Here is a 55,116-nt window from a genome sequence, read left to right on the forward strand (position 1 = left end):
GATCAGGTTCGGCAGCAGGTACGTGCCGCCCCAGCCGGGCACCAGGCCGAGGAACGCCTCGGGCAGCGCGAACGCCGGGACGCCGGCGGAGATCGTCCGGTACGTGCAGTGCAGGCCGATCTCGACGCCGCCGCCCATCGCCGCGCCGTTGTAGTAGGCGAACGACGGGACGTCCAGCTCGCCGAGCCGCCGGAACACGTCGTGACCGAGCTTGCCGATGGACCGGGCGTCCTCCCGGTTCGCGATGAGCGGGACGCCCTTCAGGTCGGCGCCGACCGCGAAGATGAACGGCTTGCCGGTGACGCCGACGGCCGCGATGTCGTCGCGCCCGGCGATCTCGTCGATGGCGGCGTTCAGCTCGGCGAGGCCGTTGGGGCCGAACGTGTTGGGCTTGGTGTGGTCGAAGCCGTTGTCCAGTGTGATGAGCGCGAGCGTGCCCGCCGCGTAGGGCAGCGTCACGTCCCGTACGTGCGCGTGCGTCACGACTTCGTCGCTGAAGACTTCCCCAAGAGTGCTCACTTGTTGTCCCCCCAGTTGACGTTCTCCCAGAGGACGGTTCCGCCCATGCCCATGCCCACACACATCGTGGTCAGTCCGTAACGCACGTCCGTACGCTCCTCGAACAGGCGGGCGAGCTGGTTCATCAGCCGGACGCCGGACGAGGCGAGCGGGTGGCCGAGCGCGATCGCGCCGCCCCACGGGTTCACCCTCGGGTCGTCGTCGGCGATCTTGAAGTGCTCCAGGAACGCCAGCACCTGCACGGCGAACGCCTCGTTGATCTCGATGAGGCCGATGTCGTCCATGGTCAGCGCGTTGCGGGCGAGGAGCTTCTCGGTCGCGGGGACGGGCCCGACGCCCATCACCTCCGGCTCCACGCCGGCGAACGAGAAGTCGACCAGGCGCATCTTCGGCGTGAGGCCGAGCTCGCGGGCGACGTCCTCGGCGGCGAGCAGGCACGCGGTGGCGCCGTCGTTCAGCCCGGCGGCGTTCCCGGCCGTGACGTTGCCGTGCACCCGGAACGGGGTCTTGAGCTGGGCGAGGTCGTCCAGCGTGGTGCCGGGACGCGGCGGCTCGTCCTCGGTGGCGAGCCCCCACCCCTTCTCGGCGGAGCGGACCGCGGTCGGCACGAGGTCCGGCTGGATCTTCCCGGCCGCGTACGCGGCGGCGACCTTCTGCTGGCTGCGCACGGCGTAGGCGTCCGCGCGCTCCTTGGTGATGCCGGGGAACCGGTCGTGCAGGTTCTCCGCCGTCGAGCCCATGACCAGGGCGGACGGGTCGACGAGCCGGTCGGCGAGGAAGCGCGGGTTCGGGTCGACGCCCTCGCCCATCGGGTGCCGGCCCATGTGCTCGACGCCGCCGGCGATGGCGACGTCGTAGGAGCCGAACGAGATCCCGGCGCCGGAGGTGGTGACGGCGGTCATCGCGCCCGCGCACATCCGGTCGATCGCGTAGCCGGGGACGCTCTTGGGCAGCCCGGCCAGCACGGCGGCGGACCGCCCGATGGTCAGGCCCTGGTCGCCGGTCTGGGTGGTGGCGGCGATCGCGACCTCGTCCACCCGCTCGGGCGGGAGGGACGGGTTGCGGCGCATCAGCTCGCGGATCGCGCGGACGACCATGTCGTCGGCGCGGGTCTGCGCGTAGAGGCCCTTGGGGCCGGCCTTGCCGAACGGCGTGCGGACGCCGTCGACGAACACGACGTCGCGTGCGGTGCGAGGCACGGGTCGTCCTCCCTGCGGTGGGCTGTATGACGGAAGGTCGTCGAGCCTCGTGCCGCCCCTGCCTGGACGGCGGCACGAGTGCCCGCGACAGCGATGCTACTCGCTGGTAACCATCAATACTACTCGTCAGTAACCACTGACGCGGCGGTGCCCTTGTTCGGCCCCTGGCGGGTGAGTACCGTGACGTGGGAGGAGGCACGGTGACGCACGCGAGGCCCGCGTACCGGCCGGGGATGCGCCGGCGGATCGGCCATATCCGCGATCTCACCGCCCTCCTGCTGCGCACCGGCCTGCTCTTCGGCGGCGGCCCCCGCCGCCTCGTCCGGCAGCTCGGCACGCTGCGGCACTGGGGCACCACGCTCGGCGGGCTCGTCGCCGCGGCCGCCGCCCGCTCCCCGTCCCGGCCCGCGCTCATCGACGACGAGGGCGTGCTCACGTTCGCCGAACTCGACGAGCGCGCCGCCCGCCTCGCCGCCGCGCTGCCCCTCCAGGGCCCCCGCCCCCGCGTCGGCGTGCTGTGCCGCAACCACCGGGGCATGGCGCTGACGCTCGTCGCCTGCTCCCGGCGCGGCGCCGAGGTCGTGCTGCTCAACACCGGGTTCGGCGCCGGCCAGATCCGCGCCGTGCTCGGCGAGCTGCGCCCCGCCCTCATCGTCGCCGACGCCGAGTTCGCGCCGCTGCTCGGCAACGTCCCCATCGCGCTGCGCCGCACCGTGCTGTGGGCCGACCGCCGCCCCCCGGCCGGCATGCCGCTCGCCGCGCCCGTCCCGCTCGCCACGGCGCCGCCCCCGCCGCGTCCCGCCCCCGACCCCGCGCCGCGCCCCGCCGCCGGCACGGGCCCGAGCATCGGCGAGCTCATCGCCTCGGTGGACGCCGCCGACGCGGCGGCCGGGCCGCCGCAGATCCAGAGCCGCACCATCATGCTCAGCTCCGGCACCACAGGACGCCCCAAGGGCGCCCGCCGCCCGCCCCGGCCGGGCCTGTGGCCGCTCGCCTCGATGACGTCCCGGATCCCGCTGCGCGCCCGGCAGACGATGATCGTCGAGGCGCCGCTGTTCCACACCTGGGGCTACGCCGCGCTGCAGATGGCGTGGGCGCTGCGGGCGCCGGTCGTGCTGCACCGCCGCTTCGACCCCGAGCAGACGCTGCGCGCCATCACCGCGCACGGCGACGCCACCGTGTTCGCCGTCCCCGTCATGTGCCAGCGCATCCTGGAGCTCGCCCCGGAGGTCCGCGCCCGCTACGACACGTCCTCACTGCGGATCTTCGCCCTGAGCGGCGCCGCGCTGTCCGGCGACCTCGCCACCCGGTTCATGGACGCCTTCGGCGACCGGCTCTACAACGTCTACGGGTCCACCGAGGTGTCCTGGGTCTCCATCGCCACCCCGCGCGACCTGCGGCTCGACCCGCGCACCGCCGGGCGGCCGCCGCGCAACACCGCGCTCGCCATCCTCGGCGACGACGGCCGCCGGCTCGGCCGCTCCACCCGCGGCCAGATCTTCGCCGCCAACGAGCTGCTGTTCGAGGGGTACACCGGCGGCGAGCCGATGGAGGTCCGCGACGGCCTCCTCGCCACCGGCGACCTCGGCCACATCGACCACCGCGGGCTGCTGTTCGTGGACGGCCGCGGCGACGGGACGGTGGTGTCCGGCGGCGAGAACATCGTCCCCCACGACGTGGAGGAGGCGCTGCTCCGGCTCCCCGAGGTCCAGGAGGCCGCGGTGACCGGCGTCCCCGACGAGGCGTGGGGGCAGCGGCTCGCCGCCTACATCGTGCTCCGTCCCGGCGCCACGCTCGACGCCGCCGCCGTCCGCGACTACGTGCACGCCCAGGTCGCCCGGTACGCGGTGCCCCGCGACGTGCACTTCATCCCCGAGCTGCCGCGCAACGCCACCGGCAAGGTCGTGCACCGCTGGCTCAGCGCCCGGCCGGGGCGGCCGCTTCCGGAGGGGCATGTGGAATGGCCGCGGCCGCGGGCAGCCGGACGGTGACCGACAGCCCGCCGTCCGGGCGCGGCTCGGCCTCCACCGCGCCGCCGTGCGCGCGCACCACCGCCCGCACGATCGACAGGCCGAGGCCCGCGCCGTCCCGCGACCCCGTCCGGTCGGCGCGCAGCCGCCGGAACGGCTCGAAGATCGCCGCCACCTCGTAGGCCGGGACGGCCGGCCCCGTGTTCACGACCTGCAAGAACGCCGCGCCGCCCCGGGCGCCCGTGCGGACCCACACCCGGCCGTCCGGCACGTTGTACTTCACCGCGTTCTCCAGCAGGTTCACCGCGCACCGCTCCAGCAGGACCGGATCACCCGACACGGCCGCCGGGGCGAGCCTCGCCTCCACGTCCACCGCCGGGTCGCCGAGCTGGTCGAGCGCGCTGCGGACCACGTCCGGCAGCGGGCACTCCGTCCGGACGGCCGGCTCCCGCTCGGACTTGGCGAGCAGCAGCAGCCCCTCGATGAGCCGCTCGTGGCGGGCGGTGTTGCCGAGCAGCACCTCCGCGAGCGCCTTCGTCTCCGGCGGGTTCCTCCTGCTCGCCATCGCGACCTCCAGCACCGTCCGGTTGATCGTCAGCGGCGTCCGCAGCTCGTGCGAGGCGTTCGCGACGAACCGGCGCTGCGCGTCGAACGCGCGGTTCAGCCGGTCCAGCATCCGGTCGAAGGTGTCGGCCAGGTCCTTGATCTCGTCCTGCGGGCCGTCCAGCGCGATCCGCTCGTGCATGGTGCTCTCCGACAGCCGCCGCGCCGTCGCCGTGACCCGGTGCAGCGGGCGCAGCATCCGCCCGGCCACCACGTACCCGATCACCACCCCCAGGACGCCGAGCACCAGCATCGTGACCAGCGAGCTTTGCAGCAGCTGCTCCAGCACGTCCCGCTTCTGCTGCGCCAGCTGCCGGTCGGCATCCGCCTTCAGCCCCGCCAGCTGGCTCAGATCGCCGTCCAGCGCCACGGACCGCAGCCGCACGACCGTGTCCGCGTCCAGGTCGCCGCGCCCGGAGAACCGGTCGTCCATCGTCCGCACGGTCAGCAGGTAGGTCACCGCGACCAGCACCGCCGACGTCACCAGGAACAGCGACCCGTACACCAGCGTCAGCCGCGTCCGGACGCTCAGCCGCTTCACCGCGCCTCCAGCCGGTACCCGGCGCCGGTCACCGTCTCGATCACCGGCGGCTGCCCGAGCTTGCGGCGCAGCGTCGCCATCGTGACCCGGACGATGTTGCTGAACGGGTCGATGTTCTCGTCCCACGCCCGCTCCAGCAGCCGCTCGGCGCTCACCACCCCGCCCTCGGCGCGCATCAGCTCCTCCAGCACGGCGAACTCCTTCCTCGTCAGCCGCAGCTCCCGGCCGTCCCGCGCCACCCTGCGCCGGTGCGGGTCGAGCCGGATGCCCCGCCGCTCCAGCACCGGCGGCACCGGCGGCCCCGACCTGCGCGCCAGCGCCCGCACCCGCGCGACCAGCTCGCTGAACACGAACGGCTTCGGCAGGTAGTCGTCGGCGCCGAGCGTCAGCCCGTCCACCCGGTCGCCGACGTCGCCCGCCGCCGTCAGCATCAGGATCCGCCCGCGGCTGCGCCGCTCCACCAGCTCCCGGCACACGTCGTCGCCGTGCACCGTCGGCAGGTCCCGGTCGAGGACCACCACGTCGTACTCGGTGTAGGACGCGAGCTCCAGCGCGTCGTCGCCGTCGTACACGACGTCGACGGCCATGGCCTCCTCGCGCAGCCCCTCGGCGATGGCGTCCGCGAGCACCCGCTCGTCCTCGACGATCAGAACACGCATCCCCCGAGCATCCCGCCCGGGAGGTTAAACCCCGATAAGCGTCAGCGCCGCCAGCACGTGTACGTCACGGTGGCCGTGCCGCCCGGCGCGAACGAGACCGTCCCGCTGCCGCGCCCGCCGATGTAGCACAGCACCGTCGGCCGCACGGTCACCGCCACCGACGCGGACCGGCCCGCCCTGAGCGTCCCGCCACCGCCCGCGCTGACCCGCCCAGCCCTGTCCTGCACCGACGCAACCGACCACCGCACCGTGCCGCCCACCGCGGTCAGCCGGATGTAACAGCGCGCCGGCACCCCCGCCGCCCGCACCCCGCGACACCCCGAGTCGTCCACCGCCAACCGCCCCGGCCCGCTCGGCACCTTGCGCGTCCTCTTCGGCTCGGCGGCCTTCTTCGTGGGCTTCGGCTCGTCCTTCTCCTTGACCTCGTCCTCGGACGCCGGCGTGGGCGCCGCCGAAGGCGCGGGGGACTCGGGCGTGGTCATGGCCACCGGCGGCGCCGCAGAGGGCTTCGCCTCCGGTCCCGTGGAGTCGAATAGCGCGAGCATCCCACCGGTCAGCGCAACAGCAGCGGCAGCGCCCCCGATGATCACGAGCCCCCGCTTCCGCCTCGGCGCGCTCCGGCACCGGTCGCGCACCGCTTCGTACAGCCAGTCCCGAAAGGCCCCCGCGTCCGGCACATCGGTACCTCGCAGCCCGACCAGCGCCTCCCGGACGGCCTCCACCGCCCGCTCATGGTCGCCGAGCAACCCCTCCGCATACGTGACCAGCTCAGGCCCGTACACGTTGTAGACATGCCCGACGGCCCCCGGCCGCTGCGCCTGCAGCGCCTCGACAAGCCGGAAGTCCTCATTCAACGGCGGCGCACTGGACACGCCGGGATTATGACCGACCGACCACGATCCGTAGTGTGCACCAACCCCAAACTCCGCCCCCCGCCTTTATCACCCACCCGCGAATTCCCCACCCTCCGCTGGATGCGGCTAATGCGGGTTTAACCCCTTGGTGGGTCTTATGGCTTCTCGCTGGGGTGAAGGGCCCTGGCGGAGAGGACGTGATGGCGATTCGGGTTTGGGCCGCTGGGCTGGCGGTGCCGCTGGTTCTGGGGCCGGCGGCGTGCGGGAGTGACGACGGCGGCGGGGTGGCGACTGCCGGGGGTGCGGCGGCGAAGGCGTCCGTATCGGCGTCTGCGAGTGCGTCGCTGTCGCCGGAGGACGCGCGGCTGAAGTTCGCGCAGTGCATGCGGGAGAACGGGGTGGACGTCCCCGATCCGGGTGCGGCGGACGAGAAGGCGATGCGGTTCGGGAAGGGGAGCGACCGCAAGAAGCTGGAGGGCGCGCTGGAGAAGTGCCGGCAGTGGTTGCAGGCGGGCGGGAAGATGCCCGACCTCAAGGACCCCGAGGTGCGCGACCAGTTCGTCAAGCTCGCGCAGTGCATGCGCGAGCACGGGGTGAACATCCCGGACCCGGGGCCCGACGGGAAGATCGAGTTCCCGAAGGGGGACATCGACCCCGGTGCGCTGGAGAAGGCGCGGGACGCGTGCAAGGCCGACCTGCCGGGGGCCGGGCGGTGAGGCGCGCGGTCGCGGGCGGGGTCGCCGCCGCGGTGGTGGCCGGCGGCGGGGGCGCGCTGGCCTGGACGACGGGCGGGGGCGAGGCGCAGGGCGCGCCGGCGGCGCTGAGCACCACTGTCGTGACCAGGGGCGATCTCGTCGACACCGAGAAGGTGGACGGGAAGCTCACCTACGACGACGTGCGGGAGGTGTGGAGCGGGGTGTCCGGTGTGGTGACGTGGGCGCCGGAGCAGGGCGCGGCGGTCAGGCGGGGCGGGACGCTGCTGAAGGTGGCGGGCGAGCCGGTCACGCTGATGTACGGCGGCAGCCCCATGTACCGGACGCTGCGGAACGGCGTGTCGGGCAAGGACGTCCGGCGGCTCGAAGAGAACCTGCGGGCGCTCGGGTACGGCGGGATGACGGTGGACCGCGAGTTCACCGGCGCGACCGAGGCCGCGGTGAAGGAGTGGCAGGACGATCGCGGCCTGGACGTGACCGGCGCCGTCGGCCCTGAGCAGGTCGTCTTCCTGGACGGGGCCGTGCGGGTCCGGGACGTGAAGGCGCCCGAGGGCAAGCGCGTCGGGCAGGGGCAGCCGGTCCTGACGGTGGCCGGGACGAGGCGCGTCGTCCATGTCGATCTGGACGCCGACAAGCAGGACCTCGCCGAGGAGGGCGCCGCCGTCACGGTGGAGTTGCCCGGCGGAGAGACGGTCAAGGGGAAGATCACCAAGGTGAGCCGGGTCGCGCAGAGCAGCGGGACGGGGCAGGACAAGAAGACCACGGTCGGTGTCGACATCTCGATCGGCGGCGCCGGCACGGGACGGCTCGACGAGGCCCCGGTCGGCGTCGAGTTGGAGAGCGAGCGGCGCGAGGACGTCCTGACGGTGCCGGTCGAGGCGCTGCTGGCGCTGCGGGAGGGCGGCTTCGGCGTCGAGACCGCCGACCGGCGGCTCGTGCCCGTGCGGGTCGGTGCGTTCGGCGGCGGACGGGTCGAGATCAGCGGAGACGGTGTCCGCGCGGGCATGAAGGTCGGGGTGCCGGCCGAATGAGCACGGAGACGGGCGATCCCATCGTCGAGCTGACCGGGGTCACCAAGGAGTACGCGGGCGGCGTCGCGGCGCTGAAGGGCGTCGACCTGCGGATCGCGCCGGGGGAGCTGGTCGCGATCGCCGGGCCGTCCGGGTCGGGCAAGTCGACGCTGCTGCACATGGTCGGGACGCTGGACCGGCCGACCGGGGGACGGGTGCGGGTCGCCGGGCACGAGGTCGCGGGCCTCGGCGACCGGGAGCTGTCGGCGCTGCGGGCCCGGCACATCGGGTTCGTGTTCCAGCAGTTCCACCTGGCGGCGGGCGTGAGCGCGCTCGACAACGTCGCCGACGGGCTGCTGTACGGCGGCGCCGGGCCGGGGGAGCGGCGGGAGCGGGCGCGGGCCGCGCTCGGCCGCGTCGGGCTCGGGCACCGGACCGGGCACCGGCCGCACGAGCTGTCCGGCGGCGAGCAGCAGCGGGTCGCGGTGGCGCGGGCCGTCGCGGGCGAGCCGGACCTGCTGCTCGCCGACGAGCCCACCGGCAACCTCGACTCGGCGGCGGGCGCCGAGGTGCTCGCCCTGCTGGACGAGCTGCACCGGGCCGGCACCACCGTCGCGATCATCACCCATGACGCGGAGGTCGCGGCCGCCGCGCCGCGCCGGGTCCGGGTCCGGGACGGGCTGATCGTCGCGGACGAGCGGGCGACGGGGGCGGGGCGGTGAGGGCGGCGCTCGTGCCCGCGCGGCTCGGCCCCGGCGACGTGCTGCGCCTCGGCCTCGCCGGGCTGCGGGCCCGCCCGGCGCGGGCGGTGCTGTCCGCGCTCGGCATCGCGATCGGGATCGCGACGATGGTCGCGGTCATCGGGATCTCCTCGTCCGGCAAGGAGGACCTGCTGCGGCGGCTCGACCGGCTCGGCACCAACCTGCTCACCGCCAAGCCCGGCGACACCCTGTTCGGAGACAAGGCCCAGCTTCCCGAGTCGGCGCCGGAGATGGTGCGGCGGATCGGGCCGGTCACGGCGGTCGGCGCGACCGGGTCCGTGGACGCCACCGTCCGGCGGACCGACAAGATCCCGGCGGAGGTCACCCAGGGCATCGCGGTGCAGGCCGCGACGACCGGGCTGCTCGGCACGCTCGGCGCGGAGACCGCGAGCGGGACCTGGCTGAACGCCGGCACCGCCCGCTACCCCGGCGTCGTGCTCGGCGCGGAGGCGGGGCGCCGCCTCGGCATGGACCGGGCGGGCGGACGGGTGTGGATCGGCGGCCGCTGGTTCACCGTCCTCGGCGTGCTGCGGCCCGCCGAGCTGGCCCCCGAGATCGACCGCTCCGCCCTCGTCGGCTGGGACGCGGCCCGCCGCCACCTGGCCTTCGACGGGCACCCGACCACGGTGTACGAGCGGTCCACTGACGCGTCGGTGAACGACGTGCGGGCCGTGCTGGCCCGTACGGTCAACCCCGAGCGCCCCGAGGAGGTCCAGGTCAGCCGCCCCTCGGACGCGCTGGAGGCCAAGGCCGCGGCGACCGGCGCGTTCACCGGGCTGCTGCTCGGGCTCGGCGCGGTCGCGCTGCTGGTCGGCGGGGTCGGGGTCGCCAACACGATGGTGGTCTCGGTGCTGGAGCGGCGCCGCGAGATCGGGCTGCGCCGCTCCCTCGGCGCCACCCGCGGGCAGGTCCGCGTCCAGTTCCTCGCCGAGTCGCTGCTGCTGTCGGTGTCCGGCGGCGCGGCCGGGACGGTCCTCGGCGCGGCCGTGACCGCCGGGTTCGCGCTGTGGAAGGGGTGGCCGCCCGTCGTGCCGGCCTGGGCGCTCGGCGGGGCGCTCGCCGCGACGCTGGTGATCGGCACGGCCGCCGGGCTGTACCCGGCGGTGCGGGCCGCGCGGCTGCCGCCGACGGCCGCCCTCGCGTCGGTCTGACTCTGGCCACGCCGCGCCGGGCCGGTGCATGATTGGGGCATCGCCGTGTTCCGCCCCGGGGGAGGTGCCTCGCAGCCATGCCGGTGACACGTCCGCTCCGTGAGCGCTGCCGGGAGTTCCTCGGGATCGACGGCGAGATCCGCTACATCTTCCCCGCGATGGCCTACGGCGGCGGCGCCGGGTTCATCTTCGTCGTCACCGACGACCAGGTCGCCGTGGTCAGCACCGGCCCGCTCAGCCGCAGCACCCCGAGGACGGTCTGGGGCAGCTACCCGCGCGGCACCCGGATCGGGCCGGTGGAGACCGGCGCCGGCGCGTCGTTCGAGTTCGCCGGCGCCGTGTTCGAGGTGGACGACGAGTACGTGCCGGTCGTGAACGCGGCCGACGCCGAGATCTTCGACCGGGACAGCCTGCCCCGCGACCCGCTCCCCGACCTCTAGGACGTCGCCGGCTCGGTGGCCGCCGCGGGCGCCGGGCGCGGCGTCGACGGGTTGCGCAGGAACAGCGCCATCACCGGGACCAGGTACGCCGCCCACATGACCAGCTGCAGCCAGGTGATCTGCGGGGTGACGTTCAGGACGCCCTGGAACACCGTCTGCATCCAGTCGCCCGCGGTGCCGAACTTGGCGAAGAACAGGTGCGGCTCCAGCGCGACGGCGTTCAGGCCGGGGAAGACCTCGGCCTCCTGGAGGTCGTGGAAGCCGTAGCCGAACACGCCCGCGGCGACGACGATGAGCGCGGCGCCCGTCCAGGTGAAGAACCGCCGCAGGTTGATCTTCAGGCCGCCGCGGTAGAGCAGGTAGCCGAGCGCGATCGCGACGGCGAGGCCCAGCACCGCGCCGATGATCGGCTGGGTGGAGCCCTCGGAGGAGTTGGAGATGTTCGTCCACAGGAACAGGGCGGTCTCCAGGCCCTCGCGCCCCACGGCGAGGAACGCGACGGCGGCGAGCGCGAGCGGGCCGATGTCCAGCGCGCCCTCCAGCTTTCCTTCCAGCTCCGCCTTCATGAACCGGGCGGTCTTGCGCATCCAGAAGACCATCCAGGTGACGAGCCCCACCGCGACGATCGACAGGATGCCGCCGAACAGCTCCTGCGTCTTGAACTGCATCTCCGAGGACGCGGCGGTCAGCGCGATGCCGAAGGCGAACGCCAGCACGACGGCGGCGCCGATCCCCGCCCACACGGGGAGGAGGGCCCGGCGGTTGCCGGTCTTCACCAGATAGGCGATCAGGATGCTCACGACCAGTGCGGCCTCGAGCCCCTCGCGCAGTCCGATGAGGAAGTTGCCCAGTAGCATCGCCGCGCTCCTCCGGAAGGCCCAGGTCTTTTAGGCAAAGCTAACCTAAGCCAGTTTGCTCCCGCGCGCCCGCCCCCGGCAAGGGGCGCCGGTGAGGTCCTCCGGCGGCGCCGGCGGTCGGCCCGGTCAGGGCGCACGGGGTGCTGCAGGTCACGTGTCCTTGAGGAGATCGGCGATCTCGTCGCCGAGACCGGGCTTGGCCTCCAGGCCGAACCCGGGCGCCTCGCCGGGGTGGATCAGGCCGTCGGCGAGGCGGCAGTCAGGGCTGTAGCCGCCGAAGGGCTCGAAGACCCCGGGATACGCCTCGCAGCCGCCCAGCCCCAGCCCGGCCACGATGTGCAGGTTGATCAGGTGCCCGCCGTGCGGGAACGCCTGGGACCGGTCGACGCCGCGCGCCTCCATGGCCTCGATCATGCGGGCGTACTCGGTCAGCCCGTAGCCGAGGCCGGCGTCCATCTGGAAGACGTCGAGGCCGGGCCGCACTCCGCCGTAGGCGAGCAGGTTGCGCACGTCCTGGACGGAGAAGAGGTTCTCGCCGGTGGCGATGGCCCCCGGGTAGGACTCCGCCAGTTCCCGGTTCAGGGCGTAGTCGAGCGGGTCGCCCGCCTCCTCGTACCAGCGCAGGCCGTGACCGGACAGCGCCGCGGCGTAGGCCAGGGCCCGGTCCCGGTCGAAGCGCCCGTTGGCGTCGACGGCCACGCCGTCCCCGCCGCCGACCACCGCGATGGCGGTCTCCACCCGGGCCAGGTCGTCGGTGAGCGCCGCGCCGCCGATCTTGATCTTGACCGTGCGGTAGCCCTGGTCCACGTAGCCGGCGACCTCGTCGCGGAGCCGGTCCAGGGAGTCGTCGGGGTGGTAGTAGCCCCCCGCGGCGTAGACCGGCGTGCCGGTGAGCGCGGGCGGGCGGCCGAAGGCGCGGGCGATGGCGGCGTGCGCCGGCTCGTCGTGGTACTTGGCCAGCAGGTCCCACACCGCGAGTTCGAGGGCGCCGGCCGCCGCGGCGCGGTCGCCGTGGCCGCCGGGCTTCTCGTCCCGCAGGGCGCGGCGGAGCACGCGGGCCGGGGACAGCAGCCCGGTCGGCGGGTCCAGCAGGGTTTCGGGGGCGGCGGCCAGCAGCCGCGGGATCATCCGGTCGCGGAGGATCCCGCCCTGTGCGTGGCGCCCGATCGAGTTGAAGGCGACGCCGGTGAGCGGACGCCCGTTCCGGCGTACGTCGGTCCGCACGGCCACCAGGGAGACGGTGTGCGCGGCGAAGTTCACCACGGAGTTCCTGATGTCCCCGTGGAGGGGGACCGCGACCTCGCGGATGTCGGTGATGCGCATGACCCCAGCCTCTGATCCGGACCCGATCGAATTGTCTAGACTAATTGAGGCAATCCCTGCACGGCACTCGTGCGGGGACCGGCGGGGACCGGAGGACGGGTGAGGGCCGTGAGGCGTTACGAGGAGGTCGCCGAGGAGCTGGTCCGGCAGATCCAGTCGGGCCGCTGGGAGGTCGGCGGCCGGCTGGCGCCCGAGGTGGACCTCGCGGCCGAGTTCGACGTGAGCCGGGGCACGATGCGGGCGGCGCTCGACATCGTGGAGGAGTTGGGGCTGGTCTCCCGCCGGCCCCGGCGCGGTACCCGCGTCGAGCGGCTGAAGCCGCACTCGGTCTTCGCCCGGTCCCTGCAGTCGGTGGACGAGTTGACGCAGTACTCCGTGGAGACGGACCGCCGGGTGCTGTCGATCGCCGATGTGGTGGTCGACGAGGCCGACGCCCGGATCCTGGGCTGCCCGCCCGGGCAGCGCTGGACCAAGATCCGGATGCTGCGCATCGATCCCGCGGACGACGGCTGGCCGCTCTGCTGCACCGACGTGTACCTGGAGCCCGACATCGCCGAGGCCGTGGGCGACCAGGTGCTCGACCCCAAGCGGTTGATCTCCGACATGGTCGAGCAGGCGACCGGCCGCACCGTGCACACCATCGAGCAGCGGATGCGGGCGGCGACGGTCCCCGACGCCATGGTCGACCTGCTGCACACGACGGCCGGCTCGCCGGTGTTACGGATGACGCGGCGCTACCTGGACCGCGCCGGCACGCCCTTCGAGATCACCGTCTCGGTGCACCCCGCCGAGCGGTTCGAGTACGCCGTGGAGCTGGAGCGCGGCCGAGGCTGACGGGGCCGGGGCCTGGGGGAGGGCCGGCGGGGCGGCGGGAGGGGGCGAGCGGGAGGGAGCGAGCGGGTGGCCCGACTTAATTGTCCAGACCTTTCGCGGAAAAGTCTGGTGTCCAGAAACCGCTTCCGGTAGCGTGGCCGCGGATCACCTGATAGGAGGACACCATGGAGGCCAACCCCGAGTTCGAGCTCCAGGGGCTCTGTCACCTCGCGCTGGTCTGCGAGGACATGGAGCGCACCGTCGACTTCTACACCAACGTCCTCGGCATGAAGCTGAAGAAGACGATCGGGCTGCCCAACGGCGGGCAGCACTTCTTCTTCGATATGGGCGGTGACCAGTTCCTGGCCTTCTTCTGGTTCCCCGACGCGCCGAAGCGGGCCCCCGGCATCGCCTCCTCCGCGGTGCTGCCCGGCCTCGGGGACATCGCCACGGCCCACGCCTCGATGAACCACGTCGCGTTCAAGATCCCGCTCGACAAGTTCGACGAGTACAAGGCCAAGCTCGACGCCAAGGGCGTCGAGACCGGTCCCGTCCTCGAACACGACGACAGCCCGCGCGGTGTGGCGGAGACGTACCACGAGGGCGTCTACGTCCGTTCGATGTACTTCTTCGACCCCGACGGGGTGCTGCTGGAGTTCGCCGCCTGGACGCGCGAGCTGAACGACGGCGACGTCAACCTGGCGCCGATGACGGCCGCGGGCGTCCCGGCCGCGCAGGGGGCCTCCGCATGAGCGGCGCAGAGTCGATCCTGGAGTACGCCGAGCGGTTCTTCGCGCTGGTGGAGGCCGGCGACATCGAGGCCGTCTCCGCCCTGTACCACGACGACGTCACCGTCTGGCACAACTACGACGACGTCGACCAGTCCAAGGAGGAGAACCTCGCGACGCTGGGCGGCATCGCCGGCCGGTACGACAAGTTCGGCTATGCCCGGCCGCGGCACACCGCGCTTGAGGACGGCTTCCTCCGCCAGCACGTGATCGAGGTCGAGCGCAACGGACGGTCGGCCTCGATCCCGGCGATCCTGCGCGTGTACGTCGAGGACGGCAGGATCCGGCGGATCGAGGAGTACTTCGATCGCCGCGAACTCGAAGCCGTCCTCGCGGCCTGAGCGGCGGGGCCCACGCGAGGCCGCATGCGAGGTCCGGGGGGCGCACCCGGGGCCGGTTCGGGGTGACACCCGGGCCGGCGCCGGGGCGGGACGCCCGTGTCCGGGCCCGGCTGCCTGGCCTCGGGAGAAGCTCTGCGAAGCCCGGGAGGATCAGGAGAAGAAGCCGCGGGTCTGCTCGGCGAAGCGCAGCAGGTCCTCGGCCACGGCGACCTCGGTGAAGTCCTGCCCGCGGTGACTGGGCGCCGAGATGCTCACCGCGTAACGGGCGCCGGCATAGGTGCCGAGCGGCACGGCCACCGCGATGACCCCGTCCTCGCTTTCTTGCAGCCCGGTGGCGTAGCCCCGCTTGCGGATGCGCTCCAGTTCCTCCAGCAGCGCGGTCCGGGTGGACAGGGTGTGCGGGGTGAGCGGCTCCAGTTCCTCGCGCGGGTAGAGCGCGACCACGGCCTCGTCCGGCAGCAGCGACAGCAGTACCTTGCCGGAGGCCGAGGCGTGGGCCGGGAGGGTCTTGCCCATCCGGGAGCCGACCCGGACGGCGCGGCCGCTCTCCACGGCATCGACGAAGGACACCAGCGAGCCGTCGAGGCGCGCGAGGTGGACGGTCTCGCCGTAGTGCTCGGCGAGGCCGTCCAGCAGCGGGCGGACCTGTTCGCGGACGTCGATCTGCCGCAGCACCGAGAAGGCGATCTCGGTGAGCGCGGGACCCGGCTCGTAGGCCCGCGAGCTGTTCGACTGGCGGACGAACCCCCGGTACTGCAGCATGGCCAGCACCCGGTGGGCGGTGGACGAGGCGACCGAGAGGTACTCGCTCACCTCGGTGAGGCGCAGGCTCTTGCGCTCGCCCAGCAGCAGCAGGATGCGCAGCGCGTTGTCGACCGACTCGATCGGGTACTGCGGCTTGCGGGGCTGGGCCGGAGAGGGGTTGCTCACCCAGCGGACCTTATCCGGGGACGCGGTCATCGGTCCTTCCATCTCGGAGCTCGAACTTGAGTACTTTCCCCGAGGCGTTCCGGGGAAGCCGCTCGGCCACCTCGATGCCGGTAGGCAGCTTGTACGGGGCGAGCCGGCGCCGGGCGTGGTCACGCAGCTCCTCGAGCGACGGCGCCCGCCGTCCGGGGGCCGGCACGACCACCGCCACCGGAGTCTCCCCCCACTTTAGATGCGGCCGGCCCACCACCGCCACCTCGGCGACGTCCGGGTGGGCGGCGAGCACGTTCTCCACCTCGGCGCAGTAGATGTTCTCCCCGCCGCTGATGATCATGTCCTTGAGCCGGTCGACGACGTGGACGAACCCGTCGCCGTCGACCCGGACCAGGTCACCGGAATGGAACCAGCCCCCGGCGAAGGCCTCGGCGGTCGCCTCGGGCAGGTTCCAGTAGCCCGACATCAGGCCCGGCCCCCGGTAGACGATCTCGCCGACCTCGCCCGGCGGGACGTCGTTCATCTCGGTGTCGACCACGCGCGCCCACACGCCGGGCGCCGGGCGTCCCACCGAGCCCAGCTTCCGGCGGGCGTCCTTGCCCTCCAGCACGCAGGTGACCGGCGACATCTCGGTCTGACCGAAGAGGGCGAGCATGTCGGCGCCGTCGAAGACCTCGCCCATCTCCCGCAGCAGCGCGTCGGTGGCCGGGGCCGCCCCCCACGCGGCGACCCGCAGCCGCGACAGGTCGCGGGGCCGCCGGCGCTGCTCCGCCGCGAGGGCCTGCCACTGGGTCGGCACGAGGAAGGTGGAGGTGACCCGGTGCTCGGCCATCGCGTCGAGGTGCTCGCCGGCGTCGAAGGCCCCGGTGGGCATCACGACCACCGAGGCGCCGACGAGCAGGGCGGGCGCCAGGCCGCCGATCGCGCCGATGTGGAAGATCGGTGAGGCGCAGAGGTAGACCTCGTCGTACATCTCGAAGCGGAAGGCGACCAGGTTGGTCTGGCTCTGGGCGAGGAGGTTGCGGTGCGTGAGCACCGCGCCCTTGGGACGCCCGGTCGTGCCGGAGGTGTACATGATCAGCGCGGGGGCCGACTCGTCCACGGTGAGCGCCGCCAGTTCCTCGGCGGGCGAGCCCGCGACGGGGCCGTGGAGCAGGTCCGCGTAGGGCACGCCCGCCTGCGCGGAGGCGTCCACGACGCGGATGCCGTCGTCCTCGGCCGCGTCGGCGGCCAGCCGGTGGAAGGCCGCGTCGGTGATCACGAGGGAGGCGCCGCAGTCACGGAGGATGAAGGTCACCTCGGCGGCGGCCAGCCGGGGGTTCACCGGCACCCCGATCGCGCCGGCGGCACCGACCGCCAGGAGCGATTCGACGTACTCGGTCCCGTTGCCCATCACGAAGGCGACCCGGTCGCCGGCGCCGATGCCCAGCCGCGCGAGCCCGCGGCCGAGCCGCAGCACCCGGTCCGCGAGCCCGCGCCAGGTGTGGGAGACCGCACCGCACCGCAGCGCGGTGGCCTCGGGCCGGGCGTGGGCGTGCCGGGCCAGCTGGGCGACCCAGTGCTGGCCCCGGGCGCCGTGGACCGCCGCGGACGCCGTCATCGCGCGCTCCCGCCCCCGAAGCGCTCGGCGATCCAGCTGGCGATCGTGTCGGCGACCGCGTCCCGGGCGCCCGCGGGCTCCAGGAAGTAGTGGTCGCCGGGGTGGTCGCGCCGGGTCTTGTCCGCACCGGCCAGGGCGCCGGCGATCCGGTCGGCGTCGCTCGGGAAGACGCCGGTGTCCGCGGTCGGGTTGATGACCAGCGCCGGAACCGTGATCTTGGCCAGGTTGCCCTCGCCGCGGCACGGCGACTCGCTGAGGCTCCACATGTTGAGCCAGTTGCGCACGGTCGTCTCCCCGGCGATCCCGCGGTCGCCCCGGTTCGCGGCCTCGACGGGGCCGCGGTAGCAGCTGTTCGGCTTCCGGTCGGTGGGCTCCAGGGTCGGGTCGACCATCCGCGGGTCCGCCCAGGTGCGGGGCACGGTGAAGTGGCGGTCGTAGTAGCCGGCCTCGGTGAGCCTCGCCAGCTCCGCCTTCGCCCACGCGGTGATGCGGTGGTTGCGGTCGATCTGGGCCCGGCGGTAGCGCTCGACGAACTCGGCGCTGTACGGCGGGCCGTTCTCCGGGTTGAACAGGTCGAGCGAGGGATCGGTGGCCACCGGGTCGAACTCGTCGACCACCGCGGCGTCCATCCAGGAGGTGAGGACGTCGGGACGGCCCAGGTGCGCCGCCAGCGACACGTAGCCGTCCGCGGCGGGCAGGTCGCCCACGCCCGGGACGGGGTCGTGGTCGACCGGGGGCCGCAGGGCCGGGTCGACGGCCTGGGCCTGGTAGGCGGCCATCAGGGAGCCGCCGCCCGAGTTGCCCAGCAGGACGACCGAGTCGACCCCGGCCTCCTCGCGCAGCCAGCGCACGCCGACGCCGATGTCGACCAGTGCCTGGTCGAGCCGGAAGTTCCACTCGTAGCCGCGGAACCGGGTGTTCCACCCGAGGAAGCCGATGCCGCGCGCGGCCATCAGGTCGGCGAGGTAGTGCTCGGCGAAGTCGATCTGGTAGTGGGTGGCGATCATCGCCACCGCCGGCCGGCCGCCCTCCGGCGCGTGGTAGAGGCCCTGGCAGGGGTGTCCGCCGGCACCGGCCCGCGGGGCGCCGGCGGAGGGACGGGACACGAACGTGCGGGTGATCATCGGGCCGCCACCTCCAGCCGGCTCGCGGCCACGTGGGCGCGGAGCTTGCCGAACAGGATCCCGAGGCGCTCGGTGGCCACCGGGTCCTTGAGGTGCCCGGCCTCGTCGAAGCACTCGTGGGCGAAGGGCATGACCACCTCCGGTCCCGGCATCACCGGGGATTGGGAGAAGACGAACATGTTCCGCAGCTCGAACTGGCACCGGGCGGTGCCCAGCCGTCCCGGCGAGGTGCCGATCAGGGCGACCGGCTTGCCCTGCAGGACCGAGGCGCCCAGCGGGAGGGAGATCCAGTCGAAGGCGTTCTTCAGCACGCCCGGGACCCCGCCGTTGTACTCGGGGGTGGCGATCATCAACGCGTCCGCCGCGGCGACCTCGGCGCGCATCCGGATGACCTCCGGCGGCTCCTGGCCGACCAGGTCCTCGTTGAAGAGCGGGAGCCGCCCGACCAGTTCGCTGATGGTGACGGTGACCCCCTCCGGCGCCAGCCGCGCCGCCGACTCCAGCAGCATCCGGTTCCACGAGCCCCTGCGCAGACTGCCGACGATGCCATAGACGGTGATATCCGCCGTGCTCACAGTGCTCCTCCCAGGTAGGCGTCGATGACGGCCTCGTCGCGGACGACGTTGGCCGGGGTGTCGAGGGCGATGCGGCGCCCGAAGTCGAGCACGCAGACCCGGTCCGAGATGCCCATCACCATCGACATGTCGTGTTCGACCAGGAGCATGGTGATGCCCAGGTCGGAGTTGACCTCGCTCAGCGTCGCCGCCATCTCGGCCGTCTCCTCGTGGTTCATCCCGGCCACCGGTTCGTCGAGCAGCAGCAGCCGGGGCTCCATGCACAGCGAGCGCGCGAGCTCGACCCGCTTCTGCACGCCGTGCGGCAGCGGGCCGACCTGGTGCGGCAGCAGGTCGGCGAGTCCGAGGCGGTCGGCCACCTCGGTGACCTGCCGCAGCGCCGCGCGCTCCTCGCGGGCGCTGCGCCCCCACCGGACCATGCCGGCGAGGGCCCCGGAGCGCAGGTGCTGGTGCCGGGCCAGCAGCAGGCATTCCCGCACGGTCATGGCCGGGAAGACGTCGACGTTCTGGAACGTGCGGGCGATCCCGGCCTTGGCGATCCGGTGCGGGGCGGTGCCGAGCAGCTCCCGGCCGGCGAACCGGATGCTCCCCGACCCCGGGCGGTAGATGCCGGAGATGCAGTTGAACAGCGTGGACTTGCCGGCCCCGTTGGGGCCGATCACGGCGAAGAGCTCGCCCTCGTCGATGCTGAAGGTGACCCCGTCCAGCGCGCGGACGCCCGCGAACGACAGGGCGAGGTCCTCGATCTCGATCAGCGCGGTGCTCACGAGCCGGCTCCTTCCGGGGCGGTGGCGGCCGTGCCGGCGCCGAGGTAGGCGGCCGCGATGTCGGTGTCCTGCTCCAGCGCGGCCGGGGTGCCCTCCGCGTGGACCCGCCCGCTCTCCAGGAGGTAGGCGTAGTCGGAGATCGACAGGGCCATGCGCGCGTTCTGCTCGACCAGCAGGATCGAGGTGCCCTGCTCGTTGATGGACACGATGATGTCCCGGACCTGCTCGACGATCCGGGGCGCGAGGCCGAGGCTCGGCTCGTCCATGAGCAGCAGCTTCGGCCGCGACATCAGGGCCCGTGCGATCGCCAGCATCTGCTGCTCGCCCCCCGACAGGTAGCCCGCCTTGCGGTCCAGCAGGTCGCGCAGGCGCGGCAGCAGTGCGAGGACCTCGTCGCGGGCCGCGGTGAGCGCGGCACCGCGGTAGCGGCGGGCGTGCGCACCGGTGGCGAGGTTCTCGGCGACGCTGAGCCCCGGGAAGACCATCCTTCCCTCCAGGCACTGCGCGAGCCCGGCGCGGACGCGCCGCGACGCGCGGGAGCCGGTCATGTCCGTGCCGAAGAGCTCCACCCGGCCGCCGGTGAGGCGCCCGCGGTGCAGCCCGAGCAGGCCCGACACCGCCCGCATCGTGGTGCTCTTGCCCGCCCCGTTGGGGCCGAGCAGGCTGACGACCTGCCCCTGGGGCACCCGCAGGGTCAGCCCGGCCACGGCGTCCTCGGCCGCGCCGTACCCGGCGCCGAGGTCCGTGGTCCGCAGGGCCGGCGGCCCGTCGGACGCGTTCGGGGCGCTGCCGCTCATGATGTCCTCCGCCTTTCGTGTGCGCCGTCCGCCGCCGTGCGCAGGCGCCGCCATGTCCGGAGCGCGAGCGCCCGGATCCCGTTGGGCTCGAAGAGCAGGATCAGCACGATCACCAGGCCGTACAGGAACCCGGACAGGAGCGGTCCGGTGATGCCGCCGTCGGTGCTCGCGCTCTTGCGGACGAAGGGCAGGACCACCGAGGCCTGGTTCACGACCTCGGGCATCGCCCGCACGAAGAGGGCCCCCAGCAGGGCGCCGGAGACGGTGCCCATGCCGCCGATCACGATCATCGCGATGAAGTCGACCGAGAGCATCAGGTGCCACTGGCCGGGGGTGAAGTAGCCCATGTAGGACACCAGCAGCGCCCCGGAGACGCCGGCGAAGAACGAGGAGATGACGAAGGCGGTCGTCTTGGTCCGGGTCACCGGGACGCCCACCACCGCGGCCGCCACGTCCTTGTCCCGGACGGCCATGAAGGCGCGGCCGAGTCGCGAGTGCTTGAGGTTGTGGGTGAGGAGCATGACCAGCAGCAGGATGGCCAGCGCGAAGTACCACCAGGCCTGCAGGGCGTCGAGGATCATCCGGTCCCCGGCCATGACGCCCATGCTGAGGTCCTGGTCGCCGAAGAGGACCGGTGCCGCCGGACGCCCGTTCACCCCGCCGCTGAGGCTCGTCCACGTCTCCCACGCGTAGAGGCCGATGAAGACCAGCGCGAGGGTGGCGACGGCCAGGTACAGGCCGCGGATGCGGACGGCGACGGGCGCGACCAGGGCGCCCGCGGCGGCGGCCACGAGGCCCGACGCCGGCAGCCAGAGCCACCAGGGCAGGCCCTGGTCGGCACCGAGCCAGGCCGAGCTGTAGGCGCCGATGGCCATGAAGAAGGCGTGGCCCAGCGAGATCTGGCCGGCCAGCCCGGTGATCACCTGCATGCCGAGGGCGCCGATGCCGGCGATCAGGGTGAGGATGCCGATGCCGAGCCACAGTTCGGAGCGGACGACCAGCGGCAGTACGAGCAGGGCGGCGACCGTCAGGCCGACGCCGGCGCGTCCGCGGGTGAGGAGGCCGTGCGGGCGCGGCCGGGGGGCCGCGGCCGCGCGGGCGGCCGGCGGGCTGGTGCGGAGTGACACGGCTCAGACCCTTTCGATGCTGCGGCTGCCGAAGAGCCCGTAGGGCCGGATCAGCAGGACCAGGAGCATGAGGACGTAGGGCAGCACATCGTGCAGGCGCCCGCCGCCGATGTCGCTGAGGTAGCCGGAGCCGAGGACCTGGGTGAGGCCCACGACCAGGCCGCCGACGACGGCTCCGACCAGCGAGTCCATGCCCCCGATGACGATCGCCGGGATCGCGATGAGCGCGAGGTCGCCGAGGTCGGGGGAGACCACGCGGGGGAACGAGGCGAGGAAGGCCGCCGCGGTCACCGCGAGGAAGGCCGCCAGCGCCCAGGAGAGCGCGAACATCCGCCCCACGTCGATGCCCTGGGCCATCGCGGCCTCCTGGCTGCTCGCGGTCGCGCGCAGCGCCAGCCCGTAGCGCGTCCGCTGGAAGAACAGGGCGACGGCGACCAGGACGACGACCGAGACGGCCACGGTGGCCAGGGCGCTGTTGGGCAGCACGACCGAGCCCACCGAGGTGGTGCCGGCGCCGGTCGGCCCGACCGAGTCGTGGCTGCCGACGCCCCACACCATCAGGATCACGTTGTGCAGCATGGTCGAGATGCCGAGAGTGGCCAGCACCACGACGGTCACCGACCGTCCGATCAGGCCGCGGATCAGCAGCCGCTCGACCACCAGCGCGAGGCCGACGGTCAGCGCCACGGCGCCGGCGAAGGCCAGCATGTAGGGCAGCCGGGGCAGCAGGATCAGCACGGCGTAGGCGCCGATGGCCACGAACTGGCCGTGGGCGAAGTTGAAGGTGTGCGAGCCCTTGAACATGATCACGAACCCGAGCGCGATCAGCCCGTAGGCCAGGCCCAGGGCGACGCCCTGGAAACCGAGCTGGAGGAAGAGGGTCATCTGGAGGTCCTCGGTCGGGTGTGGGAGTGGAGCCCGGGGGCGGGGCCGGGGGACGGGCCCCGCCCCCGGGGCCGTCAGTTGCCCCTGGAGGCGCCCCAGGACTTCGCGGCCGGGGACTCGAAGAACGTCGCGACCGGCTCCTGGACGCCGTCCTTCCCGATCTTGTTGATGCGGGACTGGTGGCTCACGATCGAGTCGCCGTCGCCGAGGTTGATCGGAGGAAGGATGTCGTCGAAGGGGACCTCGAGGTCGACCATCGCCTTCTTGACGCCCTCGCGGGTGAGGTCCTTGGCCTCGCAGGCCTTGCGCAGCGCCGCCACGACCACGGTCCCGTTGATCCAGCCGCCGACCTCGAAGTTGTCCGGCTTGGCGTCGGGGGCGTAGGTCTCGCGGGCCTTGGTCAGCGCCTTGATGCCGGCGGTGTCGTCGTTGAGGGTGCCGTAGCCGCCGGAGACGTAGTAGTTGTCCAGCAGGCCCTTCAGCGGCTTGCCGAGGCTGGAGGACCAGGCGCCCGAGCTGGAGACGAAGGTCGGCTTGTAGCCGAACTGGGCCGACTGGCCGATGATGCCGGCGGTCTGGGCGGGGGTGACGCCCAGCATGACGATCTCGGCGCCGGCGCTCTTGAGGGCGTTGATCTGGGCCGTGAAGTCCTTGTCGGCGTTGGTGTAGGTCGGCTGGGCGACGACCTTCACGCCCGGCGTGGCCTTCGCCGCGTGGTTGAGGGCGTCGAGGTAGACCTTGCCGGTCTCGTCGGCCGACGTAACGAACCCGACCTTGACGGTCTTGGAGGCCGAGGCGCCGGCCTGCCCGGCGGCCCAGACCAGGCCGTTGATGAGCTCGACCTCGAAGGGCGGCATGGCGACGTAGACGTTGGGGAGGTCGAGGGTCTGGGTGTTGATGGACGCCGAGAGGGTGGGCATGTTGTCCCGCTCGATGCTGGTCCGGACGGCGTTCAGCCCGGCGGTGCCCACGAACTGGGCCACCATCAGGTTCTTCGGCGCCGCGGACCGGTACTGCTGCGTGGTGATCTGCGGGTCGTACTTGGTGTCGCGCTTGTCGACCACGACCTTGCGCCCGCAGATGCCGCCCTCCTCGCGGTTCACCTGGTCGATCTTCGCTTCGACACCGAGCGAGCCGGCGATGCCGCCCTGGGCGATGGGGCCGGAGAAGTCGCTGATCACGGTCACGCTGATCTCGTCGTCGGTGACCCCGGGGCCCATGGCGACGCCGTCGGCACCGGTCCCGGTCTTGCCGGAGCCCGAGCCGCCGCACGCGGCCAGGGTCAACAGGGGGGCGACCGCCAGCGCGGTCAGTGACCTCTTGAGCATGGGGCCTTCGTCTTTCTCGATCGGTGGATCCGCGCAGGTGACGCGGGTCACCAAACATTAGATCAGACTATAAAGAAATAGAAGAGAGAAGCTCTGCAAGTTGGAGAAGTGGAGGTGGCGGCGGTTCCGGCGCCGTCACGGGGGAGGGCGCCGGAGGTTCGCGTCAGGCCCGCCAGGTGAAGGTGATCCGGCGGTGCGCGAACCGCCACCCGGCCTCGGTGCGGACCAGCCGGTCGAGGTAGTCCCCCGCGGCGGCCGTCCGCCCGTCGGCGCCCCGCAGCACGAAGTAGGCCCGGCCCGTCGCGTGCTCGTCGCCGGCCAGGTCGATGAGCACGTTGTGGTTCTCGTGGCGCGGCGACTCCGCCGTACGGCCGGCGACCAGCCGGGCGAGTCCCTCGGCGCCGACGAAGGAGGGCCCGCCGATGATCTCGATGCCGCCGTCGGCGGTGAAGCAGCCGCGCAGGGACTCGAGGTCGGCACCGTCGATGGAGAAGGAGTAGCGCGCGTAGAGCTGGGTGATGTCGGTGACGTGGTGGGACAACGGGTCTCCTCTTCGGACGGTGCCGGACGCTTCGGGCGCTCGGGAAAGGGGCCGGCCGGGAAAGGGGTCGGCCGGGAAAGGGGTCGGCCGGGAAAGGGGTCGGCCGGGAAAAGCCGGTCGGAAAGGGGCCGGTCAGGAGCCGGACGGGCCGGGCAGCCGGGAGAGCTCGTGGCGCCAGGCGACGTCCAGGTTGAGGCTTCCGCCGAGGTCGGGGAGTTCGGCCCGGTCGGCCTCGTCGATGGCGCGGGGGCGCCCCCCGGCGGAGGCGACGAGCAGGCAGAGGTGCGCGATCTCGTCGATGGAGACGGCGCGGAGCACCGCCTCGGGGACCGAGTCGCCGGTGACCACCACGCCGTGCCCGCGCAGGAGGGCCGCTGCGCGGTCGCCGAGGTGATCGGCGACCTCGTCCCCCAGCGCGTCGGTGCTCACCAGCACCGAGCGGGGATACACCGGAACGCCCGCAGCCAGCAGGGCGGAGCCCGGAATGTCGTAGGCCCCCACGAGCGGCTCTAGGACCAGGCCGGCCAGGTCGGCGGCGACCGTGCGGCGAGGATGCGCGTGCACGACGCACCGGACGTCGGGGCGCCGGCGCAGGATCCGGGCATGGAGGGGGAGTTCGTGGGGGACGGTCCAGCCGTCGAGCTCGCCGGGCAGCCCGGGTCTCCCGTCGAGGGTCACCACGCGCACGTCCCGCGGTGTGGTGCGGGCCAGGCCCGACTCGTGCGGGCCGCGGCACCGCACCAGGATCCGCTCGTCGTCGAGGCGGAGGCTGATGTGGCCGAGGAACCCCGGCGAGAGGTCACGGGCCGCCAGCACGCGGCACCCCGACGCGAGCTGGTGCCGAAGCTCCTGGAGGTCGTCGTCATGGGCGTGCGGTGTCATCGGGCGGCCTCCTCGCGGGGCGCTGTCGTCTGGCGGGGCGCTGTCGTCTGGCGGGGCGCCGCCCTCCGGGCGGTCACCGCGTCGAGGACCGCCGTCACCGGAGCGCCGCTCGCGATGGCCCGGCGGGCGGTCAGGGAGGCGCGCGGCCACCCCAGCGACACCGCGCCGACCACGCGCTCGCCGCCCCACAGGGCGAGCAGCCGGTCCTCGTCCTCCACGATCCGGGGCTCGGCACCGGGGTCCACGGCACCGAGCACCTGGACGGTGCGGCCGTGCTGGTCGCTCCACACCATGGGCACCTCGCCGGGGGCCTGCGGGTTCCCGGGGTCGAGCAGGGTCGCCGCGATGCACCTGGCCTGCTCCTGGGCGGAGGTCCAGTGCTCGATCCGCCGGCCGGGGGCGCCGTCCGCCGTCGCCCAGCCGGCGACGTCGCCGGCCGCGAAGACGTGGTCGGCGCCCAGGGCGCGGCCGTACCGGTCGCAGGCGACGCCGTCCCCGAGGTGAAGGCCCGATCCGGCCAGCCACTCCACGTCGGTCTGCGCGCCGATCCCCACCAGTACGTCATCGGCGCGGAGCACCTCGCCGTCGTCGAGCCGGACCGCGAGCCCGTCCGGGCGATGGTCCACGGCCCGGACGCCCCTGCCCAGCCTCAGGTTCACCCCCGCCCGGCCGTGCCAGGAGAGGATCCGGTCGCCCACCGTCCGGCCGACGACCCGGGCGGGAGGGTTGGGCAGCGGGTCCACCAGCGTGACCCGGCAGCCCCGGGCGATCGCGGTGCCGGCGACCTCCGACCCGATGAAGCCGGCGCCGACCACCACGAGGTCGCCGCCGCGCGCCAGGGCGGCGTGCAGTGCCCGCGCGTCGGCGAGCGTCCGCAGCGTGTGCACACCGGGACCGGTCCAGGGCGACGGCCTCGCCCGCACCCCGGTCGCGATCACCAGCGCGCTGTAGCCGAGCCGGCGCCCGTCGGACAGGACGAGGCGGCGGGCGGCGGGATCCAGGCCGGTCGCCTCGGCGCCGAGCAGCAGCTCCAGGCCGAGCCGTTCCGCCTCCGGGCGGGTGAGCAGCCGGACGGGCTCCGCCGGCCGTCCCTTGGACAGGGGCGGCTTGTCGTAGGGCTCCTCCGCCTCCCGGTCGACCAGGCGGATGCGGCCGGTGAAACCGCGGGAGCGCAGCGTCCGGGCCAGGGTGACCCCCGCCACCGAAGCGCCGACGACCACCAGGCCGCCGGTCATGCTCCCTCGAGCCGCAGAGCCGCGGCGGGGCAGCTGCGGACCGCGTGGTCGACGCGCTCGCGGTCGGACTCGGGGACCTCGGCGGCCAGCAGCACGACGAGGCCGTCGTCATCGATGTCGAAGTAGTCGTCGGCCGCGATGACGCAGCTCGCGTAGCCTTGGCAGGCACCGGTGTTCACGGTCAGGGAGGGCACTTCGGACTCCTGGTTCTCGTGTGGTTGTCAGCCGTTGACGCCGGCGCCGCCGTCGCTGTGCAGGACGGTGCCAGTCATTCCCCTGGACATCGGCGACGCCAGGAACACGTAGCTCCAGGCGTGGTCCTCGCCGGACAGGGCCACCCGCAGGGGAACCCGGGCCGCGATGCTCCCGGCGCGGTCGGGGCCGTCGAGCTGCCGCCGGTCCAGCCCCAGGGAGCGCGCGCCGGTCAGCCGGGTGCCGACGGTGCCTCCTGGGGCGACGCTGTTGACGCGGACCTCGGGGGCGAGGTCGTGGGCCAGCGCGATGCGCAGTCCGCGGACCGCGAACTTGGTGGAGATGTAGAGCGCGCCGCCCCGGCCCGGCCGGTAGGCCGAGGTCGACTCCGTCAGCACGACGCAGCCGCGGCTGCGCCGCAGCTCCGGCAGGGCGGCGCGGACGCCGTGCATGGCCGCCCGGACGTTGACCGAGAACATCTCGTCGAAGGCGTCGTCGAAGGCGTCCTCGGCGACGGCGTCGAGGGGGCGGTAGAAGTCGAAGATGCCGACGCAGTGGACCAGCACGTCCAGCCCGCCGTGGAGTTCGCGGCACCGGTCCACGGCGTCGCGGTTGACCGAGGACTCGCAGGCGTCGCCGTGGACGACGCCGATGCCGGGCAGCGCCCTGCGCAGGTCTTCGCACTTGGCCTCATCGCGCTCCACGGCCACCACCGCCGCCCCTTCGGCGACGAACCGCTCCACCACCGCGCGGCCGATGCCCGAACCGGCGCCGACGACCAGCGCGCGGCGGCCGTCCAGCACGGGGCCGTTCATGAGACCGCCTCGCCGGAGCCGTCCTGTCCCGTGCCGTCCTGTCCCGTGCCGTCCTGTCCCGTGTCCTCCGGCTCGGGGAACAGGGGGGAGAACGGGCGGCCGACCATCGCGGAGAACGTCACCGTCCCCTGCCAGGTGAGCGCCTCCAGCTCCAGCGGGTCCAGGGTGACCCACTGCCCGGATCTGGTCGCCTCGATCAGGAGGCGCACGCCGTTGCGGGTCTGGACGAGGCTCACCCGGGCTTCGGCGAACTCGTTGCCGAGGGTCAGGGGCTCGCCGACCAGCCCCGCCCGCAGGGCCGCCAGTTCGGCCGCGGCCCTGCGGGCGCGGCCCCGGTCCTCGAGCTCCCCCTCCCAGTGCGGGCTCACAGGAAGACCGCCAGGTTCTGCGTGCGCAGCACCGACTCGTCGACCGTGATGTGGCGGCGGGCGAGCCGCCAGGCGCCGTCGACGCTCCGCAGCACGTCGCTGCGCCCCGCCGAGAGCAGGGACGGCCCGTGGGCGTCGCCGCGGCTGCGGAAGAGCAGTACCGCCGATTCCACGAGGATCTCGCCGGGCACGTCTGTGGCGAAGGTGCGCACGTTGGACAGGTGGTGGCGCAGCCGCGAGGGCGGATCCTCGGTCCAGGCGTGCTCGGTGCGCAGCCGGGCGACCCGGCGCCCCAGGGAGTACAGGTCCTCGTCGAAGTGCGCCATCCGCCGGGCGGTGTCGTAGCCGGCGCCCCGGGAGGTGGTGACCCGGATCGGCATGAAGTAGTGGACGTCCTCGGTCATCCGGGCGAGCCATTCCTCCAGGTCCTGCCGGTCCAGCAGGTAGGTCTCCTCGACCAGCCACTGGTGCGCGGCCAGGTGCGCGGGATCGGAGAACGGGAGCGGACCGCCCACCGGGGCGGCCGGGGTGGCCCGGGCGCCGAGCGGGCTGTCGGCGGAGGTGATCGGGATGTGCTCGGTCACCGGGCACCGTCCCGTCCCGCGGTGCCGACGCTGACGCCGGCCGCCGTGAGGGGGCCCGCCTCCAGGAGGTCGGCCCAGCGGTTCATCAGGTGGCGCTGGTTGTACTCGCCGTACCCGACCCGGGACTCGCCCGGACCCGCCCACTCGTCGCCGCCCAGCGGCGGGACGATCGTCGAGCCGTCGGGCAGGAGGCCCATCCGGCCGTTGAGCAGGAGCCGTCGCGCCATGGTGCCGGACGCGGTGGCGGTCAGCGACACCCAGTTCTCCACGTCGTCCTGCTCGAACATCCCGCTGCTGCCGAAGCACATGAGGTAGGCCTTGTAGGACAGCGCCTTGAACTCCTCCGGGGCCTCCTTGTCGACCAGGAACCAGGAGAGCACCTCGGTCTCGTTCGCGCTGATCGGCTGCCACTGGCGCAGTGACACGAAGGGGAGCACGTCGTCGGAGTCGGCCACCCGGGGCCAGTTGTGGACGAGGCTGAGGTTCGGCACGACCGACGCCGCGGAGACCATGAAGCCGTCGCGCCCGATCAGGTCGAGCTGCTCGGCCGACCACACCTGCTTCATCCGGCCGATCATCTCGTCGGGGTAGCCGACGTAGCGCAGGCGCTCATCGAGCGTCCCCGGCGGCAGCTTGTAGGTGGTGCCCCCGCCGCCGGTGGCCCAGTAGGTCGTCCCGTCCTTGCGCTTCTCGGCCTTCGGCTCGCGGAAGAGGCCGATCTCCACGACGCTCGCGTGGGTCTGCGGGGTGTGGTACATGTCCCCGGCGAAGTTCTCCGCGCCGATCTTCCAGTTGGCCTTGATCCGCCAGCGCTGGGGTCCCAGCACCTCGGCCCCGCTCGGGCTCTGCCGGGTGTAGTAGTCCAGGTAGAACGCGAAGTCGCCGAGGAACTCGCGCAGCGGCGGCGCCCCGGGGTCCAGGGAGACGAAGATCAGGCCGTTGACGGTGTCCATCGACGGTGCGGGCAGGAGCCGCTGCCCTCGCTTGGCGAAGCCGGTCTCGCCGCCGTACGCCTCCCGGTGGAAGGGCAGGCCCACGATCCGGCCGTCGTTGCGGTAGGACCACCCGTGGTACGGGCAGCGGAAGTGCGAGGCGTTGCCCTGCTCGGCCCGGCACACCTGCATGCCCCGGTGCAGGCACATGTTGAACATGGCGTGCACCGTTCCGTCGGCGGCGCGGCTGACGATGAAGGAGTTCTCCATGACGCGGCGGACCACGTAGTCGCCGACCTGGGGGATCTCCGACTCGTGCGCCAGGAAGACCCAGGAGCGCGCGAAGACCGTCTCCCGCTCGGCTGCGAAGATCTCGGAGTCGTTGTAGATGTGCGCGGGCAGCATGCCGTCGCGCACGTGGCCGACGACGTCGGACGGGTCGAACACGGAGACCTCTTTCTGTAGTCCAGAAATAAATTCTGGACACAAAGCCTTCCCTTGTCAAGGAGTGCGTTTCTGATATCAAGAGAACTTGCTGCCGCAAGGGCAGTGGATCCCCGCTCCGGCCCCGGGTGCGCATCGGGGGAAAGGTGGCACTTTGTCTGATTTCGTGACCGGTCATCCGTCCACGCACGGAGACGGCTACCAGCTGAACACCACGAACCTGTTCCGCCAGGCGGTGGTGACCCATCCGGAGCAGGAGATCGTCTTCAGGGACGCGGCCGGTGCGTGGCACAGGACGTCGTACGCGGCGACATGGCGCCGGGTGGCGCGGACGGCGCACGCGCTGGCCGGCATCGGCGTGGGGCCGGGCGACGTGGTGGGGGTCCTGGACTGGAACCACCTGCGGCACTTCGAGCTGTACTGGGCGATCCCCGGGCTCGGTGCCGTGATGCTGCAGATGAACCTGCGGCTGGCCGCCGACGACCTCGCGTACGTGGTCGAGCACGCGGGCGCCACGGTGGTGTGCGTCGACGAGTCGCTGCTGGGCCAGGCGGAGGAACTGGCGGCACGGTGCCCGCAGGTCCGGCGCTGGGTGGTGATGAGCGACAGGCCGCTGTCAGAGATCGAGACCTCGCTGCCGGACCCGCTGGACCACGAGGCGCTGCTGGCCCGGCAGGACGAGGAGTTCGACTGGCCGGTGATCCAGGAGACCTCGGCCTACAGCGCGTGCTACACCACCGGCACCACCGGACGCCCCAAGGGCGTGTTCTACTCCCACCGGGGGATCGTGCTGCACACGATGATGTGGGCGGCCGACCAGGCCGTGGGCGACCACGACACCGTGCTGCTGACGACGCCGATGTTCCACGCCCAGTGCTGGGGGCTGCCGCAGGTGGCGGTGTACGCGCGGGCGCGGGTGGTCCTGCCCGGCCGCTTCTCCGCCGAGGAGATCGGCGTCCTCGCCCGGGCGATGGTGGACTACGAGGTCACGGTGACCAACGGGGCGCCGGCGATCTTCGCGCCGATGCTGGAGTACCTGCGCTCCCTGCCCGAGCCGCCGGACCTGTCCCGGGCGCGCATGATCTCAGGTTCCACCGAGCCGCCGCTGAGCCTGATCAGGGGCTACCACGACCTGACCGGCGCCTCGATCGTGCACGGGTACGGCGCCACCGAGACAGCGCCGCTCGTCACCTCGAACAAGCCCAAGCCGTCCCTGGAGGGACGCCTCGGCGAGGACGAGCTCTGGGACCTCAAGCGCTCCCAGGGGCTGCCCGTGGCCGGGGTGGACATCCGGCTGCTGGGTCCCGGCGGCTCGTTCCTGCCCCACGACGGGACGTCGGTGGGGGAGATCTGCGTCCGGGGCCCGTGGATCACCGAGAGCTACTGGAAGTCGGACGACACCGACAAGTTCCACCGCGGCTACTGGCGCAGCGGCGACCTGGGCGTGATCACCCCCGAGGGGTACCTGAAGATCACCGACCGGCTCAAGGACGTGATCAAATCCGGTGGGGAGTGGATCTCCTCCATCGACCTGGAGAACGCCCTCGCGGGCCACCCCGCGGTCCGGCACGCCGCCGTGGTGGGCGCTCCGCACCCCCGGTGGCAGGAGCGCCCCGTGGCCCTGGTCGTGCCCGAGCCCGGCCATGAGATCGACCTCGGCGCGCTCAGGACCCACCTGTCCGCCACGTTCGCCAAGTGGCAGCTCCCCGACGAGATCATCGTCGTCGCGGACCTGCCCAGGACCAGCGTCGGCAAGCTCGACAAGAAGGCGCTGCGCGACCGGTACGCCGGCTTCTACAGCGGGCGCTGACCGGCGCCGCCGCGCGCCGGCCGCGTCGCCCCGCTCCGGCCGCGCCGCGGCGCGGCCGGAGCGGGCCGGCGGCGGACGAGGCGCCCGGCGGCACGGCCCACCCGCGGCTCAGAGCTCTCCTTTGGTCTCCAGCCGGAGGAACGCTTTGGCGATCGGCTGGGCGGTCAGCTCGACCTGCCAGCTCCGGGCGCCGAGGTCGCGGAGCGCGGCGCCGATCGCCGACGGCGACGACTCTTCGGGCGGGGTCCACGCCAGCCGCCGGATGGAGTCGGGCTGGACGAGGTTCTCCGACGGCATCGAGTGCTCGTCGGCGAGCGCGGCGACGACCGCGCGGGCGGCGGTGAGCCGCTTGGCGGCCTCCGGGTCGCGGTCGGCCCAGCGGTGCGCGGGCGGCGGCCCGTCGCCGGGGAGGTTCGACTCCGGCAGCGCCCGGTCCGACAGCTCGCGGGCGCGGGCGACGGCGCGCAGCCACGCCGACTGGTGCCGGCGCGCGCCGCGCCCCCGCATGGTGGGCAGGGCCTGCAGCTCGGCGGGGGTCTTCGGCGCCTGCTGCGCCAGCTCGATGATCGCGGCGTCCTGCAGCACCCGGCCGGGGGACAGGTCGCGCTCCTGGGCGATCTTGTCGCGGGCCGTCCACACCTCGCGGACGGTGGCGAGCGCCCGCCGGTTGCGCACCCGGTGGATGCCGGACGTGCGGCGCCACGGGTCGGGGCGCGGCGGCTTCGGCGGCGTCGCGAGGATCGCGGCGAACTCCTCCAGCGCCCACTCCAGCTTGCCCGCGGCGGTCAGCTCCTCCTGCAGGGCGTCGCGCAGCTCGACCAGCAGCTCGACGTCGAGCGCGGCGTAGCGGAGCCAGTCGTCGGGAAGGGGGCGGGTGGACCAGTCGGCCGCCGAGTAGCCCTTCTCCAGCACGAAGCCGAGCACGTTCTCGACCATGGAGCCGAGCCCGACCCGCGGGTAGCCGAGCAGCCGCCCGGCCAGCTCGGTGTCGAACAGCCGGCGCGGGACGAGCCCGACCTCGGCCAGGCACGGCAGGTCCTGGTTGGCGGCGTGCAGCACCAGCTCGGCGTCGGCGAGCGCAGCGTCGAGCCCGGACAGGTCGGGGCAGCCGATCGGGTCGATCAGCGCCGTGCCGGCGCCCGCGCGGCGCAGCTGGATCAGATACGCGCGCTGCCCGTACCGGTAGCCGGAGGCCCGCTCGGCGTCGACCGCCACCGGACCGGTGCCCGCGGCGAACGCCGCGATGACGCGGTCGAGCCCGGCGGCCGTCGCGACCACCGGCGGGACGCCCTCGCGCGGTTCCAGCAGGGGGACGGCCGGGGGACCGGTGTCGTCCTCCGTGCTCTGCAGGCCCCGCCCCGCCCCGGCCTGCTCGGGAACGGTCCCGGGCCGCTGATCTACGGCCGTCTCCTCCGCACCGGACTCCCCTTGGGGGCCGGTGGCGCGCGTTTCGGACACTCCCACTGCTTCCGTGTTCTCCCCCGCCGCCTGCTCGATGCCGGATCCGATTCCGGACGCTGTGCTCACGCCCCCTACCGTACGTCTTTCAACCGCCTGGACCGCCCCGCCGTCAACCCCCTCCGCCGCCGGGCCGGTCGGGCAGTGCGGCGACTCCGGACGGTGGCAGCCCGGCCGTGGTGCACATCACCTCGCACCATGCCGCGACATGGCCGGCGAGGTCGTCGCCGGTCGGCGACCACGAGGCGCGCAGCTCCAGTTCGGTGGTGGACGGCTCGCCCTGCTTGTCGCCGAAGCTCTCCGACACCGCGCGGGTGATCGTCCCGGACACGTTCGCGTACCCGGCGGGCTCCAGCGCCTCGAGCAGCCAGTCCCAGGCGACGGAGCCGATCAGCTCGTCGGCGGCGATGTCGGGCTCCAGGTCGGCGCGGATGTAGGCGACGACGCGGAACCCGTTCGTCCAGCCGGATCTGCCCTCCGGGTCGTACAGGACGATGAGCCGCCCGGTGGCGACCTCGGTGTCGTCGTCGCGGTAGACGCTGCCGGACATGGCCGCCGCGTAGGGCGCGAGGCGCTGCGGGGCGGGCATGTCCTCCAGGTCGAGCTCCGGCCGGACGGCGGGGCCGTCGAGGAACGCGCGGAGCGTGTCGACGGCCCGCTGGAAGGCAGGTGGGTTCATGGATGGACCGGCCTGGTCGCGGGGAGGTGGCGGAGCGCCGCGGGACGGCGCGGGACGGTGCTGCCGGGGCGGCGGCGCCCCGGCGCGCGCGGCGACGGGGGGACGCGGAGGGGAAACGGGCACGGCACAGGTGGTTTCGTCTCGGGGGCCGGGCCGGTCAGGCCACGGCCCGCGCGGTGGCGGCGCCGCCGGGCGCCCGGACGGTCGCGGGGGCGGTCGAGGGGACGGACGCGGGAACGGGGACGGGCGCGGCGCCGGTCGTGCGGGCCGGGCCGGAACCGGTCGCGCGGGGCGCGGCGGTCACCGGCGGCAGACCGACCAGGATGGCCGTGCCGCACTCGGTGCACGCCCGCTCGGGGCACTCCACGCCGTGCCCGTCGGGACACGGCGGCTGCTCGAACACGCGTTCATCACCGCAGGTGGAGCAGTACAAGGGGGAACCTCCCTCGGCTATGACACGCATCACGTTCGCACGCGCCGGTGACAGAATGCGGGACTTCGCTCGGCGTGTCCGGAAGTTCGTTTCGCCCCCGGGGCCCCTCCGGTGCCGTCCCACCTGCGTTCCATGGGACCATCACAACGTGACCGCTGACGCTGCCCGTTCGAACGACGACTCTGCGCGCACGCCCGCCGACGGCGCCCTCGCAGAGAGCCCCTTCCTGCTGGCCTGCCGGCGGCGGCCGGTGCCGCACACGCCCGTGTGGTTCATGCGGCAGGCGGGCCGCTCCCTGCCGGAGTACCTGCGGGTGCGCGAGGGCGTCCCGATGCTGGAGTCCTGCACCCGCCCCGACATGATCGTGGAGATCACGATGCAGCCCGTGCGCCGCTACGCGGTGGACGCGGCGATCTTCTTCAGCGACATCATGGTGCCGCTGAAGGCGATCGGCGTCGACCTCGACATCAAGCCGGGCGTCGGACCGGTCATCGCCGACCCCGTCCGGTCGGCGGCCGACCTCGACCTGCTGCGGCCCCTCACCCCGGACGATGTCCCGTACGTGTCCGAGGCCGTGCGGGGCCTGGTCGGCGAGCTGGGCGCGACGCCGCTGATCGGGTTCGCGGGCGGCCCGTTCACGCTCGCCTCGTACCTGATCGAGGGCGGGCCGTCCAAGAACCACGAGCGCACCAAGGCCATGATGTACGGCGAGCCGGAGCTGTGGGGCCGCCTCATGGACCGCCTCGCCGACCTCACGATCGCGTTCCTGAAGATCCAGGTCGCGGCCGGGGCGAGCGCCGTGCAGGTGTTCGACTCGTGGGTCGGCGCGGTCGCCGCGCAGGACTACCGCGAGTCGGTGCTCCCGTACACCCGCCGCATCTTCGCCGAGGTCGAGCCGCTCGGCGTGCCGCGCATCCACTTCGGCGTCGGGACGGGCGAGCTGCTCGGCCCGATGGGCGAGGCCGGGGCCGACGTCGTCGGCGTCGACTGGCGCGTCCCGCTGGACGAGGCCGTCAGCCGGGTCGAGCCCGGCAAGGCCCTGCAGGGCAACCTCGACCCGGCGATCCTGTTCGCGCCGTGGGAGACCGTGGAGCGCCGCGCCCGCGACGTCCTCACCCGGGGCCGCACCGCCGAGGGGCACATTTTCAACCTGGGCCACGGCGTCCTCCCGTCCACCGACCCGGACATGCTGGCCCGCCTCGCGGACCTCGTCCACGAGGCGAGCAGCGAAGACCGGGCCTAGGCGGGCGGGGGCGGCGGCTGCTGCGACGCGCCGGGGGCGGCGGCGGCCCTCTCCGGGGCGGGCTGCGGCGCGGGCACCGCGGGCGGCACGGGCCGCCGGCGGCCTCCGAACAGCCCGCCGAACCGGGCGCGCAGCCGGTGCCGCAGCAGGTACAGCGGCACGCCGATCACGGCGGCGGCGAGCAGGAACGGCAGCAGCCAGCCGAGGACGAGGGCGAGGCCGCCGACGAACGCGACGAACGCGTCCCAGCCGTTCTGCAGGCCGCCGACGAAACCGCCGCGCTCGTCGTCGTCCTTCTTCGGCGCGGTGGCCTTGGTGACCAGCGTCAGCGTCACGGTCGCGTACTGGGTGCGGTGCTTGAGCGTGTTCAGCCGGGCCTGCAGGGCCTCCAGGTCGGCCTCGCGCTGGGCGATCTCCTGCTCGACCTGGATGACCTCGCCGACGGAGTTCGCGCGGCCGAGCAGCTTGCGGAACGACTCCAGGGCGGCCTTCGCCGACCGGACGCGGGCGTCGACGTCGGCGACCTCGCCGGTGACGTCCTCGGCCTCCTGGGAGAGCGAGATCCGGGTGCCGAGCTGCGTGCCGAGCCGGTTCAGCACGTCGGAGTAGCGGTCGGCGGGGACCTTCAGCGTGATCTGCGAGTGGGGCGGCTCGCTTGAACTGGACTCCTGCTCGACGTAGCCGCCGGCCGACTCCGCCATCTGCTTGGCCTTGGCGGCGGCGTCCTCCACGTCGCCGGTGCGGACCCGCAGGCGCGCCGAGTGCACGACCTCCCGCCCGGTCGGCAGCGGCGCCCGCGCGCCCTTCGCGGTCCCCTGGCGGCCGGTGCTCCCCGCGGTGCCGTTCTCGGCCCGGGACGGTGCCGCGGGGGCCGCCGCGCCGCCCCGGTCCACGGCCTCCGACGTACCGGACGAGTCGCCGCCCCCGCATGCGGCCAGGACCCCGGCCAGCAGCAGGACGACCAGCGCACATGTGACGTTCCTGACGTTCCGCATGGCGCTTGGACGAGGTGGTGCAGATCACCGTTCCGGCGGGCGAATCACGATCAGGCCACGAAGGGGCGGCGCGGAGGCGGCGCGGAGGCGGCGCGGAGGCGGCGAGAAGCGGCGAGAAGGCGGCGAGAAGGCGGCGCGGTGCGGCGCGGCCACGGCCCGTCCCCCGTGCGGGCCGTGACCGCGCCGCGCCGACCGGCCGGCGGCCGCGTCAGCCGTCGGTGAGGAGGACGGGGCCGCCGATGTTCACTGACCCGAGCGTCCACAGGGCGCCGGTGCCGGGGACGACCGCGAGGGCGGTCGCCCAGATGTTGCTGCGGTTCGGCACGGCGGTGGTCGGGACCCGCTCCCACGTCCCGCCGCTGTAGCGGAGCAGGCCGGGCTTGGCGGGCTCGTCGAGCAGGTGCCCGAGCGCCCACAGCGTCCCGTCCTCGCCCTTGACGATCTTGTTGAGCGCGTTGAGGCCGGGCGGCGGCGTGACGCTGCTCCAGGCGGTGCCGTCCCAGTGCACCAGGATGGGCGCGGCCGGGGACGCGGAGTAGTTGGTGCCGACGGCCCAGGCTTCGGTGGGGGAGACGGCCACCATGTCGGTGATGCCGTGGATGCCGTCGTCCGGCTGGTTCACCGGGGCCTGCGTCCAGGACTGCCCGTCCCAGTGGTGCGCCTCAAGCGTCTTGTCGTACGGGCCCGGGGTGCTCAGGACCCAGATGTCGTCGTCGGCCCGGATGGTGAACTGGCGCAGGGAGACGTCCGGGAGCGTGGTGATGTGCGTCCACGTGGCGCCTGTCCGGCGGTAGATCCCGCTGTCCACGGTCACCCAGACCCCGTCCGCGCGCGCGTCGACGGTCAGGGTCTTGGACGCGGACGGCAGGGCCACCTCCTCGAACCGCGAGCCGGTGAAGTGGCCCAGGTAGGGGCCGCGCGTCCCGGCGGTCCCGTCGCCGGCCCTGGTGCCGCCGATCCACACGTCCTCCGGGCCGACGGCGTCGACGTCGGAGACCGAGGCGCGGCTGGACAGGTTCTGCAGCTCGTACTCGACCCAGCGCCCGTTCTGCCAGCGCCGCACGACGGGGTTGCCGGGGATCGTCTGCCCGGTCCCGGGGATGGGGCCGGGGATGACGATCTCGCCCTGGAGCCCGCTGATCCAGACGCTGTCGGGCGAGGCGGCGTCGACGTCGTAGAGGTAGTTGTTCGGCCAGAAGAACGGCAGGGAGACCGGTCTGAAGTCGCCGCGGGTCGCGGCGGCCGCCGGGGACGCGAGCCCGGCGGCCAGCAGGAGGGCCGCGGCGGCGGCCAGTGGAGCCTTCCAGGAGATCATGCGTGCCAGTATCCACTGGCAGAGTGTTCGAGATCTTGTCACTTCTCCGACAAAAAGGGCGTCCGGCGGCGGCCCGCGAACCGGCGGTGTGACACGCGCCGCTCCGGCCGCCCCGGTGCGCGATCCGGCGGACCGTCTGGAAGGCTGGAGCCATGACCACGTCCCATGCCGTTGTCGTCGGGGGCGGCATCGCGGGCCTCGCCGCCGCCCGGATGCTCGCCCGGGACGGCGTGCGGGTGACCGTGCTCGAGGGCTCCCCCCAGATCGGCGGCAAGCTGCGCGTCAGCGAGATCGCCGGCGTCCCGGTCGACGAGGGCGCCGAGTCGATGCTGGCCCGCCGCCCCGAGGGCCTCGACCTCGTGCGCGGCCTCGGCCGCGCCGCCGACCTGGTGAACCCCGGCACCGCCTCCTCGGCCATCCTGAGCCGCGGCGCGCTGCGCCGCCTCCCGTCCGGGCAGGTCATGGGCGTCCCGTCCGACCTGCGCGCGCTGGCCGCCTCCCAGGTGCTGTCGCCGGCCGGGCTCGCGCGCGTCCCGCTCGACCTCGTGCTGCCGGAGACGCCGCGCGGCGGGGACGTGTCCGTCGCCGCCTACATCGGCGCCCGCGTCGGCCGCGAGGTCGTCGACCGGCTCGTCGAGCCGCTCCTCGGCGGCGTGTACGCGGGCCGGGCCGAGCTGCTGTCGTTCGAGGCGACGCTGCCCGCCGTCGCCGCCGCCGCGCGCGGGCACCGGTCGCTGATCAGCGCCGTCCAGGGCATCCGGAAGGCCGCGCCCGCCGACGCCGGCCCGGTGTTCGCCACGCTGCCGGACGGCCTCGGCACGCTCCCGCAACTGGTCGCCGACGACATCACCGCCGCCGGCGGGACGGTCCGCACCGGCGCGACGGTCCGCGAGCTGCGCCGCCGCGAGGACGGCTGGCGGCTCACCGTCGGCCCCACCCGCGACCCCGAGTACCTGGACGCCGACGCCGTGGTGGTCGCGGTCCCGGCCGCGCCCGCGGCCCGGCTGCTGGAGCCGGACGTGCCCGCCGCCGCGCGGGAGCTCGCCGGCATCGAGTACGCCAGCATGGCGATCATCACGCTGGCCTACCGCCCCACCGCGTTCCCGCGGCTGCCGAAGGGCAGCGGCTACCTCGTCCCGGGCGTGGAGAGCGACCCCGAGCGCGGCGGCCGGGGCGTCAAGGCCGTCACGTTCAGCTCGGTGAAATGGCCCCACCTGCGCGAGCGCGACCCCGGCGTCATCGCGGTGCGCTGCTCCGTCGGGCGGCTCGGCGAGGAGCGCACGCTCCAGCGGAGCGACGAGGAGCTGGCCGCCACCGCCATGGCCGAGCTCGCCGCGACGTGCGGCGTCACCGAGCTGCCCGCCGAGAGCCGGGTGACCCGATGGGGCGGCGGCCTCCCGCAGTACAACGTGGGCCACGCCGACCGCGTGGCCAAGGTCCGGGCCGCGGTCGCCGGGACGCCGGGGCTGGCCGTCGCCGGCGCCGCCTACGACGGGCTCGGCATCCCCGCGTGCATCGCCTCGGCGCGCGCGGCGGCGACCCGGGTGCTGGACCATCTGCGCAGTCGAGAAGGAGTGGAACATGGCCGATCAGGCGGGCAAGCCGAAGGCACGCGAACTCAATAACGTCATCCGCTACACGATGTGGTCGGTCTTCCGGGTCGCGAAGCCCGGCACGCTCGGCGAGCAGGACGCCGCCGAGGTGCAGGACCTGCTCGACCAGGCCGCCCAGAAGGACGTCACCACCCGCGGCGCCTACGACGTCGCCGGGCTGCGCGCGGACGCCGACTACATGTTCTGGTGGCACGCGCCGACGTCCGACGACCTCCAGGAGGTCTACACCCGGTTCCGCCGGACGGCGCTGGGCCGCGCGAGCGAGCCGGTCTGGTCGCAGATGGCGCTGCACCGCCCGGCGGAGTTCAACAAGAGCCACATCCCCGCGTTCCTCGCCGACGAGGAGCCGCGGAACTACGTGTGCGTGTACCCGTTCGTGCGGTCCTACGAGTGGTACCTGCTGCCGGACGACGAGCGCCGCGCGATGCTGGCCGAGCACGGCAAGATGGCGCGCGACTACCCCGACGTCCGGGCCAACACGGTCGCGGCGTTCGCGCTCGGCGACTACGAGTGGATGCTGGCGTTCGAGGCCGACGAGCTGCACCGCATCGTCGACCTGATGCGCCACCTGCGCGGAGCGAAGGCGCGGCTGCACACCCGCCTGGAGATCCCGTTCTACACCGGGCGTCGCAAGCCGGTCGCCGAACTGGTCGCCGGCCTGGCCTGATCCGGCCCGAGGGCGGGCCCCGCCGTACCCCAGGCACCGTGAGGGCCCGCCGGCCGGAGGCCGCTAGAAGTCCGGGCCGCCGCCGAGCCCGCCGTCGTACTGCCGGTCGGGCAGGCCGCTGGCCTCGAGGTCCCGGTGGCCGCGCCACCGGCGGCGGCCGAACGCGACCGGCTCCGGGTCGGCGGACTCCAGCACCTCCCGCATCCAGGCGTCCTCGAGGCCGGCGGGGCCGTGCAGGGCGAGCAGCTCCGGCGGGGTCTCGACGGGCTCCTCGGCGAGCTGCAGGCGCAGCGCCCGGCCCTGCCGGGTCGGCCGGCGGCGCCGCCGGCCGCGCATCAGCCCCGTCTCGCGCATGGCCTCGCCGATGGCGTCCACCTCCGGCGACGCGGCGACCGCCGCGATCACCTGCCCGAGCGGGCGCCCGGCGCCGGGGATCTCATCGAGCACCGCCGCCTGGACCGGGTCGGCGTCGCCGTCGCGCAGCAGCACCTCCACCCGGTGCGTCCCGCGGAAGATCCGGATGCGGTGCTGGTCCCGCAGCAGGAGCACGGCGACCTGGGCGACCCGGGTCGGCCCTCCGCAGAGGATGGCTGTCGTGTAGTGGTCGAACTCGTCCATGCGACGTCCCAGTGCGGGGGAGGGGGGTGAGCGGCCCGCTACTCGGCGGGTTCGAGGGTCAGCGAGACCGAGTTGATGCAGTAGCGGTCGTCGGTGGGGGTGTCGTAGCCCTCACCGTGGAAGACGTGCCCGAGGTGGGAGTCGCACACCGCGCAGCGCACCTCGGTGCGGACCATGCCGAGCGAGCGGTCCTCGATCAGGGTGACCTTGTCGGACTCGGCCGGCTCGTAGAACGACGGCCAGCCGCAGTGGCTCTCGAACTTGGTCTCCGACCGGAACAGCTCCGTCCCGCAGGCGCGGCACCGGTACACGCCGACCGTCTTGGTGTCGGTGTACTCGCCGGTGAAGGGCTTCTCCGTGCCGGCCTCCCGCAGCACGCGGTACTCCTCGGGGCTGAGCTGCGCCCGCCACTCGTCCTCGCTCTTGCGGATCTTCTCCATGCCATCGACGGTACCCGGCGGGGACGTTCCGGAGGACTGTCGTACACGTGGGTTAACGTGCAGTCATGGCCTCGCCCTTCATCGAGATCCCGGTCGGGGATCGGCTCGTCAAGGTGACCAATCCCGACAAGGTGTACTTCCCGGAGCACGGCTACACCAAGCGGCAGCTGGTGGAGTACTACCTGGCCGTCGGCGACGGCATCCTGCGCGCGACCCGCGACCGCCCGACGACCCTGGAGCGGTGGCCGGCGGGGGTCTTCGAGGGCGCCAAGATGGCCACCCGCGAGGACTACGCGCGCGGCCAGGCGGGCATGGGCGCGGGCAAGTCCGACGCGTTCTACCAGAAGCGCATCCCCAAGGGCGCGCCCGACTGGGTGCGGACGGCGCGCATCGCCTTCCCCAGCGGGCGCTCCGCCGACGAGGTGTGCCCGACCGAGCCCGCCGTGATCGCCTGGGCGGCCAACCTCGGCACGCTGACGTTCCACCCGTGGCCCGTCCGCAAGGGCGATGTCGACCACCCCGACGAGCTGCGCATCGACCTCGACCCGCAGCCCGGCACCGACTTCTCCGACGCCGTCCGGGTGGCGCTCGGCCCGGCCCGCGAACTGCTGGACGAGCTGGGCTATACCGGCTACGTCAAGACGTCCGGCAAGGCGGGCGTGCACATCTACGTCCGGATCGAGCCCCGCTGGACGTTCACCGAGGTCCGCCGCGCCGCGCTCGCCTTCGCCCGCGAGGTCGAGCGCCGCAGCCCTTCCGAGGTCACCACCCGGTGGTGGAAGGAGGAGCGCGGCGAGCAGATCTTCATCGACTTCAACCAGAACGCCCGCGACCGGACGATCGCCTCGGCCTACAGCGTCCGCCCGGCCCCGCACGCCCCGGTCTCGGCGCCGCTGACCTGGGACGAGCTGGCCGACGCCGACCCCCGCGACTTCACCATCGCGACGATGCCGGCCCGGTTCGCCGAGCTGGGCGACCTGCACGCCTCCATCGACGACGCGGCCTTCTCCCTCGACGGCCTCCTCGACCTCGCCGACCGCGACGAGAAGGACCACGGCCTCGGCGACATGCCGTATCCACCGAACTATCCCAAGATGCCCGGCGAGCCGAAGCGCGTGCAGCCCAGCAAGGACACCGATAATCGCGCGTGACCGGCGGGAATGGGCGGGGCCGCGCGATGATGGGAACGGAGCATCCGGCTGATCGATCCGAAGGCGGCACCATGTCCTCGCTGAACGTCCGGTACCTCGGCGGCCCGACCGCGATCCTGGAGATCGGAGGTGTGCGGCTGCTGACGGACCCGACGTTCGACCCGCCCGGCGACCACCCCGTCGGCGACCGGGCGCTGACGAAGACCATCGGCGCCGTCGTCGGCCAGGACGAGGTCGGGCCGGTCGACGCGGTGCTGCTCTCCCACGACCAGCACCCCGACAACCTCGACGCCGGCGGCCGCGCCTACCTGGGCGGCGTCCCGCTGACCCTGACGACCGAGGCCGCCGCCGAGCGCCTCGGCGGCACCGCCCGCGCCCTGCCGAACTGGGCGCACACCGACCTGCCCCGCCCCGGCGGCGGGACGCTCCGCGTCACCGGCGTCCCCGCGCAGCACGGCCCGGACGGCACCGAGCACCTCACCGGCCCGGTCACCGGGTTCGTCCTGTCCGGCGAGGGGCTGCCGACCGTGTACGTCAGCGGCGACAACGCCTCCCTCGACGTCGTCCGCGCCATCGCCGACCGGTTCGCGCCGGTCGACGTCGCCGTGATCTTCGCCGGGGCGGTGCGGACGCCGCCGCTCGGCGACGCCTACCTGACGCTGACCAGTGACGGCGCCGCCGAGGCCGCCGCCATCCTCGGCGCCGCGAAGATCGTCCCGCTGCACTTCGAGGGCTGGGCGCACTTCACCCAGGGCCGCGACACCCTCGCGCCCGCGTTCGCCGGCGCCGGGCTCGGCGACCGCCTCCACCTGCTCGACCAGGGCGGCGCCGTCGCGCTGTGACGGCCGTGCGCTGTGACGGTGGTGCGCTGTGACGGCGGTGCGCTGTGACGGCGGTGCGGCCCGCCGCCCGGCTCCCCGGGCGGCGGGCCGGGCCCGTCAGTAGAGTTCGCGCTCCTGGACGGGCAGGGTGACCTCAGCCGGTCCGCGCCAGGTCGCCGGCGGCTGCGGCGGGGCGACGAGGGCGGCCGGGTCGTCCTCGGCGGCGACCACCGGGATGCTGATCGAGCTGCCGCGCAGATCCACCGTGACCTGCGCTCCCGTGGGGGTCTCGGTGTTGTAGTCGGCGTCCGTTCCGGCGAGGACGAGCGCCAGGCGGTGGCCCTTCTTCAGCAGGTACTCCTGGCTGAGCGTCTCCCAGCGGACGGTGTGGTACCTGCCCGGCTCCAGGGGCTTCGGGCGGCTCAGCGAGCGGGCGTTCTGCGCGTCGAGCCAGCCGCGGGCGACCACGTTCACCGGGGACGTGACCGTCGTGACCTCGGTCTGCTTGTAGCAGGCGTCGTCGGCGGGCGTGCTCTCGCCGTGGCAGTCCTCGGTGCCGAGGGTCCGGATGCCGGAGCCCGCGCCGAGGTAGTTCACCCGGGTGTCCTCGCCGTAGTCGACGAGCAGCGCCGTGAGGTTGGCGGTGGGCTTGTCCAGCTTGATCCGGAGCCGGGCCTCGGGAGTGCCGGACAGGCGCCCGGTCCGCGGCAGGGGAGCGGACACGAACGCGGCCCGGTACGGCTGCGCGGCCGTCGGGTCGGCGACCATCGCGCTCTCGGAGAGACCGTCGCCGCGCGGGCCGGGGGCGTCGGTGAACGCGGCGGTCGCGCCCTTGGCGGCCCGCTCCAGGCCGAGGACGCCGTTCGCGCCGGGCCGCAGCACGATGTCGCGGGCGTCGCGGGACGGCCAGTCCCGCTGGGTGATCCACTGGTCGGGGCCGATCTCGATGTCGGCGCGCGGCTCCCGCATGATCCCGTTGGGGATCTTCTGCAGCTCGTGGTCGAACCAGCGGTGCAGGGTCGTCACCCAGGCGTCGCGGCGGGTGTCGAACGGGTCGACGTGGCCGCGCTGCGAAAGCCACACCTTGCGCTGCACGCCGCGCCGCGCGAGGGCGCTCCACCACTCGGCGAACTGGTCGTCCTTGACGTTCAGGTCGTTGACGCCGTGGGCGGCGAAGATGCTCGCCCGGACGCGGGACGCGCGGGCGATCGTGCCGTCCCGGTAGTCGGCGGTCTTCCAGTAGGCGTTGTAGTTCCCGGTCGCGTCGTCCTCGCCCTCGTCGAGGCCGGCGTTGACCTCGGCGCACTTGGCGGGCGGGTCGGTGTCGACGTAGCTCGCGAGCCAGGGCTGCTCGTCCGTCCAGTACTTCACGCCGTTCATCCGGCTGTAGCCGTACCAGCTGCTGATCGCCGAGATCGGGACGATCGTCTCCAACCCCTCGACGCCGGTCGCGGCGACGCCGTTGGCGAGCGTCCCGTCGTAGGACTTGCCGATCATGCCGGTGCGGCCGGTCGTCCAGGTGGCCTTGACCGGGGTGCCGTCCGCCGTGAACGCCTTGGCCCGGCCGTTGAGCCAGTCGACCACGGCCTTGCCGCCGAGGACGTCGGTGGGCCCGCCGCTGACCGGGCAGCCGTCGGAGCGGGTCGTCCCGACCATGTCCACGGCGAGGAACGCGTACCCGCGCGGGACGAAGTAGTTGTCGTAGTAGAGCGGGAACTTCACGGGGTTCCCGTCGGCGTCGTAGGTCTTCAGCTCGCTCTCGTTGCCGCGGCCCGCGTTGTCGTAGTACGGGCTCTCGTCCATGATCACCGGGACCTTGAGGCCGTGCTCGGTCTCCTTCGGCCGGATGATGTCGACGTTGACGCGGTCCTTCTTGCCGTCGCCGTCGCTGTCCACACTGGACTCGACGTACACGTGCTCGCGGATCGCGTCCTTGTAGGAGAAGACCGGCTGGGTCACGCCGTCCTTCACCACGATCTTGGGGGACGGCTGGGCCAGCGCCGCCGCGCCGCCGCCCGCGCCCGCGAGCGCCGCACTGGTCAGTACGGCCAGCGTCATCGTCCGCCGGGTCCGTCTCAGGGGTCGCCTGGCCAACCCGCACCTCCGGGAGCTGAGAAAACGATCTCTACGCAGCCACACGCTCCTCGCCGGGCGCGGCCGGGTAAAGGGCGCTGCGCGACGAACTCGGTCCGGATTTGGTCACCTCCTGCCCTTGCGTCCCTCGGTCAGGCCGAAACCCGGGTCTCGGTCCGTCCGAGACGGGGGAGGAGGATGCTCGGCGGTCCTCCGGGCATCCCCGTCCGCATGGGTTGGAGCTATCGGAAAGCAATACGGATGGGACCGTTCCGCATCAACCTGTCCAAGAAGGGCGTCGGGCACAGCGTCGGCGCGCGCGGCGCCCGCTACACGCGGTCCGCGGACGGGCGCCGCCAGGTGACGTTCCGGATCCCCGGGACGGGCCTGTCCTGGCGGCGCTCGCTCGGCCGCCGCCGCGACTAGCGCCCGGCGCGGTTCACCGCCGACAGGACGGCCTCCACCGACGCGGCCAGCACGGACGTGTCGCGCCCCGCGCCCCACACGACCGCGCCGCCGACCCGGCACTCGGCGTAGGCGACGGCCATGGCGTCGCTGCCCGCACCGGTGGACTGCTCGGTGAGGTGCAGGACGTCCACCTTGATCCCGGCACCCGCCAGGGCGTCGGTGAGCGCGTCGATCGGCCCGTTGCCGGAGCCGATGTGCTCGCGCTCATCACCGTCCACGCGGACGACGCCGGTGAAGTCGTGCCGCGCCGGGCCGGTGCTGGAGGTGCGCCAGCCGGCCAGTGACACCGGGCCGTCCGGTTCGAGGTACTCGGCGCGGAACAGCTCCCACAGCTCGGCCGCGGTGACCTCCGCGCCGCTGCCATCGGTCTCCCGCTGCACGACCCGGGAGAACTCGATCTGCAGGCGGCGCGGCAGGTCGAGCCCGTACCCGGTCCGCAGCAGGTAGGAGATGCCGCCCTTCCCGGACTGGCTGTTGACCCGGATGACCGCCTCATACCCGCGGCCCACGTCGGCGGGGTCGATCGGCAGGTACGGGACGTCCCACGGCAGCCGCCCCGGCGGCACGCCCGCCTCCTCCGCGAGCCGGGCGTGCCGGGCCATGCCCTTGCCGATCGCGTCCTGGTGCGTCCCGGAGAACGCCGTGTAGACCAGGTCGCCCGCGTACGGGTGCCGCTCGTGGACGGGCAGCCGGTTGCAGAACTCGACCGTCCGGCGGATCTCGTCGATGTCGGAGAGGTCGATCCGCGGGTCGACGCCCTGCGCGTGCAGGTTCAGCGCGAGCGTGACCAGGTCGACGTTCCCCGTCCGCTCGCCGTTGCCGAACAGGCAGCCCTCGACCCGCTGCGCGCCCGCCAGCACCGCCAGCTCGGCGCAGGCGACGCCCGTCCCGCGGTCGTTGTGCGGATGGACCGACAGGATCACCGCGTCCCTGCGCGCCAGGTGCCGGTGCATGTACTCGATCTGGTCGGCGTACACGTTCGGGGTGGCGATCTCCACCGTGGCCGGCAGGTTCAGGATCACCGGCCGGTCGGGGGAGGCGTCCCACAGCGCGGTGACCGCGTCGCACACCTCCAGCGAGTAGTCCGGCTCGGTGAAGTTGAACGTCTCGGGGGAGAACTCGAACCGGACCCCCGGCCGGGCGAGCCGCGCCACGTCGGCGGCGCCGTCCAGGATCAGCCGCTTCACCCCGTCTCGCCCGGTGCCGAGCACGATGTCCCGCCACACCGGGCCCGTCGCCGTGTACAGATGGACGACCGCCCGGGGCAGCCCCTCGATGGACGCGAACGTCCGCTCGATCAGCTCCCTGCGGGCCGGCGTGAAGACCACGGGCGTCACATCGTCCGGGATCCCCGCCTCGGCCAGGTGCCGGACGAAGTCGAAGTCGGTCTGGCTGGCCGACGGGTAGCCGACCTCGATCTCCTTGTAGCCCATCGCGACGAACAGGTCGAACATCCGGCGCTTGCGCGCGGTGTCCATGGGTTCGGCCAGGGCCTGGTTGCCGTCCCGCAGGTCGACGGGCACCCACAGCGGCGCCTCCGCGACGCGCGCCGACGGCCAGGCGCGCTCGACCTCGGGGACGGGCGACGGCACCCGCTCGTGGACGGACCGGTAGCGGTGGAACGGCATGGAGCTGCCGCGCTGCGGATTCCAGAAGGGCCCGGCCACCGGGCCGGACGGGGTGCGCAGGGTCGGGAAGGTCATGGGGCGTTGTCCTCACGATCGCCGGGACGACCGGCAGCACCGGACCCCGCGGCGGGGTGCCGGTCGGATCAGGCCCCGCCGCGGCGACCGAGGAGAAGCACCCGCCACGACATGTCCGCCACCCAACCACACCTCAGCTCCTCAGACAAGCTGAGCGGGCGATATCCTGACCGCCCGCCCACCGTGAAGGAACCCGCATGCCACTCGCCCGGCTCCGGCCCAGCCCGCTCGTCGAGCAGGCCGCCCAGCGGCTCCGCGACCAGATCGCGGACGGCTCCTGGCCGGTCGGGACGAAGCTGCCGGGCGAGACCACGCTCGCGAAGGAGCTCGGCGTCGGCCGCTCCACTGTCCGCGAGGCCCTGCGCGCCCTCGCCGGCGCCGGCCTCGTCCAGGCCCGCCAGGGCGCCGGCGTGTTCGTCATCGCGGCCGAGCCGGACGAGGACTGGCCCGCCCGGCTGCGCCGCGCCTCCGTCGCCGACGTCTACGAGATCCGCATGATGCTGGAGGTCCGCGCCGCCGAACTGGCCGCCGAGCGCCGCACCGGCGCCGACCTCACCGCCCTCGACACCGCTCTCGCCGCCCGCGACGCGGCCTTCGCCGGCCCCTCCACCGAGGCGTTCATCGACGCCGACATCGCCCTGCACACCGCCGTCGTGGCCGCCGCGCACAACCCGGTCCTCGCCGACCTGTTCGCCGAGTTCGTCCCGGTCCTGCGCGACGGCCTCCTCGACCTGGCGGCCCTGGTCGACGTCCGCGCCTCCGACACCGCCCACGGCCGCGCCGCCCACGCCGCCCTGGTCGACGCCGTCCGCGCCGGCGACCCCGCGGCCGCCGGCGAGATCATCAAGACCGAGCTCGCCCAGACCCTCCGGGCCCTACTCCAGGGCGGCTAGGAGGGGCGGGAGGTCGTTGTCGTGGACGATCGTCAGGCGGCGGGTGGCCCTGGTCAGGGCGACGTAGAGGTCCTGGCCGCCCTTCGGTGACTCGGTGACGATGCCGGCCGGGTCGACGACGACGACGGAGTCGAACTCCAGGCCCTTGGCCTCCTCGGCGGTGAGGACGACGACCGGGGAGTCGAGGGCCTCCGGGGTTGCGCCGGCGGCGGCGTCCGGGAGGGCCTCCAGGACTTCGGCGTGGCGGGCGCCGGAGGCGATGACGGCGAGCCGGCCCTCGGCGGACGCGTCGTCGGTGACCAGGGACAGCTCCGCGGCGACGAGGGACGGCAGCTCCGCGACCGGGAGCGCGAGCGCGGCGGGCGGCGGGCCGTCGTCGCGGACGGGCTCGGGCGGCGTCTGGCCCGGGTCGACGGCGGCGAGGACGCCGGCCGCCACCCGCATGATCGCGGCCGGGGTCCGGTAGTTGACGAGGAGGCGCTGCTCCCGCCAGCGGCCCGGGACGTAGCGGTCGAGCATCTGGCCCCAGGTGGCGGCGCCGGCGGCGCTGCCGGTCTGGGCGATGTCGCCGACGACGGTGAGGGAGCGGGTCGGGACGCGGCGCATCACGGTGCGCCAGGCCATCTCGGAGAGCTCCTGCGCCTCGTCGACGATCACGTGGCCGTAGGCCCACTGGCGGTCGGCGAGGGCGCGCTGCGCGGTGGTGAGCGGCGGGCCGCCGTCGTGGTGGCGGTCGGCCAGCTCGCCCGCGGAGATCACGTCGCGGGCCGAGAGCAGGTCCGTGGTGCCGGCGGACTCGATGACCTCGCGGGCGTAGCGCTCCTCCTCGGCTCGGGCGGCGGCCGCCGCGCGCTCCCGGGCCCGGTCGGCGGAGTCGTCCTTGCCCAGGTACTCGGCGGCCTCGTCGAGGAGCGGGACGTCGGAGACGGTCCAGGGCGAGCCGGCCGGGCGGTGCAGAGCCGCGCAGTCCATGCCGACCTGGGCGCCGACGCGGGCGAGCGCGCTGGGGTCGGCGTAGAGGTCGGTGAGGAGCCGCTGCGGGGTCAGCTCGGGCCAGAGCTTGTGGAGGGCCTTCTTGACGGCCGGGTTCTGCCAGAGCTCCTCCTTGGCGAGGCGGAGGTCCGTCTCGTCCAGGAGGGGTTCGTCTTCGGCCTCGTCGATGAGTTCCTGGAGCCAGCCGGGCATGCCGCCGGCCTTCGCCATCTCCTCCAGGGGCTCGTCCATGAGGCGGTCGTACTGCTCGGCCCGGTTGACGGCGAGCGCCTCCAGCATGTCGTGGACGAAGCGCCGCCGCTGGATGTTGTGCGGGTGGCGCAGCGCGCGGGCCCGGTCGCGGATCTGCTCGCACTTCTCGGCGTCCACGACGACGGTGAAGTCGTCGATGTCGAGGCGGAGGCCGCCGGCGGGCACGCGCTGCCGGTCGTGGACGGCCGCCCGGACGACGTCGGCCATGCGGTGGTCGCCCTTGATGACGGCGACTTCGGGGGTGTCCCTCGCCGTCGCCTTGACGCCGGGGTAGAGCTCGCCGACCGTGGCCAGGGCGACGTCGGTCTCGCCCAGGCCGGGCAGGACCTGCTCGATGTAGCGGAGGAACGTGGCGTTCGGGCCGACGACGAGCACTCCCCGCCGTTCGAGGACGTCCCGGTGCGTGTAGAGCAGGTACGCGGCGCGGTGCAGGGCGGCGACCGTCTTGCCGGTGCCGGGGCCGCCCTGGACGACGAGCACGCCCTGCAGGCCCGAGCGGATGACCTGGTCCTGCTCCTCCTGGATGGTCGCGACCACGTCGCTCATCCGGCCCGTCCGGCCGCGGCGCAGGGTGGCCAGCAGCGCGGCCTCGCCGACGACGGCGCGCCGCTCCGGCTCGGCCAGCCCCTCCAGGTCGAAGACCTCGTCGTCCAGCCGGACGACCTCCCGCCGCCGCAGGTGCAGGTGGCGGCGGCGCGCGAGGGTGCCGGGGGCGCCGGGCGTGGCGGTGTAGAACGGCCGGGCCGCGGGGGCGCGCCAGTCGATCAGGAGGGGCTCGTGGTCGGCGTCGCGGAGCCCGATGCGGCCGATGTAGAACGTGTCGCCGGGGCCGTCGGCGCCGCCCCGGTGGTCGATCCGGCCGAAGCACAGGGCGTTCTCGACCGCGTTCAGCCGTGCGAGGCGGCGGGCGGCCTCGTCGGTCGCGACGGCGCTCTCCACCCGCGCCTGGAACGCGGCGCCGCCGCCCGCCCCCGGCCCGTCGCGCAGCGCGGTCTCGGCCTTCGCCCGCTCGGCGTCGAGCCGCGCGTAGATCCGGGACACCCGCGCCTGCTCCGCGCGCAGCGGAGCGGCGGTCTCGCGCTCGGCATTCTCGCGGTCGGGGTTGACAGCGTCCGCTTGACGGAGTCCCATGCTTCGACTACACTCCTATACATAGGGTGAGGTTTGTTGTGCGCAATTCGTAAGTCGCCAGCCTAGCATCCTTTCACGCCCGCCGGATGATCTTCTGGCCCCGGTCAAAAGATCGTCTTTGTTGGGACGGGCGTCATCCGCACGGTGCCCCGCGGTCACCGATCTTCGTGAGGCTGTCCGGCGATCACTGCCGGACCCCTCCGAAAGGTCGCTCCTCCATGGCCGACTCCGCGCACCCGCTGAACCGGAGAACCTTCCTGGTCGCCGGTGGTCTCGCCACCGCCACCGCCGCCGCCGGCCCGCTCGTCCCGGGCACCGCGCACGCCGCCGCCCCGCGCCCGCGCACCCTGCCCGGTGACCCGTTCACCCTCGGCGTCGCGTCCGGCGACCCCGACGCCGACGGGTTCGTCCTGTGGACCCGGCTCGCCCTGAACCCCCTCGCCGAGGACGGCCTCGGCGGCATGCCGTCGCGCACCGTCCCCGTCCGCTGGGAGGTCGCGACCGACGAGCGCTTCCGCCGCGTCGTGCGGCGCGGCACCGCCGCCGCCCGGCCCGAGGCCGCGCACTCCGTGCACGTCGAGCTGAACGGCCTGCGCCCCGGCCGCGACTACTGGTACCGGTTCCGCACCGGCGCGCACGTCTCCCCGGCCGGCCGGACCCGCACCGCCCCGCACCCCGCGACCTACGGGCCCGCGCTCGCGATGGCGTTCGTCTCCTGCAGCCAGTTCGAGCACGGCTACTTCACCGCCTACCGGCGGCTCGCCGAGGAGCACCCCGACATCGTCCTCCACCTGGGCGACTACCAGTACGAGTACAAGAAGGGCGTCTACAACATCCCTGGCGGCAACGTCCGCGACCACGAGGGCCCCGAGACGGTCACGCTCGCGGACTACCGGCTGCGGCACGCCCAGTACAAGTCCGACCGCGACCTCCAGGCCGCGCACGAGGCCGCGCCGTGGCTGGTCGTGTTCGACGACCACGAGGTCGAGAACAACTGGGCCGACGACATCCCCGAGGCGAACTCCGACACCCCGTCCTCCAGCCCCCACCCACCACCATCCAATCGACGAGCTCCGCTCGGCAGCCCGTCCTACGAGGCGTTCCGCGCCCGCCGCGCCGCCGCGTTCAAGGCGTACTACGAGAACATGCCGCTGCGCCGCACGTCCGTCCCGAAGGGGCCGGACATCCAGATCTACCGGCGCGTCCAGTGGGGCCGGCTCGCCACCTTCCACATGCTCGACACCCGCCAGTTCCGCGACGACCAGGGCTGCGGCGACGGCTACAAGGACTGCCCCGAGGCCACCGACCCGAAGCGCTCCATCACGGGGGACCGGCAGGAGGCGTGGCTGCTGGACGGCTTCCGCCGCTCCCGCGCGCGCTGGGACGTCCTGGGGCAGCAGGTGTTCTTCGCGCAGCGCGACAACACCGAAGGGCCCGTCAAGAAGACCTCGATGGACTCCTGGGACGGCTACGTCGCCTCCCGCGACCGCATCACCAGGGGATGGCTGGACGCGAAGGTGCGCAACCCCGTCGTGCTCACCGGCGACGTCCACGCGCACTGGGCCGGCGACCTGAAGGCCGACTACGACGACCCCGGCTCGAAGACCGTGGGCTCGGAACTGGTGTGCACGTCCATCACCAGCACCGGCGATGGCAAGGACTCCGACCCCGCCGACCACCCCTTCCTCAAGATCAACCCGCATCTGCGCTTCTACAACAACCAGCGCGGCTACGTGATGACGACGATCGGCAAGGAGGAGATGAAGGCCGACTTCAAGACGCTGCCGACCGTCCGCACGCCGGGCGCCGGGATCTCCACCAAGGCGACGTTCGTCATCGAGGACCGCGTCCCCGGCGTCAACGAGACCTACCTGCGGCCCTTCGCGTCGCCGAAGGCCGCGGCGCAGCCCGACGGCGAGCTGATCGAGCAGACCGTCGCCAACGAGACCCAGCCCTGACCTCCGCCGCCGCCCCGGGACGCGCCCGCCGGCGCGTCCCGGGGCGGCGCGCGCTCAGCGGTCGACGCGCGGGCTCGTCGCCGGGCCGGAGAGGATGTCGGCCAGGTCGTAGGCGACCGGTACCTCGAGCTGCTCGTACGTGCACGACTCGGGCGTGCGGTCGGGGCGCCAGTTGCGGAACCGGGCGGTGTGCCGGAACCGGTCGCCCTCCATCGCCTCGTACGCGACCTCCACCACCAGCTCGGGACGCAGCGCCACCCAGCTCAGGTCCTTCTTGCCCGTCCAGCGGGAGACGGCGCCGGGCATCCGGTCGGCCGTCGCCTCGCTCTGGCGCGCCCACTCGCCCCACGGGTGGGCGGAGAGGTCCTCCAGCCGGTAGGGCTGCAGCTCCTCGACCAGCTCGGCGCGCCGCTTCATCGTGAAGGACGCGGCGACCCCGACGTGCTGGAGCTTGCCCGCGGAGTTGTAGAGCCCGAGCAGCAGCGACCCCACGATCGGCCCCGACTTGTGCCAGCGGAAGCCCGCCACCACGCAGTCGGCGGTCCGCTCGTGCTTGACCTTGAACAGGACGCGCTTGTCGGGCTCGTACACGGTGTCGCGCGGCTTGGCGATGACGCCGTCCAGCCCGGCGCCCTCGAACTCGTCGAACCAGCGCAGCGCCAGCTCGTAGGAGTCGGACGCCGGCGTGACGTGGATCGGCGCCTTCACCCCCGCGAGCGTCTCGGTGAGCCGCCTCCGGCGCTCGCCGAGCGGCACCTCCAACAGCGACTCGCCGCCGAGTGCCAGCAGGTCGAACGCCACGAACGACGCGGGCGTCTCCTCCGCCAGCAGCTTGATCCGCGACGCGGCCGGGTGGATGCGCTGCTGGAGCGCGTCGAAGTCGAGGCGCGTCCCCCTAGGCAGCACGATCTCGCCGTCCACCACGCACCGTGCGGGCAGCTCGCGCTTCACCGCCTCGACGAGCTCGGGGAAGTAGCGGGTGAGCGGCTTCTCACCGCGGCTGGACAGCTCCACCTCGTCGCCGTCGCGGAAGACGATGCAGCGGAAGCCATCCCATTTCGGCTCGTACAGCAGGTCGCCCTTGGGCATGGTCTTGACCGCCTTGGCCAGCATCGGCGGCAGCGGCGGGCTGATCGGCAGGTCCATGCCCCCATCCTGCGCCACGGCACCGACAGAACGACAGCCCGGGGGTGTTCGGTAACGTGCAGGTCATGCGCCGTTTGCTGCCGGAGCCCGCCGCCGGCGTCGACCCGTACGAGAGCTACGGCGACCTTCCCGGGCTGCGGCTCGGCATGGTCGTGAGCGTGGACGGGTCCGCCACCGACGCCGAGGGCTGGACGGACGGACTCGGCGGTGACGCCGACTTCCGCGTCCTCCGGAGCCTGCGGGCGCTGGCCGACGCGATCCTCGTGGGCGCCGGCACCGTCCGGACGGGACGCCTCGGCCCGGCCCGCCTACGCCACGATCTGCGCGCGCGCCGCGGCCGGCCACCCGCGCCCATCGTCGTGGTGAGCCGCTCCGCCGATCTCGATTGGACGCTCCCGCTGTTCACCAAGGCGGAGACACCCACCATCGTGGTGACGTCGCAGAGCGGCCGGAAGAACGTGCCGAGCGGCATCCAGGTGGTCGTGGAGGGGGAGGACAGCGTCGATCTGCCCGCCGCCATCAGGACGCTCCGCGAAGACCTCGGCTACGAGCATCTGCTCTGCGAGGGCGGCCCCGCGTTGGCGACCGCGCTGATCCGGGCATCGCTCGTCGACGAGCTGTGCCTCAGCATTGCCCCGACCCTGCTCGGAAGCCCTCGCCACACCCGCCTCTTGGACGGCCTGGAGACCGAGGTACCGCTCGACCCCACCGCCCTCTACATCGATGAGGGCGTGCTGTTCGTCCGCTACCGGCTGCGGGTGTAGCGCAGGAACAGGAACTCTTCGTCCTGCAGGGCGTGGGCGAGCTTCATCTCCAGCGGGACGGGCACCGGCGGCGCGTTCAGGATCCGGGTCGGGTTCCCGCCGAGCAGCATCGGGCTCAGGGTGAGGCACAGCTCGTCCAGCAGCCCGGCCGCCACCAGCTGCCCGAGCACCGACGGCCCGCCCTCGCACAGCAGCCGCCGGTGGCCGCGCTTGGCGAGCTCCCGGACGGCGACGGCGAAGTCCAGCGAGTCCTTCCCCGCGATGATGACGTCGGCGTGCTCCCGCGCAGCCGCCAGCCGGGCCGGGTCGGCGGACGCGGTGGCCAGCACCATCGTCGGCACCTCGGCCTCGGTGAAGATGGGGGCCTCGAAGTCCAGGTCGAGGCTGCGGGACACGATCGCGATCGGCGGGACGGGGGTGCGCCCCTCCCGGACGCCGTCCCAGCCCTCGCTGGGCTTGACCGGCCCGTAGCCCTCGGCGCGCACCGTCTGCGCGCCGATGACGACGACGTCGGCGAGGCCGCGCAGCAGCAGGAACAGGTGCCGGTCGGCGGCGTTGCCGAGGCCGCCGCTGCGCCCGTCGCGCTGCGCCGCCCCGTCGAGGCTGGCCACCATGTTGGCCCGCAGCCAGGTGCCGTCGGGCGGGTACGCGTAGCGCTCGGCGAGGTCGGCCTCGCCGGGCTCCGGAGACAGAGAACGCATAGATCACCCAAGCTACTGCACGCGCCCGTCCGACCGGCCGGATGACCGGTTGTGCATCAATCTGTAGAAATCCGTCATGCCGGGAGCGTCCGGAAGTAACACTTGCCCGCGGGGACGGGGACGGGAATTCCA

55 protein-coding genes (1 of these 55 running past the window's edge) are annotated in these 55,116 nt (G+C 73.5%); 19 read left to right on the forward strand and 36 right to left on the reverse strand.

All coding sequences use genetic code 11. The features are described 5' to 3' along the window. Together ACGFI1_RS10690 and ACGFI1_RS10695 are read right to left on the reverse strand one after the other, a co-directional pair. Positions 1-519, reverse strand: partial view of a 3-hydroxyacyl-CoA dehydrogenase NAD-binding domain-containing protein gene (locus ACGFI1_RS10690; protein ID WP_392784658.1) — the 5' end (the start) only. Its footprint begins 1,569 nt before the window's first position; only the first 519 of its 2,088 coding nucleotides appear in the window; the start codon lies at positions 517-519; its stop codon lies beyond the left edge, outside the window. After that, complete coding sequence (locus ACGFI1_RS10695; RefSeq protein WP_392784660.1) at positions 516-1,718, reverse strand: thiolase family protein; 1,203 nt, start codon at positions 1,716-1,718, stop codon at positions 516-518. Before ACGFI1_RS10695 ends, ACGFI1_RS10690 begins: the two co-directional genes overlap by 4 nt. Before the next feature lie 200 nt (positions 1,719-1,918). On the opposite strand from ACGFI1_RS10695, the gene ACGFI1_RS10700 reads away from it, so the two are divergent. Continuing rightward, the gene (locus ACGFI1_RS10700; RefSeq protein ID WP_392784662.1) at positions 1,919-3,709 is read left to right on the forward strand and encodes an AMP-binding protein; all 1,791 of its coding nucleotides are present in this window, start codon (positions 1,919-1,921) and stop codon (positions 3,707-3,709) included. Here the strand turns inward: ACGFI1_RS10700 and ACGFI1_RS10705 are convergent. From ACGFI1_RS10705 to ACGFI1_RS10715, 3 genes are read right to left on the reverse strand one after another with little or no spacing between them, the layout of a single operon-like run. Then, a complete protein-coding gene (locus ACGFI1_RS10705) occupies positions 3,636-4,832 on the reverse strand; it encodes a sensor histidine kinase (protein WP_240807964.1) in 1,197 nt (398 codons plus the stop codon). The two genes, ACGFI1_RS10700 and ACGFI1_RS10705, sit on opposite strands and share 74 nt — an antisense overlap. After that, positions 4,829-5,491, reverse strand: coding sequence for a response regulator transcription factor (locus ACGFI1_RS10710; protein WP_138638225.1), 663 nt, complete (start codon positions 5,489-5,491; stop codon positions 4,829-4,831). The genes ACGFI1_RS10705 and ACGFI1_RS10710 overlap by 4 nt, the downstream gene beginning before the upstream one ends. Positions 5,492-5,532: 41 nt before the next feature. Further along, positions 5,533-6,363, reverse strand: coding sequence for an RNA polymerase sigma factor (locus tag ACGFI1_RS10715; protein ID WP_392784665.1), 831 nt, complete (start codon positions 6,361-6,363; stop codon positions 5,533-5,535). A 182-nt stretch (positions 6,364-6,545) separates the two neighbouring features. On the opposite strand from ACGFI1_RS10715, the gene ACGFI1_RS10720 reads away from it, so the two are divergent. The 5 genes from ACGFI1_RS10720 (at position 6,546) to ACGFI1_RS10740 (ending at position 10,420) form a co-directional block, all read left to right on the forward strand. Further along, complete coding sequence (locus ACGFI1_RS10720; protein ID WP_392784667.1) at positions 6,546-7,061, forward strand: hypothetical protein; 516 nt, start codon at positions 6,546-6,548, stop codon at positions 7,059-7,061. Further along, positions 7,058-8,089, forward strand: a complete 1,032-nt coding sequence (locus tag ACGFI1_RS10725) for a peptidoglycan-binding protein (protein WP_392784669.1) — start codon at positions 7,058-7,060, stop codon at positions 8,087-8,089. The genes ACGFI1_RS10720 and ACGFI1_RS10725 overlap by 4 nt, the downstream gene beginning before the upstream one ends. Continuing rightward, positions 8,086-8,790, forward strand: coding sequence for an ABC transporter ATP-binding protein (locus ACGFI1_RS10730; protein WP_387077441.1), 705 nt, complete (start codon positions 8,086-8,088; stop codon positions 8,788-8,790). The genes ACGFI1_RS10725 and ACGFI1_RS10730 overlap by 4 nt, the downstream gene beginning before the upstream one ends. Further along, positions 8,787-9,980 carry an ABC transporter permease gene (locus tag ACGFI1_RS10735; protein ID WP_392743199.1) on the forward strand — a complete coding sequence of 398 codons (1,194 nt, stop codon included), beginning with the start codon at positions 8,787-8,789 and terminating at the stop codon, positions 9,978-9,980. The genes ACGFI1_RS10730 and ACGFI1_RS10735 overlap by 4 nt, the downstream gene beginning before the upstream one ends. Before the next feature lie 77 nt (positions 9,981-10,057). Further along, positions 10,058-10,420 carry a hypothetical protein gene (locus tag ACGFI1_RS10740; RefSeq protein ID WP_386871549.1) on the forward strand — a complete coding sequence of 121 codons (363 nt, stop codon included), beginning with the start codon at positions 10,058-10,060 and terminating at the stop codon, positions 10,418-10,420. Here the strand turns inward: ACGFI1_RS10740 and efeU are convergent. Together efeU and ACGFI1_RS10750 are read right to left on the reverse strand one after the other, a co-directional pair. Continuing rightward, on the reverse strand, positions 10,417-11,277 hold the full coding sequence (gene efeU / locus ACGFI1_RS10745) for an iron uptake transporter permease EfeU (RefSeq protein ID WP_386871551.1): 861 nt from the start codon (positions 11,275-11,277) through the stop codon (positions 10,417-10,419). The two genes, ACGFI1_RS10740 and efeU, sit on opposite strands and share 4 nt — an antisense overlap. A gap of 150 nt (positions 11,278-11,427) precedes the next feature. Beyond that, on the reverse strand, positions 11,428-12,600 hold the full coding sequence (locus ACGFI1_RS10750; protein ID WP_392784671.1) for an enolase C-terminal domain-like protein: 1,173 nt from the start codon (positions 12,598-12,600) through the stop codon (positions 11,428-11,430). 108 nt (positions 12,601-12,708) lie between these two features. Here ACGFI1_RS10750 and ACGFI1_RS10755 point away from each other — a divergent pair, with 108 nt between their 5' ends. From ACGFI1_RS10755 to ACGFI1_RS10765, 3 genes are all read left to right on the forward strand, one after another. Then, complete coding sequence (locus tag ACGFI1_RS10755; RefSeq protein ID WP_386871555.1) at positions 12,709-13,434, forward strand: GntR family transcriptional regulator; 726 nt, start codon at positions 12,709-12,711, stop codon at positions 13,432-13,434. A gap of 164 nt (positions 13,435-13,598) precedes the next feature. Next, a complete protein-coding gene (locus tag ACGFI1_RS10760; RefSeq protein ID WP_386871557.1) occupies positions 13,599-14,165 on the forward strand; it encodes a VOC family protein in 567 nt (188 codons plus the stop codon). Beyond that, positions 14,162-14,542, forward strand: a complete 381-nt coding sequence (locus ACGFI1_RS10765; protein ID WP_386871559.1) for a nuclear transport factor 2 family protein — start codon at positions 14,162-14,164, stop codon at positions 14,540-14,542. The genes ACGFI1_RS10760 and ACGFI1_RS10765 overlap by 4 nt, the downstream gene beginning before the upstream one ends. A 150-nt stretch (positions 14,543-14,692) precedes the next feature. Here ACGFI1_RS10765 and ACGFI1_RS10770 read toward each other — a convergent pair whose 3' ends face one another. From ACGFI1_RS10770 to ACGFI1_RS10850, 17 genes are all read right to left on the reverse strand, one after another. Beyond that, complete coding sequence (locus ACGFI1_RS10770; protein ID WP_386871561.1) at positions 14,693-15,472, reverse strand: IclR family transcriptional regulator; 780 nt, start codon at positions 15,470-15,472, stop codon at positions 14,693-14,695. 10 nt (positions 15,473-15,482) lie between these two features. Further along, positions 15,483-17,063, reverse strand: a complete 1,581-nt coding sequence (locus tag ACGFI1_RS10775; protein WP_392784673.1) for a long-chain-fatty-acid--CoA ligase — start codon at positions 17,061-17,063, stop codon at positions 15,483-15,485. Continuing rightward, positions 17,060-18,187, reverse strand: coding sequence for an alpha/beta hydrolase (locus ACGFI1_RS10780; RefSeq protein ID WP_392784675.1), 1,128 nt, complete (start codon positions 18,185-18,187; stop codon positions 17,060-17,062). The genes ACGFI1_RS10775 and ACGFI1_RS10780 overlap by 4 nt, the downstream gene beginning before the upstream one ends. Then, a complete protein-coding gene (locus tag ACGFI1_RS10785) occupies positions 18,184-18,762 on the reverse strand; it encodes an NADPH-dependent FMN reductase (RefSeq protein ID WP_386871567.1) in 579 nt (192 codons plus the stop codon). The genes ACGFI1_RS10780 and ACGFI1_RS10785 overlap by 4 nt, the downstream gene beginning before the upstream one ends. Further along, positions 18,759-19,529 carry an ABC transporter ATP-binding protein gene (locus tag ACGFI1_RS10790; RefSeq protein ID WP_386871569.1) on the reverse strand — a complete coding sequence of 257 codons (771 nt, stop codon included), beginning with the start codon at positions 19,527-19,529 and terminating at the stop codon, positions 18,759-18,761. The genes ACGFI1_RS10785 and ACGFI1_RS10790 overlap by 4 nt, the downstream gene beginning before the upstream one ends. Continuing rightward, positions 19,526-20,326: an ABC transporter ATP-binding protein gene (locus tag ACGFI1_RS10795; protein WP_386871571.1), complete on the reverse strand. Its 801-nt coding sequence runs from the start codon at positions 20,324-20,326 to the stop codon at positions 19,526-19,528. The genes ACGFI1_RS10790 and ACGFI1_RS10795 overlap by 4 nt, the downstream gene beginning before the upstream one ends. After that, the gene (locus ACGFI1_RS10800) at positions 20,323-21,453 is read right to left on the reverse strand and encodes a branched-chain amino acid ABC transporter permease (RefSeq protein WP_386871573.1); all 1,131 of its coding nucleotides are present in this window, start codon (positions 21,451-21,453) and stop codon (positions 20,323-20,325) included. The genes ACGFI1_RS10795 and ACGFI1_RS10800 overlap by 4 nt, the downstream gene beginning before the upstream one ends. Before the next feature lie 3 nt (positions 21,454-21,456). After that, complete coding sequence (locus ACGFI1_RS10805) at positions 21,457-22,338, reverse strand: branched-chain amino acid ABC transporter permease (RefSeq protein ID WP_386871575.1); 882 nt, start codon at positions 22,336-22,338, stop codon at positions 21,457-21,459. 74 nt (positions 22,339-22,412) lie between these two features. Continuing rightward, positions 22,413-23,666 (reverse strand): ABC transporter substrate-binding protein, encoded by a 1,254-nt coding sequence (locus tag ACGFI1_RS10810; protein WP_386871577.1) that lies wholly within the window; start codon positions 23,664-23,666, stop codon positions 22,413-22,415. A 163-nt stretch (positions 23,667-23,829) separates the two neighbouring features. After that, positions 23,830-24,207: a nuclear transport factor 2 family protein gene (locus ACGFI1_RS10815; protein ID WP_392784677.1), complete on the reverse strand. Its 378-nt coding sequence runs from the start codon at positions 24,205-24,207 to the stop codon at positions 23,830-23,832. Between the two features lie 132 nt (positions 24,208-24,339). Continuing rightward, the gene (locus tag ACGFI1_RS10820) at positions 24,340-25,089 is read right to left on the reverse strand and encodes a class II aldolase/adducin family protein (protein WP_386871581.1); all 750 of its coding nucleotides are present in this window, start codon (positions 25,087-25,089) and stop codon (positions 24,340-24,342) included. Then, positions 25,086-26,324 carry an NAD(P)/FAD-dependent oxidoreductase gene (locus ACGFI1_RS10825; RefSeq protein ID WP_392784679.1) on the reverse strand — a complete coding sequence of 413 codons (1,239 nt, stop codon included), beginning with the start codon at positions 26,322-26,324 and terminating at the stop codon, positions 25,086-25,088. Before ACGFI1_RS10825 ends, ACGFI1_RS10820 begins: the two co-directional genes overlap by 4 nt. Then, positions 26,321-26,518: a ferredoxin gene (locus ACGFI1_RS10830; protein WP_386871585.1), complete on the reverse strand. Its 198-nt coding sequence runs from the start codon at positions 26,516-26,518 to the stop codon at positions 26,321-26,323. Before ACGFI1_RS10830 ends, ACGFI1_RS10825 begins: the two co-directional genes overlap by 4 nt. Positions 26,519-26,545: 27 nt before the next feature. Next, positions 26,546-27,331: an SDR family oxidoreductase gene (locus tag ACGFI1_RS10835; RefSeq protein ID WP_387077459.1), complete on the reverse strand. Its 786-nt coding sequence runs from the start codon at positions 27,329-27,331 to the stop codon at positions 26,546-26,548. After that, positions 27,328-27,699: a hypothetical protein gene (locus ACGFI1_RS10840; RefSeq protein WP_386871589.1), complete on the reverse strand. Its 372-nt coding sequence runs from the start codon at positions 27,697-27,699 to the stop codon at positions 27,328-27,330. The genes ACGFI1_RS10835 and ACGFI1_RS10840 overlap by 4 nt, the downstream gene beginning before the upstream one ends. Further along, entirely contained in the window at positions 27,696-28,283 is a 588-nt protein-coding gene (locus ACGFI1_RS10845; protein ID WP_387077463.1) for a 3-phenylpropionate/cinnamic acid dioxygenase subunit beta, read from the reverse strand. Before ACGFI1_RS10845 ends, ACGFI1_RS10840 begins: the two co-directional genes overlap by 4 nt. Then, positions 28,280-29,662, reverse strand: a complete 1,383-nt coding sequence (locus tag ACGFI1_RS10850) for an aromatic ring-hydroxylating dioxygenase subunit alpha (protein WP_392784682.1) — start codon at positions 29,660-29,662, stop codon at positions 28,280-28,282. The genes ACGFI1_RS10845 and ACGFI1_RS10850 overlap by 4 nt, the downstream gene beginning before the upstream one ends. Positions 29,663-29,813: 151 nt before the next feature. On the opposite strand from ACGFI1_RS10850, the gene ACGFI1_RS10855 reads away from it, so the two are divergent. Then, positions 29,814-31,469, forward strand: a complete 1,656-nt coding sequence (locus tag ACGFI1_RS10855; protein ID WP_386871595.1) for a long-chain-fatty-acid--CoA ligase — start codon at positions 29,814-29,816, stop codon at positions 31,467-31,469. 108 nt (positions 31,470-31,577) lie between these two features. Here ACGFI1_RS10855 and ACGFI1_RS10860 read toward each other — a convergent pair whose 3' ends face one another. The 3 genes from ACGFI1_RS10860 to ACGFI1_RS10870 all read right to left on the reverse strand — a co-directional run bounded on the left by ACGFI1_RS10860 (position 31,578) and on the right by ACGFI1_RS10870 (position 34,039). Continuing rightward, positions 31,578-32,819, reverse strand: coding sequence for an HRDC domain-containing protein (locus ACGFI1_RS10860; RefSeq protein ID WP_387077519.1), 1,242 nt, complete (start codon positions 32,817-32,819; stop codon positions 31,578-31,580). Positions 32,820-33,039: 220 nt separating this feature from the next. Next, positions 33,040-33,606, reverse strand: a complete 567-nt coding sequence (locus ACGFI1_RS10865; protein ID WP_138641947.1) for a DUF3000 domain-containing protein — start codon at positions 33,604-33,606, stop codon at positions 33,040-33,042. A 157-nt stretch (positions 33,607-33,763) separates the two neighbouring features. After that, a complete protein-coding gene (locus tag ACGFI1_RS10870; protein WP_392743174.1) occupies positions 33,764-34,039 on the reverse strand; it encodes a hypothetical protein in 276 nt (91 codons plus the stop codon). Positions 34,040-34,265: 226 nt separating this feature from the next. Here ACGFI1_RS10870 and hemE point away from each other — a divergent pair, with 226 nt between their 5' ends. After that, positions 34,266-35,282, forward strand: a complete 1,017-nt coding sequence (gene hemE / locus ACGFI1_RS10875) for a uroporphyrinogen decarboxylase (protein ID WP_386871732.1) — start codon at positions 34,266-34,268, stop codon at positions 35,280-35,282. On the opposite strand, the gene ACGFI1_RS10880 is transcribed toward hemE, so the two are convergent. Together ACGFI1_RS10880 and ACGFI1_RS10885 are read right to left on the reverse strand one after the other, a co-directional pair. Beyond that, entirely contained in the window at positions 35,279-36,277 is a 999-nt protein-coding gene (locus ACGFI1_RS10880; RefSeq protein ID WP_392784684.1) for a DUF4349 domain-containing protein, read from the reverse strand. The genes hemE and ACGFI1_RS10880 overlap by 4 nt on opposite strands. Before the next feature lie 208 nt (positions 36,278-36,485). Continuing rightward, a complete protein-coding gene (locus ACGFI1_RS10885) occupies positions 36,486-37,592 on the reverse strand; it encodes a hypothetical protein (RefSeq protein WP_392784686.1) in 1,107 nt (368 codons plus the stop codon). Positions 37,593-37,744: 152 nt separating this feature from the next. Here ACGFI1_RS10885 and hemG point away from each other — a divergent pair, with 152 nt between their 5' ends. Together hemG and hemQ are read left to right on the forward strand one after the other, a co-directional pair. Beyond that, complete coding sequence (gene hemG / locus ACGFI1_RS10890; RefSeq protein ID WP_392784688.1) at positions 37,745-39,217, forward strand: protoporphyrinogen oxidase; 1,473 nt, start codon at positions 37,745-37,747, stop codon at positions 39,215-39,217. Then, complete coding sequence (gene hemQ / locus ACGFI1_RS10895) at positions 39,174-39,872, forward strand: hydrogen peroxide-dependent heme synthase (RefSeq protein ID WP_138635448.1); 699 nt, start codon at positions 39,174-39,176, stop codon at positions 39,870-39,872. Before hemG ends, hemQ begins: the two co-directional genes overlap by 44 nt. Positions 39,873-39,935: 63 nt before the next feature. On the opposite strand, the gene ACGFI1_RS10900 is transcribed toward hemQ, so the two are convergent. Further along, positions 39,936-40,490 (reverse strand): TIGR04222 domain-containing membrane protein, encoded by a 555-nt coding sequence (locus tag ACGFI1_RS10900; RefSeq protein ID WP_387077480.1) that lies wholly within the window; start codon positions 40,488-40,490, stop codon positions 39,936-39,938. Positions 40,491-40,528: 38 nt separating this feature from the next. Further along, complete coding sequence (msrB, locus tag ACGFI1_RS10905) at positions 40,529-40,930, reverse strand: peptide-methionine (R)-S-oxide reductase MsrB (protein ID WP_138635446.1); 402 nt, start codon at positions 40,928-40,930, stop codon at positions 40,529-40,531. A 65-nt stretch (positions 40,931-40,995) separates the two neighbouring features. Here msrB and ACGFI1_RS10910 point away from each other — a divergent pair, with 65 nt between their 5' ends. Beyond that, the gene (locus tag ACGFI1_RS10910) at positions 40,996-42,081 is read left to right on the forward strand and encodes a DNA polymerase domain-containing protein (RefSeq protein ID WP_386871608.1); all 1,086 of its coding nucleotides are present in this window, start codon (positions 40,996-40,998) and stop codon (positions 42,079-42,081) included. 71 nt (positions 42,082-42,152) lie between these two features. Beyond that, positions 42,153-42,923, forward strand: coding sequence for an MBL fold metallo-hydrolase (locus ACGFI1_RS10915; protein WP_138635444.1), 771 nt, complete (start codon positions 42,153-42,155; stop codon positions 42,921-42,923). Positions 42,924-43,019: 96 nt separating this feature from the next. Here ACGFI1_RS10915 and ACGFI1_RS10920 read toward each other — a convergent pair whose 3' ends face one another. After that, positions 43,020-44,960 (reverse strand): Xaa-Pro dipeptidyl-peptidase, encoded by a 1,941-nt coding sequence (locus ACGFI1_RS10920; RefSeq protein ID WP_392784692.1) that lies wholly within the window; start codon positions 44,958-44,960, stop codon positions 43,020-43,022. Positions 44,961-45,206: 246 nt separating this feature from the next. On the opposite strand from ACGFI1_RS10920, the gene ACGFI1_RS10925 reads away from it, so the two are divergent. Continuing rightward, a complete protein-coding gene (locus tag ACGFI1_RS10925) occupies positions 45,207-45,401 on the forward strand; it encodes a DUF4236 domain-containing protein (RefSeq protein WP_138635442.1) in 195 nt (64 codons plus the stop codon). Here the strand turns inward: ACGFI1_RS10925 and leuA are convergent. Further along, positions 45,398-47,146: a 2-isopropylmalate synthase gene (gene leuA / locus ACGFI1_RS10930; RefSeq protein WP_392784694.1), complete on the reverse strand. Its 1,749-nt coding sequence runs from the start codon at positions 47,144-47,146 to the stop codon at positions 45,398-45,400. The genes ACGFI1_RS10925 and leuA overlap by 4 nt on opposite strands. Before the next feature lie 197 nt (positions 47,147-47,343). Here leuA and ACGFI1_RS10935 point away from each other — a divergent pair, with 197 nt between their 5' ends. After that, a complete protein-coding gene (locus tag ACGFI1_RS10935) occupies positions 47,344-48,039 on the forward strand; it encodes a FadR/GntR family transcriptional regulator (RefSeq protein ID WP_386871615.1) in 696 nt (231 codons plus the stop codon). Here the strand turns inward: ACGFI1_RS10935 and ACGFI1_RS10940 are convergent. After that, a complete protein-coding gene (locus tag ACGFI1_RS10940; RefSeq protein WP_392784696.1) occupies positions 48,022-50,415 on the reverse strand; it encodes a HelD family protein in 2,394 nt (797 codons plus the stop codon). The two genes, ACGFI1_RS10935 and ACGFI1_RS10940, sit on opposite strands and share 18 nt — an antisense overlap. Positions 50,416-50,633: 218 nt before the next feature. On the opposite strand from ACGFI1_RS10940, the gene ACGFI1_RS10945 reads away from it, so the two are divergent. Then, the gene (locus tag ACGFI1_RS10945) at positions 50,634-52,373 is read left to right on the forward strand and encodes an alkaline phosphatase D family protein (protein ID WP_392784698.1); all 1,740 of its coding nucleotides are present in this window, start codon (positions 50,634-50,636) and stop codon (positions 52,371-52,373) included. A gap of 54 nt (positions 52,374-52,427) precedes the next feature. On the opposite strand, the gene ACGFI1_RS10950 is transcribed toward ACGFI1_RS10945, so the two are convergent. After that, on the reverse strand, positions 52,428-53,519 hold the full coding sequence (locus ACGFI1_RS10950) for an ATP-dependent DNA ligase (protein WP_387077495.1): 1,092 nt from the start codon (positions 53,517-53,519) through the stop codon (positions 52,428-52,430). Between the two features lie 65 nt (positions 53,520-53,584). Here ACGFI1_RS10950 and ACGFI1_RS10955 point away from each other — a divergent pair, with 65 nt between their 5' ends. Next, positions 53,585-54,283 (forward strand): dihydrofolate reductase family protein, encoded by a 699-nt coding sequence (locus ACGFI1_RS10955; protein ID WP_392784700.1) that lies wholly within the window; start codon positions 53,585-53,587, stop codon positions 54,281-54,283. Here ACGFI1_RS10955 and ACGFI1_RS10960 read toward each other — a convergent pair. After that, a complete protein-coding gene (locus ACGFI1_RS10960) occupies positions 54,265-54,984 on the reverse strand; it encodes a pyrimidine reductase family protein (RefSeq protein ID WP_386871623.1) in 720 nt (239 codons plus the stop codon). The two genes, ACGFI1_RS10955 and ACGFI1_RS10960, sit on opposite strands and share 19 nt — an antisense overlap. Positions 54,985-55,116 lie beyond the last annotated feature (132 nt).

The organism is Actinomadura geliboluensis, from assembly GCF_043197915.1.
Lineage (GTDB): Bacteria > Actinomycetota > Actinomycetes > Streptosporangiales > Streptosporangiaceae > Spirillospora > Spirillospora geliboluensis.

Bases quoted from the DNA above. Each gene is read 5' to 3' on its own strand.
- ACGFI1_RS10710 (WP_138638225.1), bottom strand. From the start codon at position 5,491: ATGCGTGTTCTGATCGTCGAGGACGAGCGGGTGCTCGCGGACGCCATC.
- ACGFI1_RS10720 (WP_392784667.1), top strand. From the start codon at position 6,546: ATGGCGATTCGGGTTTGGGCCGCTGGGCTGGCGGTGCCGCTGGTTCTG.
- ACGFI1_RS10730 (WP_387077441.1), top strand. From the start codon at position 8,086: ATGAGCACGGAGACGGGCGATCCCATCGTCGAGCTGACCGGGGTCACC.
- ACGFI1_RS10740 (WP_386871549.1), top strand. From the start codon at position 10,058: ATGCCGGTGACACGTCCGCTCCGTGAGCGCTGCCGGGAGTTCCTCGGG.
- efeU (WP_386871551.1), bottom strand. From the start codon at position 11,277: ATGCTACTGGGCAACTTCCTCATCGGACTGCGCGAGGGGCTCGAGGCC.
- ACGFI1_RS10750 (WP_392784671.1), bottom strand. From the start codon at position 12,600: ATGCGCATCACCGACATCCGCGAGGTCGCGGTCCCCCTCCACGGGGAC.
- ACGFI1_RS10760 (WP_386871557.1), top strand. From the start codon at position 13,599: ATGGAGGCCAACCCCGAGTTCGAGCTCCAGGGGCTCTGTCACCTCGCG.
- ACGFI1_RS10765 (WP_386871559.1), top strand. From the start codon at position 14,162: ATGAGCGGCGCAGAGTCGATCCTGGAGTACGCCGAGCGGTTCTTCGCG.
- ACGFI1_RS10775 (WP_392784673.1), bottom strand. From the start codon at position 17,063: ATGACGGCGTCCGCGGCGGTCCACGGCGCCCGGGGCCAGCACTGGGTC.
- ACGFI1_RS10780 (WP_392784675.1), bottom strand. From the start codon at position 18,187: ATGATCACCCGCACGTTCGTGTCCCGTCCCTCCGCCGGCGCCCCGCGG.
- ACGFI1_RS10795 (WP_386871571.1), bottom strand. From the start codon at position 20,326: ATGAGCGGCAGCGCCCCGAACGCGTCCGACGGGCCGCCGGCCCTGCGG.
- ACGFI1_RS10805 (WP_386871575.1), bottom strand. From the start codon at position 22,338: ATGACCCTCTTCCTCCAGCTCGGTTTCCAGGGCGTCGCCCTGGGCCTG.
- ACGFI1_RS10810 (WP_386871577.1), bottom strand. From the start codon at position 23,666: ATGCTCAAGAGGTCACTGACCGCGCTGGCGGTCGCCCCCCTGTTGACC.
- ACGFI1_RS10820 (WP_386871581.1), bottom strand. From the start codon at position 25,089: ATGACACCGCACGCCCATGACGACGACCTCCAGGAGCTTCGGCACCAG.
- ACGFI1_RS10825 (WP_392784679.1), bottom strand. From the start codon at position 26,324: ATGACCGGCGGCCTGGTGGTCGTCGGCGCTTCGGTGGCGGGGGTCACC.
- ACGFI1_RS10835 (WP_387077459.1), bottom strand. From the start codon at position 27,331: ATGAACGGCCCCGTGCTGGACGGCCGCCGCGCGCTGGTCGTCGGCGCC.
- ACGFI1_RS10865 (WP_138641947.1), bottom strand. From the start codon at position 33,606: ATGAACCCACCTGCCTTCCAGCGGGCCGTCGACACGCTCCGCGCGTTC.
- ACGFI1_RS10880 (WP_392784684.1), bottom strand. From the start codon at position 36,277: ATGCGGAACGTCAGGAACGTCACATGTGCGCTGGTCGTCCTGCTGCTG.
- ACGFI1_RS10885 (WP_392784686.1), bottom strand. From the start codon at position 37,592: ATGATCTCCTGGAAGGCTCCACTGGCCGCCGCCGCGGCCCTCCTGCTG.
- hemG (WP_392784688.1), top strand. From the start codon at position 37,745: ATGACCACGTCCCATGCCGTTGTCGTCGGGGGCGGCATCGCGGGCCTC.
- hemQ (WP_138635448.1), top strand. From the start codon at position 39,174: ATGGCCGATCAGGCGGGCAAGCCGAAGGCACGCGAACTCAATAACGTC.
- ACGFI1_RS10900 (WP_387077480.1), bottom strand. From the start codon at position 40,490: ATGGACGAGTTCGACCACTACACGACAGCCATCCTCTGCGGAGGGCCG.
- msrB (WP_138635446.1), bottom strand. From the start codon at position 40,930: ATGGAGAAGATCCGCAAGAGCGAGGACGAGTGGCGGGCGCAGCTCAGC.
- ACGFI1_RS10910 (WP_386871608.1), top strand. From the start codon at position 40,996: ATGGCCTCGCCCTTCATCGAGATCCCGGTCGGGGATCGGCTCGTCAAG.
- ACGFI1_RS10915 (WP_138635444.1), top strand. From the start codon at position 42,153: ATGTCCTCGCTGAACGTCCGGTACCTCGGCGGCCCGACCGCGATCCTG.
- ACGFI1_RS10920 (WP_392784692.1), bottom strand. From the start codon at position 44,960: ATGACGCTGGCCGTACTGACCAGTGCGGCGCTCGCGGGCGCGGGCGGC.
- ACGFI1_RS10925 (WP_138635442.1), top strand. From the start codon at position 45,207: ATGGGTTGGAGCTATCGGAAAGCAATACGGATGGGACCGTTCCGCATC.
- leuA (WP_392784694.1), bottom strand. From the start codon at position 47,146: ATGACCTTCCCGACCCTGCGCACCCCGTCCGGCCCGGTGGCCGGGCCC.
- ACGFI1_RS10935 (WP_386871615.1), top strand. From the start codon at position 47,344: ATGCCACTCGCCCGGCTCCGGCCCAGCCCGCTCGTCGAGCAGGCCGCC.
- ACGFI1_RS10940 (WP_392784696.1), bottom strand. From the start codon at position 50,415: ATGGGACTCCGTCAAGCGGACGCTGTCAACCCCGACCGCGAGAATGCC.
- ACGFI1_RS10945 (WP_392784698.1), top strand. From the start codon at position 50,634: ATGGCCGACTCCGCGCACCCGCTGAACCGGAGAACCTTCCTGGTCGCC.
- ACGFI1_RS10950 (WP_387077495.1), bottom strand. From the start codon at position 53,519: ATGGACCTGCCGATCAGCCCGCCGCTGCCGCCGATGCTGGCCAAGGCG.
- ACGFI1_RS10955 (WP_392784700.1), top strand. From the start codon at position 53,585: ATGCGCCGTTTGCTGCCGGAGCCCGCCGCCGGCGTCGACCCGTACGAG.
- ACGFI1_RS10960 (WP_386871623.1), bottom strand. From the start codon at position 54,984: ATGCGTTCTCTGTCTCCGGAGCCCGGCGAGGCCGACCTCGCCGAGCGC.